General features: G+C 60.3%; 49 protein-coding genes, 1 tRNA gene and 3 pseudogenes (2 of these 53 cut by a window edge). 16 read left to right on the top strand and 37 right to left on the bottom strand.

Annotated elements, in window-relative coordinates:
- Positions 1-1129, bottom strand: partial view of an MFS transporter gene (locus V6P94_RS14105; RefSeq protein ID WP_133076909.1) — the 5' portion only. Its footprint begins 164 nt before the window's first position; 1129 of the gene's 1293 nt are visible here — the first part of the coding sequence; the start codon lies at positions 1127-1129; its stop codon lies beyond the left edge, outside the window.
- A 359-nt stretch (positions 1130-1488) separates the two neighbouring features.
- Positions 1489-2352: a diguanylate cyclase domain-containing protein gene (locus tag V6P94_RS14100; protein ID WP_133076910.1), complete on the bottom strand. Its 864-nt coding sequence runs from the start codon at positions 2350-2352 to the stop codon at positions 1489-1491.
- A 334-nt stretch (positions 2353-2686) separates the two neighbouring features.
- On the opposite strand from V6P94_RS14100, the gene V6P94_RS14095 reads away from it, so the two are divergent.
- Both V6P94_RS14095 and V6P94_RS14090 read left to right on the top strand, forming a co-directional pair.
- Positions 2687-4045 (top strand): 8-oxoguanine deaminase, encoded by a 1359-nt coding sequence (locus V6P94_RS14095; RefSeq protein ID WP_338647170.1) that lies wholly within the window; start codon positions 2687-2689, stop codon positions 4043-4045.
- Between the two features lie 126 nt (positions 4046-4171).
- Complete coding sequence (locus V6P94_RS14090) at positions 4172-5686, top strand: solute carrier family 23 protein (RefSeq protein ID WP_133076912.1); 1515 nt, start codon at positions 4172-4174, stop codon at positions 5684-5686.
- A 96-nt stretch (positions 5687-5782) separates the two neighbouring features.
- On the opposite strand, the gene V6P94_RS14085 is transcribed toward V6P94_RS14090, so the two are convergent.
- From V6P94_RS14085 to V6P94_RS14040, 10 genes and pseudogenes are all read right to left on the bottom strand, one after another.
- Complete coding sequence (locus tag V6P94_RS14085; protein ID WP_338647167.1) at positions 5783-6994, bottom strand: YeeE/YedE family protein; 1212 nt, start codon at positions 6992-6994, stop codon at positions 5783-5785.
- 415 nt (positions 6995-7409) lie between these two features.
- A complete protein-coding gene (dctM, locus tag V6P94_RS14080; RefSeq protein WP_133076914.1) occupies positions 7410-8690 on the bottom strand; it encodes a C4-dicarboxylate TRAP transporter large permease protein DctM in 1281 nt (426 codons plus the stop codon).
- Entirely contained in the window at positions 8687-9325 is a 639-nt protein-coding gene (locus V6P94_RS14075; protein ID WP_133076915.1) for a TRAP transporter small permease subunit, read from the bottom strand. The genes dctM and V6P94_RS14075 overlap by 4 nt, the downstream gene beginning before the upstream one ends.
- Before the next feature lie 96 nt (positions 9326-9421).
- Positions 9422-10413 (bottom strand): annotated as a pseudogene (locus V6P94_RS14070) (TRAP transporter substrate-binding protein).
- Between the two features lie 63 nt (positions 10414-10476).
- Positions 10477-11304 carry a CoA ester lyase gene (locus V6P94_RS14065; RefSeq protein ID WP_133076917.1) on the bottom strand — a complete coding sequence of 276 codons (828 nt, stop codon included), beginning with the start codon at positions 11302-11304 and terminating at the stop codon, positions 10477-10479.
- A 35-nt stretch (positions 11305-11339) separates the two neighbouring features.
- Positions 11340-12545 (bottom strand): CoA transferase, encoded by a 1206-nt coding sequence (locus tag V6P94_RS14060; RefSeq protein ID WP_133076918.1) that lies wholly within the window; start codon positions 12543-12545, stop codon positions 11340-11342.
- A complete protein-coding gene (locus V6P94_RS14055; RefSeq protein WP_133076919.1) occupies positions 12542-13924 on the bottom strand; it encodes an MmgE/PrpD family protein in 1383 nt (460 codons plus the stop codon). The genes V6P94_RS14060 and V6P94_RS14055 overlap by 4 nt, the downstream gene beginning before the upstream one ends.
- The gene (locus tag V6P94_RS14050) at positions 13921-14313 is read right to left on the bottom strand and encodes a VOC family protein (RefSeq protein WP_133076920.1); all 393 of its coding nucleotides are present in this window, start codon (positions 14311-14313) and stop codon (positions 13921-13923) included. The genes V6P94_RS14055 and V6P94_RS14050 overlap by 4 nt, the downstream gene beginning before the upstream one ends.
- 44 nt (positions 14314-14357) lie before the next feature.
- Positions 14358-15521, bottom strand: a complete 1164-nt coding sequence (locus V6P94_RS14045; RefSeq protein WP_133076921.1) for an acyl-CoA dehydrogenase family protein — start codon at positions 15519-15521, stop codon at positions 14358-14360.
- A gap of 22 nt (positions 15522-15543) precedes the next feature.
- Entirely contained in the window at positions 15544-16371 is an 828-nt protein-coding gene (locus tag V6P94_RS14040) for a MaoC family dehydratase N-terminal domain-containing protein (protein WP_326397971.1), read from the bottom strand.
- A 143-nt stretch (positions 16372-16514) separates the two neighbouring features.
- Between V6P94_RS14040 and V6P94_RS14035 the strand changes: the two genes are divergently transcribed.
- Entirely contained in the window at positions 16515-17456 is a 942-nt protein-coding gene (locus V6P94_RS14035; protein WP_133076923.1) for a LysR substrate-binding domain-containing protein, read from the top strand.
- Here V6P94_RS14035 and V6P94_RS14030 read toward each other — a convergent pair.
- The 4 genes from V6P94_RS14030 to V6P94_RS14015 all read right to left on the bottom strand — a co-directional run bounded on the left by V6P94_RS14030 (position 17453) and on the right by V6P94_RS14015 (position 22731).
- Positions 17453-18943, bottom strand: a complete 1491-nt coding sequence (locus tag V6P94_RS14030) for an aldehyde dehydrogenase (protein ID WP_338647155.1) — start codon at positions 18941-18943, stop codon at positions 17453-17455. The two genes, V6P94_RS14035 and V6P94_RS14030, sit on opposite strands and share 4 nt — an antisense overlap.
- Positions 18944-18973: 30 nt before the next feature.
- Entirely contained in the window at positions 18974-20353 is a 1380-nt protein-coding gene (locus V6P94_RS14025) for an APC family permease (protein ID WP_133076925.1), read from the bottom strand.
- A gap of 152 nt (positions 20354-20505) precedes the next feature.
- Positions 20506-21888, bottom strand: a complete 1383-nt coding sequence (locus tag V6P94_RS14020; protein WP_322149067.1) for an aspartate aminotransferase family protein — start codon at positions 21886-21888, stop codon at positions 20506-20508.
- Between the two features lie 45 nt (positions 21889-21933).
- Complete coding sequence (locus V6P94_RS14015; RefSeq protein WP_133076927.1) at positions 21934-22731, bottom strand: LuxR C-terminal-related transcriptional regulator; 798 nt, start codon at positions 22729-22731, stop codon at positions 21934-21936.
- 359 nt (positions 22732-23090) lie between these two features.
- On the opposite strand from V6P94_RS14015, the gene V6P94_RS14010 reads away from it, so the two are divergent.
- The 4 genes from V6P94_RS14010 to argE are packed head-to-tail and all read left to right on the top strand — an operon-like array spanning position 23091 to position 26687.
- A complete protein-coding gene (locus V6P94_RS14010; protein WP_219263126.1) occupies positions 23091-24422 on the top strand; it encodes an NAD(P)/FAD-dependent oxidoreductase in 1332 nt (443 codons plus the stop codon).
- 23 nt (positions 24423-24445) lie between these two features.
- The gene (locus tag V6P94_RS14005) at positions 24446-24856 is read left to right on the top strand and encodes a RidA family protein (RefSeq protein WP_338647147.1); all 411 of its coding nucleotides are present in this window, start codon (positions 24446-24448) and stop codon (positions 24854-24856) included.
- Positions 24857-24867: 11 nt separating this feature from the next.
- Positions 24868-25545 (top strand): DUF1028 domain-containing protein, encoded by a 678-nt coding sequence (locus V6P94_RS14000; RefSeq protein ID WP_019826351.1) that lies wholly within the window; start codon positions 24868-24870, stop codon positions 25543-25545.
- Complete coding sequence (gene argE / locus V6P94_RS13995) at positions 25542-26687, top strand: acetylornithine deacetylase (protein WP_133076930.1); 1146 nt, start codon at positions 25542-25544, stop codon at positions 26685-26687. The genes V6P94_RS14000 and argE overlap by 4 nt, the downstream gene beginning before the upstream one ends.
- Before the next feature lie 56 nt (positions 26688-26743).
- On the opposite strand, the gene V6P94_RS13990 is transcribed toward argE, so the two are convergent.
- Complete coding sequence (locus V6P94_RS13990; RefSeq protein ID WP_019826348.1) at positions 26744-27655, bottom strand: LysR substrate-binding domain-containing protein; 912 nt, start codon at positions 27653-27655, stop codon at positions 26744-26746.
- Positions 27656-27904: 249 nt separating this feature from the next.
- On the opposite strand from V6P94_RS13990, the gene V6P94_RS13985 reads away from it, so the two are divergent.
- On the top strand, positions 27905-29320 hold the full coding sequence (locus V6P94_RS13985; RefSeq protein WP_133076931.1) for a cytosine permease: 1416 nt from the start codon (positions 27905-27907) through the stop codon (positions 29318-29320).
- Between the two features lie 314 nt (positions 29321-29634).
- On the opposite strand, the gene V6P94_RS13980 is transcribed toward V6P94_RS13985, so the two are convergent.
- The 5 genes and pseudogenes from V6P94_RS13980 to V6P94_RS13960 form a co-directional block, all read right to left on the bottom strand.
- Positions 29635-29710 (bottom strand) — tRNA-Gly (locus tag V6P94_RS13980).
- A gap of 66 nt (positions 29711-29776) precedes the next feature.
- Entirely contained in the window at positions 29777-30334 is a 558-nt protein-coding gene (gene pgsA / locus V6P94_RS13975) for a CDP-diacylglycerol--glycerol-3-phosphate 3-phosphatidyltransferase (RefSeq protein WP_048361487.1), read from the bottom strand.
- A 32-nt stretch (positions 30335-30366) separates the two neighbouring features.
- A complete protein-coding gene (gene uvrC, locus V6P94_RS13970) occupies positions 30367-32190 on the bottom strand; it encodes an excinuclease ABC subunit UvrC (RefSeq protein WP_133077461.1) in 1824 nt (607 codons plus the stop codon).
- A 2-nt stretch (positions 32191-32192) separates the two neighbouring features.
- Positions 32193-32831, bottom strand: coding sequence for a UvrY/SirA/GacA family response regulator transcription factor (gene uvrY, locus V6P94_RS13965; protein WP_019826343.1), 639 nt, complete (start codon positions 32829-32831; stop codon positions 32193-32195).
- Positions 32832-32947: 116 nt separating this feature from the next.
- Positions 32948-33335: pseudogene (locus tag V6P94_RS13960) on the bottom strand (helix-turn-helix domain-containing protein).
- Positions 33336-33416: 81 nt separating this feature from the next.
- Here V6P94_RS13960 and V6P94_RS13955 point away from each other — a divergent pair.
- The 7 genes and pseudogenes from V6P94_RS13955 to V6P94_RS13925 all read left to right on the top strand — a co-directional run bounded on the left by V6P94_RS13955 (position 33417) and on the right by V6P94_RS13925 (position 40157).
- The gene (locus V6P94_RS13955; protein WP_338647129.1) at positions 33417-33659 is read left to right on the top strand and encodes a DNA-binding protein; all 243 of its coding nucleotides are present in this window, start codon (positions 33417-33419) and stop codon (positions 33657-33659) included.
- Positions 33660-34369: 710 nt separating this feature from the next.
- On the top strand, positions 34370-35458 hold the full coding sequence (locus V6P94_RS13950) for a 3-deoxy-7-phosphoheptulonate synthase (RefSeq protein ID WP_338647127.1): 1089 nt from the start codon (positions 34370-34372) through the stop codon (positions 35456-35458).
- A 110-nt stretch (positions 35459-35568) separates the two neighbouring features.
- A pseudogene (locus V6P94_RS13945) lies at positions 35569-36450 on the top strand (lipase family alpha/beta hydrolase).
- A 128-nt stretch (positions 36451-36578) separates the two neighbouring features.
- Entirely contained in the window at positions 36579-36860 is a 282-nt protein-coding gene (locus V6P94_RS13940) for a peptidylprolyl isomerase (RefSeq protein WP_016781241.1), read from the top strand.
- A 116-nt stretch (positions 36861-36976) separates the two neighbouring features.
- On the top strand, positions 36977-37747 hold the full coding sequence (locus tag V6P94_RS13935) for a 3-hydroxybutyrate dehydrogenase (RefSeq protein WP_338647125.1): 771 nt from the start codon (positions 36977-36979) through the stop codon (positions 37745-37747).
- Between the two features lie 148 nt (positions 37748-37895).
- The gene (locus V6P94_RS13930; RefSeq protein ID WP_338647123.1) at positions 37896-39002 is read left to right on the top strand and encodes an enoyl-CoA hydratase/isomerase family protein; all 1107 of its coding nucleotides are present in this window, start codon (positions 37896-37898) and stop codon (positions 39000-39002) included.
- Between the two features lie 3 nt (positions 39003-39005).
- Positions 39006-40157 carry an acyl-CoA dehydrogenase family protein gene (locus tag V6P94_RS13925; RefSeq protein WP_133077454.1) on the top strand — a complete coding sequence of 384 codons (1152 nt, stop codon included), beginning with the start codon at positions 39006-39008 and terminating at the stop codon, positions 40155-40157.
- A 120-nt stretch (positions 40158-40277) separates the two neighbouring features.
- Here V6P94_RS13925 and V6P94_RS13920 read toward each other — a convergent pair whose 3' ends face one another.
- Genes V6P94_RS13920 through V6P94_RS13900 form a run of 5 tightly spaced genes read right to left on the bottom strand, consistent with a single transcriptional unit; the run spans position 40278 to position 45873 of the window.
- Positions 40278-41051 carry an enoyl-CoA hydratase gene (locus tag V6P94_RS13920; RefSeq protein ID WP_133077449.1) on the bottom strand — a complete coding sequence of 258 codons (774 nt, stop codon included), beginning with the start codon at positions 41049-41051 and terminating at the stop codon, positions 40278-40280.
- 16 nt (positions 41052-41067) lie between these two features.
- Positions 41068-42195: an acyl-CoA dehydrogenase gene (locus V6P94_RS13915; RefSeq protein ID WP_326397984.1), complete on the bottom strand. Its 1128-nt coding sequence runs from the start codon at positions 42193-42195 to the stop codon at positions 41068-41070.
- A 9-nt stretch (positions 42196-42204) separates the two neighbouring features.
- Positions 42205-43398, bottom strand: a complete 1194-nt coding sequence (locus tag V6P94_RS13910; RefSeq protein ID WP_338647115.1) for an acetyl-CoA C-acyltransferase — start codon at positions 43396-43398, stop codon at positions 42205-42207.
- Between the two features lie 10 nt (positions 43399-43408).
- The gene (locus V6P94_RS13905; protein WP_338647113.1) at positions 43409-44176 is read right to left on the bottom strand and encodes an SDR family NAD(P)-dependent oxidoreductase; all 768 of its coding nucleotides are present in this window, start codon (positions 44174-44176) and stop codon (positions 43409-43411) included.
- Between the two features lie 32 nt (positions 44177-44208).
- Entirely contained in the window at positions 44209-45873 is a 1665-nt protein-coding gene (locus V6P94_RS13900) for an AMP-binding protein (RefSeq protein WP_338647110.1), read from the bottom strand.
- Positions 45874-46101: 228 nt separating this feature from the next.
- Here V6P94_RS13900 and V6P94_RS13895 point away from each other — a divergent pair, with 228 nt between their 5' ends.
- Positions 46102-46458 carry a VOC family protein gene (locus tag V6P94_RS13895; protein WP_338647108.1) on the top strand — a complete coding sequence of 119 codons (357 nt, stop codon included), beginning with the start codon at positions 46102-46104 and terminating at the stop codon, positions 46456-46458.
- Positions 46459-46530: 72 nt separating this feature from the next.
- Here the strand turns inward: V6P94_RS13895 and V6P94_RS13890 are convergent, their stop codons facing one another.
- From V6P94_RS13890 to V6P94_RS13845, 10 genes are all read right to left on the bottom strand, one after another.
- The gene (locus tag V6P94_RS13890) at positions 46531-47913 is read right to left on the bottom strand and encodes a DUF1329 domain-containing protein (RefSeq protein ID WP_338647106.1); all 1383 of its coding nucleotides are present in this window, start codon (positions 47911-47913) and stop codon (positions 46531-46533) included.
- Between the two features lie 88 nt (positions 47914-48001).
- The gene (locus V6P94_RS13885) at positions 48002-49690 is read right to left on the bottom strand and encodes a class I adenylate-forming enzyme family protein (RefSeq protein ID WP_338647104.1); all 1689 of its coding nucleotides are present in this window, start codon (positions 49688-49690) and stop codon (positions 48002-48004) included.
- 37 nt (positions 49691-49727) lie between these two features.
- The gene (locus tag V6P94_RS13880; RefSeq protein ID WP_338647102.1) at positions 49728-50873 is read right to left on the bottom strand and encodes an acyl-CoA dehydrogenase; all 1146 of its coding nucleotides are present in this window, start codon (positions 50871-50873) and stop codon (positions 49728-49730) included.
- A gap of 11 nt (positions 50874-50884) precedes the next feature.
- On the bottom strand, positions 50885-52075 hold the full coding sequence (locus V6P94_RS13875; protein ID WP_338647100.1) for an acyl-CoA dehydrogenase family protein: 1191 nt from the start codon (positions 52073-52075) through the stop codon (positions 50885-50887).
- Positions 52076-52260: 185 nt separating this feature from the next.
- Positions 52261-53430, bottom strand: coding sequence for an acyl-CoA dehydrogenase family protein (locus V6P94_RS13870; protein WP_133077440.1), 1170 nt, complete (start codon positions 53428-53430; stop codon positions 52261-52263).
- Positions 53431-54609: a lipid-transfer protein gene (locus V6P94_RS13865; RefSeq protein WP_048351818.1), complete on the bottom strand. Its 1179-nt coding sequence runs from the start codon at positions 54607-54609 to the stop codon at positions 53431-53433.
- An 18-nt stretch (positions 54610-54627) separates the two neighbouring features.
- On the bottom strand, positions 54628-55047 hold the full coding sequence (locus V6P94_RS13860; protein ID WP_133077439.1) for a MaoC family dehydratase: 420 nt from the start codon (positions 55045-55047) through the stop codon (positions 54628-54630).
- A complete protein-coding gene (locus V6P94_RS13855) occupies positions 55019-56152 on the bottom strand; it encodes an acyl-CoA dehydrogenase family protein (RefSeq protein WP_338647095.1) in 1134 nt (377 codons plus the stop codon). Before V6P94_RS13855 ends, V6P94_RS13860 begins: the two co-directional genes overlap by 29 nt.
- A 12-nt stretch (positions 56153-56164) precedes the next feature.
- Positions 56165-57142 carry an OB-fold domain-containing protein gene (locus tag V6P94_RS13850; protein WP_133077437.1) on the bottom strand — a complete coding sequence of 326 codons (978 nt, stop codon included), beginning with the start codon at positions 57140-57142 and terminating at the stop codon, positions 56165-56167.
- A gap of 53 nt (positions 57143-57195) precedes the next feature.
- On the bottom strand, positions 57196-57671 hold the 3' portion of the coding sequence (locus V6P94_RS13845) for an SDR family oxidoreductase (RefSeq protein WP_133077436.1). It continues 298 nt past the right edge of the window; the window shows 476 of its 774 coding nt (coding positions 299-774); its start codon lies beyond the right edge, outside the window; its stop codon occupies positions 57196-57198.

The following is a 57671-nucleotide window of genomic DNA, read 5'->3' as shown; positions in this document are numbered from 1 at the left end:
CGCGCCGCCACATAAACAACAGCACCAGGCACACATTGAGCGCAGCCAGCGCCCAGAACAGCCCGCCTTCGCCCACTTTGGTCATCAACGGTGAAATCACCAGCGGGCTGACGGCAGAACCCAGGGAGTTGATCAGCAACAAACCCTGGATCATGCGCACGATCGCCCCCGACGATGCCCGATCCGCCGCGTGACTGACTGCCACCGGGTAAATCGCGAAAATGCCGCCCCCCAGCAGGAAAAACGCCACGACCAGCAAGGGCGACCCAGGCGGCAGGAACAGTATGATCAGCGACAACACCGCGCAGGCAGCCCCCAGCACGATCAGCACCAGATGCCTGTCCTGATGATCCGACCAGCGCCCGACCGGGTACTGCAACAGCATGGCGCCGAGGATGACACTGGCCATCATGTGTCCGACTTCAGTCACGTCCATACCGATGCGTTGCAGGTACAGCGGCAGCAGTGCATACACCGCCGCAATGGCAATGCCCGAACCAAAGCAGCCGATGACCCCGGTCGGCGTTGTGCGCAGTAACTGCAGCGGCATCAGCGGTTCGGCGCGTTCCACGATGGGCGTTGCACGGGGAATCATGACAATGGGCAACAGGGACAGCGAGGCCAGGATGGCCGCAATCATGAAGGGAATGGTGTCACCGGTTTGCGCGATGGCACCCAGGTTGACTTGCCCCAGCAGGCCTGCGCCGTAGAGGGCAATCATGTACAGCGCCAGCAGGCGCCCGCGGATCTTGGGGTCGGCCGCCATCAGCAACCAGCTTTCCACCACAAGAAACACGCCGACACTGGCCCAGCCTGTGATCAGCCGCAACACGAACCAGGTCCAGGGATCAGAACTCATCCCCTGGAACAGAATCATGGTGGCGATCAGGGCGGCGAAGCAGCTGTAGGCGCGGATATGGCCGATCCGCACGATCAACCGGTCATTGAAAATCGAGCCCAGGGTCAGGCCGATGAAATAAGCCGAAGAGACGATGCCGACCATGGTGGCTGACTCGCCCAGGGTATCGAGTCGCAATGTCGTCAGTGACGCAAGCATGCCGTTGCCGATGCTGATGATAAACAGCCCAAGTAAAGGTGCCAGCGCCATCGCCAGCAGTTGCACAGACATAATTAACTCACGACCTCATTGATCAATGGAAAAACCCGCGACAGGCAGGTGCAGCCCGGCACGGGCAAAGACCGGGGCGGGAGGAGAAAACAGGTATGTGTGATTGAGCTTCGTTCGACGCCACAGCCGTGGCTGGCGAGTTACAGGAAAGGTTCAAGGCAGGCTGGGCGCAAACCTTGGCACTGACCGGGCATGCAAAACCAGGGCGCGCATGGTAGCCGCTGAGACGTGCAAGTTGAAGAGACGGCGATCTGATTTTTCAACCCATAGCGCCAAAAAACGCCCTCTCCGGGGAGCAAAACGCCAACGGCGCTGTATCCGGCCAAGAAAAGGTGCAGGCGCAGCCACCGCACAGGCCTTCACCCGGCCAGAGAACGGCTTCGCTTGACCCGGTACATCTCGCCATCGGCATGGCTGAGCAGCGTATCGGCATCCACCCCGTCTGCCGGATAAAAGGCCACGCCGATACTGCAGGACGGCATGTACATCCCGCCAAACTCGGCGCCCAGCGGCTGCGCCATGACCGCGTTGATCTGTGCGACTTTATCGAGCACGACGTCCTGCGAGCCAATATCCGTCAACAGGACCGTGAACTCATCGCCGCCCATCCGAGCCACGGTGTCCGTCTCGCGCACGCAGCTCTCCAGCCGTCGAGCCGCCATGCACAACACACGATCGCCCATGGCATGCCCGTAAATGTCATTGATGCCCTTGAAGTCATTCATGTCCACGAACAGCAGGGCCAGAGTGCTTTTGCGCCGGTTCGCCGCCCGCAGGGCCAGGTCCAGCCGATCATTGAACAGCGAGCGGTTGGTCAGCTTTGTCAGCGGATCATGATGGGCAAGGAAGCGCAATTCATCTTCGGCGTCCCTGAGGGCCGTCACGTCCCGCGCAACGCCGATGCGCGCGCCCACATCCTCGGACCAAAAGGCAGCCCAGAGGATATGCACGATGCTTCCATCCTTGCGGATGTAGCGGTTGCGAAAATCAACGTGAGCCTGGCCGTTCATGACCCGGGCAATAGAGGCCCGAGTGGTCGTCAGATCCTCAGGATGCATGTAGTCCGTAATGACGGTTCCGGTCAGTTCCTCGGCAAAGTAGCCGAGCAGCGCCTCGCAGGCATTACTGACAAATGCAATCCGGTTGTCCCTGTCGACCACAAAAACCGTGTCCAGCATCAAATGAATCAGCTTGGGGTAGAGAGCGTCCAGGTCAACGGGCATAGGGTTGTGCGTCCGGTAAATAGCGCATTTTGATCATAGAGTGATGGCAATGTAATGGCAAAACATTCCCTTTTCCTGACCCAAGAACTGGACGGGTGGAACGGGCGCCCGCTGTTACCGGGCAAATCAGCGCACCCACTTTACTTGTATACAATCTATTTAAATTCTGGTTACATAAATCCGCGCCTACGACCCCGGCAGTCGCCGGTGCGTACTGCGACGGTTAATAACCATGCAACCTCCACAGCGGCTCGAACCCATCGAGCGTCATCCAGACATGTCATTCAACACGCACACCGATGCTTGCCTGAGCCATCACGGAAGAGGAAAACCCATGCCCAAAACTTTACTGGTCAAAAACGCAGATCTTTTGGTGACAATGGATGGTGAACGTCGGGAGATCAGGCGCGGTGGCCTGTTCATCGAAGGCAACCTGATCAGGCAGGTCGGTCCTACCGACACCCTGCCCCAACATGCCGACGTGATTCTGGACATGGCCGGCAAAGTGGTGATCCCGGGGCTGGTCAATACCCACCACCACATGTACCAGAGCCTGACCCGTGTAGTACCGGCGGCGCAGGACGGCGAATTGTTCAACTGGCTGACAAACTTGTATACAATCTGGGCGCGACTGACGCCTGAAATGATCGCCGTTTCGACCCAAACCGCGATGGCCGAACTGATTTTGTCCGGCTGCACCACATCCAGTGACCATCTCTACATCTACCCCAACGGCTGCAAGCTCGACGACAGCATCCATGCAGCGGCAGAGATTGGCATGCGCTTTCACGCTGCCCGCGGCAGCATGAGTGTGGGCCAAAGCCTGGGCGGTCTGCCGCCCGACTCGGTGGTGGAAAAAGAAAGCGACATTCTCAAGGACTCCCAGCGCCTGATCGAGGACTACCACGACGCCCGTCATGGCTCGATGCTGCGCATGGTCGTGGCGCCCTGCTCACCTTTTTCAGTGAGCCGCGACCTGATGCGCGAATCAGCCGTTCTTGCGCGCCAGTACGGTGTGTCGCTGCACACGCACCTTGCGGAGAACATCAACGACATCGCCTACAGCCGCGAGAAGTTCGGCATGACTCCTGCCCAATACGTCGAAGACCTGGGCTGGGTCGGCCCCGACGTGTGGCACGCCCACTGTGTGCAACTGGATCAGCACGGCATCGAACTGTTCGCCCGCACCGGTACCGGGGTCGCCCACTGCCCGTGCTCGAACATGCGACTGGGTTCGGGGATCGCACCGATCCGCACGATGCGCGACCACGGCGTATCAGTGGGCCTGGGCGTCGACGGTTCGGCCTCCAACGATGGCGCCAGCATGATCGGCGAAGTACGCCAGGCGCTGCTGTTGCAGCGTGTCGGTTTTGGCCCTGACGCGATGTCCGCCCGCGAGGCGCTGGAGATCGCAACACTGGGCGGCGCCAAAGTACTCAACCGCAATGACATTGGTGCCCTGGCCCCCGGCATGGTGGCGGACTTCGTGGCCTTCGACCTTGGCCACCTGGCCTATGCCGGCGCCCTTCACGATCCACTGGCTGCCCTGGTGTTCTGCACCCCGACCCACGTCGACACCAGCGTGATCAATGGTCGGGTGGTGGTAAAGGACGGCCACCTCACCACCGTCGACCTGCCCCGGGTGCTGGAGCGCCACAACCAGTTGGCCCGCCAGTTGGTCAGCGGCGAATGATCCGTTCAAACCGTTGCGCTCTGCACTGAGGGCAACGACGGGCCGCGACTGAGCCCAACACTCGTCGAATGCGACTGAGAACGTGCTGTTAGACGCATCTAAAATAACAAAAGCGAGCTACTCACCATGACTTCTTCCGCTTCATCTCGTCCAGAGGACGAAAACCTCGGTATTGGCGCCAACCTGGCCTACGGACTTCAGCATGTGCTGACCATGTACGGAGGCATCATCGCTGTCCCCCTGATCATCGGTCAGGCTGCCGGCCTTTCTTCAGCCGATGTTGGCCTGCTGATCGCCGCATCGCTGTTCGCCGGAGGCCTGGCCACCTTGCTGCAAACCCTTGGCATTCCCTTCTTCGGCTGTCGCCTGCCGCTGGTTCAGGGGGTGTCCTTCGCCGGTGTCGCAACCATGGTGGCCATTATCGGCAGCGACGGGGCTGGCGGGCTGCCTGTGGTGTTCGGGGCGGTGATTGTGGCGTCGTTGGTGGGCTTGCTGATCACGCCGTTGTTTTCGAGCATCATCAAGTACTTTCCGCCGCTGGTGACGGGTATCGTCATCGTCACCATCGGCCTGACCCTGATGCCTGTCACGGCCCGCTGGGCCATGGGTGGCAACAGTCAGGCCGCAGACTTTGGCAGCACGGCCAACATCGGCCTGGCGGCATTCACGCTGGTGACCGTACTGCTGCTGAGCAAGCTGGGGAGCGCCAGTATTTCTCGCCTGTCGATTCTGCTGGCGATCGTCATCGGCACCCTGGTCGCATGGGCCTTTGGCATGACCGACTTCTCCAATGTGCTGGAAGGCTCGCTGGTCGCACTGCCCGAAGTCCTGCACTACGGCATGCCTGAGTTCAGGCTTGCCGCCATCCTGTCGATGCTGATCGTGATCATCGTGACCATGGTCGAAACCTCCGCGGACATCCTCGCCGTCGGAGAGATCATCGAAACCAAGGTCGACTCGAAACGCCTCGGCAACGGCCTGCGGGCGGACATGATCTCCAGCGCCCTGGCGCCACTGTTTGGCTCCTTCACTCAGAGTGCCTTTGCGCAAAACGTTGGCCTGGTAGCCGTCACCGGCGTGAAAAGCCGCTACGTGGTGGCGACGGCGGGGTTGATCCTGGTGACGCTGGGCCTGCTGCCGGTCATGGGCAGACTGGTGGCGGCCGTACCCACTGCCGTCCTCGGTGGTGCTGGCCTGGTACTGTTCGGCACCGTCGCGGCCAGCGGCATCCGCACCCTGGCCCAGGTGGATTACCGCAACAACATGAACCTGATCATCGTGGCGACATCAATCGGCTTCGGCATGATCCCGATTGCGGCGCCCAACTTCTATCACCACTTCCCGACGTGGTTCGAGACCATTTTCCACTCCGGCATCAGCTCGGCAGCGATCATGGCCATCCTGCTCAACCTGCTGTTCAACCACCTGCGGGCCGGTAACTCCGACCAACAGTCGGTATTCGTCGCCGCCAGCGATCGCATCCTGCACTCACGGGATATCAGCCGGCTCAACGACGGTGACGTGTTCCGCGATGGCAAGCTGTTCGACTGCAACGGCAAGGAAGTGCCGATTGTGGAGACCGACGAGCACCATGAGCACGCCTCGTCACCCCGTAAAAAGCACTTCGAGCAAGAACACTGATCAACCTTGAACCCAGGAAATCGGCATAAAGATTTCCTGTCGCTTTAATACGGGCGTTGCTGAGAAAGGATCAGCACGCCCGTACCGCCCGCCTTCTCAGCAGCCGCTCAGCGCCACCTGCCGACGCTCGCCTTCAAAGAACAATGGCCGCAGGCGCACGCCCACGCTATTGCCGATGAACGCAGCCACGAGCCACACCCAGCCATGCAGGCTGCCCGACGCGATGCCACTGAAATACGCACCGATGTTGCAGCCGTAGGCCAGACGCGAACCATAACCGAGCAACAAGCCGCCGATCACCGCCGCCACCAGCGAGCGGGCCGGGATTTTCAGGCTGGGTGCGAAACGTCCGGCCAGACCTGCCGCCAAGAGCGCACCCAGGACAATGCCCATGTTCATGACGCTGGTGACGTCTTCCCAGACAGGCGCGGCCAGGGCTTTGGCATTGCCCGGCATCTGCCAGAACGCCCAGCTGCCGACATCGACGCCCAACCCGCTCGCGGCCTTGGCGCCCCACAGTGCAAAGGCCGACGTAATACCCCAGGGCCGCCCGGCCAGGGCCAGCGTGGCGTAATTGAGCAACGCCAGGCCGATCGCCCCCCACACCAACGGCCACGGCCCCCGCAAGAAGCGGCGCAGCCCCTGATGTTCGCTGCTAACGCCCTCTTCCAGCGTGCCATGACGGCTCTTTTCCAGGCGCACCGTCACCGCAGCAATGACTGCGAACACGGCCAGACTCAAGAGCAAAGCCGGAACCACGCCAAAGCTCTTGACGATGGAAACGGGTGCAAACGAGGGCAGCGCAAACCACCAATCAACATGGTGAGTGGCAATCAGGGAGCCGCAGATAAAGAACAACAGCGTGACCAGCATTCGCGCATTGCCACCACCGACGGTGAACAGGGTCCCGGACGCACACCCGCCGCCCAGTTGCATGCCGATCCCGAAAATGAATGCGCCGAACACCACCGAAATCCCGACAGGCGCCACCAGACCGACCACCGGCTGGCCAAACAAAGTGCCAGCTCCCAGCGCGGGGAAAAACAGCACCACCGCCACAGCGAGCATCACCATTTGCGCACGCAAACCTGCGCCGCGCCGATCATTGATAAACACCCGCCATGCCGAAGTAAATCCGAAGGCCGCGTGATAGAGCGTCAAACCCAGAGCAGCCCCGACGACCAGCAACAGAACCTGGCGCGAGCCGACACTGTTTTGCAGGAACGCTGCGCCAAACAACAAAAGGAAAAAAGCCACCAGTGGCGCGACCGGCTTGCGCGCAGGAGACATGGAAAGAGAACGGCTCATGAGAAATCTCGATACCCAGGGAAGTGATGAATTGCGAAGGTGCCGAGTATAAACCTGCGCGGCGGGCAATTGCTGTGTAGCCGGTGTAGTCGCTGACGAGGAACGAAGGCTGCGATAGGCGTCATGATGTTTTACGACTGCTGCGTCGCAGTGGCGCACCAAACCGGACGCAGCCTCGCACGGCTCGTCAGCGGCTACAGCGTTCGTCACCCATCCCGCGTGTAGTCGCTGACGAGGAACGAAGGCTGCGATCGAGCGCGAAGCGGTCGCAAAACCGGCACGCGCGGTATCCCTGATTAACCGTGGAAGCTGACTTTACGACTGCTGCGCAGCCGATCGCAGCCTCGCACGGCTCGTCAGCGACTACAGATTCTTCACCCATCCCGCGTGTCGATCGAGCGCGAAGCGGCTACACCTACATCCCCAACCAGTTCGGCAACGCCAGTGAAACAAACGGCACATACGTCACCAGCACCAGGAACGCCAGCATCACCAGCAGCCACGGCGATACCGCTCGCACCACGCGGGTCAGCGGCATGCCCGTCACCGCCGAGGTGACAAACAGGTTAAGCCCGGTCGGCGGTGTGATCAGCCCGATTTCCATGTTCACCACCATGATGATGCCAAGGTGGATCGGGTCGATGCCCAGTTGCATCGCAATCGGAAACAGAATCGGCGCAAGGATCAGGATGATCGCGGACGGCTCCATAAAGGTGCCCGCAACCAGCAGCACGACGTTGACCACCAGCAGGAACTCAATCGGCGTAAAACCCTGCTCCACCACCCAGGCCGTGATCGACTGCGGGATCTGCTCGGTAGTCAGTACGTGGGCGAACAGCATGGCGTTGGCGATGATGAACATCAGCACCACACTCAGCTTGCCCGCTTCGATAATCACTTTCGGGCATTGCCGTACGGTCATGTCCTTGTAGATGAAGATGGCCACGAACGCGGCATAGACGGCGGCCACGGCAGCCGCTTCGGTCGGTGTGAACATGCCCGAGTAGATACCGCCCAGAATGATCACGATCAGCATCAGGCCCCAACCGGCCCTTCGGCCCGCGACCATGATTTCCTTGAACGTGGCCCGTGGCAGCGATGGCATGTCTTTCACGCGGGCCATGATGTAGATGGTGATCATCAATACAAGGCCCAGCAACAGCCCCGGCACAACGCCTGCCATGAACAGCTTGCCCACCGATGTCTCGGTCGCGGTGGCGTACACCACCATGACAATCGACGGTGGAATCAGAATGCCCAGGGTGCCCGCGTTGCACACAATACCGGCGGCAAAGTCTTGCTTGTAGCCGGAACGCACCATGCCCGCGATGACGATCGAACCCACCGCAGCCACCGTGGCCGGCGACGAACCGCTCAGGGCGGCAAACAGCATGCAGGCAAGGATCGCTGCGATGGCCAGGCCACCCTTGATGTGACCGACGCAAGCGTTGGCGAAGTCGATCAGGCGACGGGCTACGCCACCGCTGGTCATGAATGCGCCAGACAGCAGAAAGAACGGAATGGCCAGCAGTGTGTAGTGCTCGCTGGTTTCAAACAGTTTGATCGCCAGGGAACGCACCGAGTCGTTGCTGAAGAACAGGATGGTCATGGCCCCGGACAAACCCAGGGAAATCGCCACCGGAATGCCAATGAACATCAGCACGAACAGGGCGACAAAAAGGAAGGTAATGGTCATTGGTCGGTCCCCTGCTTGTCGTTTTCCGCCAGCTTGACGGCGTCATCCAGCTCACTGTGCAAGCCCAGTCCCTGCTGCTTGCCTTGGGCGATACGGATGAAAATCTGCAGGAAACGAACGAACATCAGGGCAAAACCGATGGGTACGATCATTACGATTTGCCATTGGGCAATGCCGAATCGGTCCAGGTCTTCGGCACTGGTCCCCACTTGATACAACGTGGCAACCCACTGCTCGCTGGAGTAGGCCATCAAGGCGCAGTAACCCAGGCAGATGGCCACGGCGAGCAAGGCCACGCGGCGCTGGTTGGCAGGATTGAACTGGCGCACCAGCAAGTCGACACCTATGTGCGCGCCAATCCGCACGCCCCAGGCCAGGCCGACAAAAATCAGCCAGCCGAACATCGCCTTGGTCAGCGCCACGCTCCAGGTCATCTCCTGGGCGATGTACAAAATACCGTCGCCGATGCTGAGCATGGCTTCGTTGCCAAATGGAAGCGAATCCCCCAGCGAGTAGAAAATGCCGTAGAGGTTGTTGAACACCACATAGGAAAATGTGACCAGGGTCATTCCTGCAAGCAGGAACGCCACCAGCATTTCTTCCGCGTGGTTCCAGACACGAACAACTGCGTGCATGGGTTATCTCCCTTGAAAAAGCGGTCGCAAAGCGACACATGGAACCGATGCAAGCGCGGGCGACCCCACCCGGGGTCGCCAACGACATACAAGGCCTTAGCTGCTTTGGTTGGCTTTTTCGGCGGCTTCGATCACATCCGGGCCGATGGCGCTTTCGAACTTCTTCCACACCGGGCGCATGGCTTCACGCCACTGCTCCCGTTGTTGCGGGGTCAGGCTGATGATTTCGCTGTTGCCAAAATCGACGATTTTCTGCCGTGAGGCCTGGTTCAGCACCTCTGCCTGCTTGTTCACCTCCACCGTGACCTCGGCCATGACCTCATCCAGGGTGCTGCGCACATCCGGTGGCAGGCTGTTCCAGAACTTGGTGTTGGTGATCACCATGTAGTCGATCGCGCCATGATTGGACTCGGTGAAGAACTTCTGCACCTCATACACTTTCTGGCTCTCGTAGTTCGACCAGGTGTTCTCGGTGCCATTGACCACCCCGGTCTGCAAGCCCTGGTAGACCTCGGCAAAGCTCATCTTGCGCGGCGCGGCGCGCAGGGCCTTGAACTGTTCATCGAGCACGGCGGAGGCCTGTACGCGGAACTTCAACCCCCGGGCATCCTTGGGTTCCTGCAGGGCCTTGTTGGCGGACAACTGCTTCATGCCGTTGTGCCAGTAACCCAGGCCGGTAATGCCCTTGCCTTCCATGGATGTGAGCAGGGCCTGGCCTTGCGGGCTTTGCTGGAAGCGGTCAACCGCATGGATATCATCGAAGAGAAATGGCAGGTCGAAGATCTGGATCGGCTTGGAGTAGTGCTCGAACTTGGCCAGCGACGGCGCAGCAGTTGCACGTCCCCCAGCAACAGCGCTTCCATTTCCTTGCCGTCACCAAACAGCGAGGAGTTCGGGTAGACCTCGACCTTGACCTGCCCTGGCAGGCGCTCCTCGGCCAGCTTCTTGAACAGCAGCGCGCCCTGCCCCTTGGGGGTGTGTTCGGCGACGACGTGGGCGAACTTGATACTGATGGGATCGGCCGCGCCCGCATGACCGGTCAATAGTGGAAGTGCGCAGGCCAAAGCCATAAGGGTGTGCTTGAACATGGGTACATACCTCTTGTTGTTATAAGTTTGGTAGTGCCTGGTGTTGCCTTCGTGCGGTTTGTGTCAGACAGGCGCAGCCCCTGCCCGCCGCACGATTCGTCGTGAATGCTCGATCACCGGCGCATCGACCATCTGCCCGTCAACCACGAACACCCCGCCTGCGGACTCAACCGCAGCCAGAATCCGCCGGGCCCGGTCCAGCTCTTCAGCCCCCGGCATGTAGGTGTCGTGAATCAAAGCAACCTGACTGGGATGGATGCACAGCAGGCCGCCAAATCCCATGTCCCGGGCATCGGCAGCCATTCGGGCCATGCCCTCGATGTTTTTGATATCCGGAAAAACGCTGTCCAGCGGCGGCGCCAGTTGCACCAGTCGGCTGTGCAGCAAAATGGCATAGCGGGCCTGGTCGAGCATGCGCTGCGCTGCGGCGCTCGTGCTGTTCAAGCCCAAGTCCAGGCCAAGGTCCAGGGCACCGAACGTCAGTCGTTCAACCCCCGCTGCCCGGGCGATGGCTTTTATTTCAAGCAAGCCCCTGGCGCTTTCGATGATCGGCCAGACGGGCTTGGCGCAAGCCGCCGCCAATTCGACCTGCACGGCGCTCTCTGCCTTGGGCAGCAATACCGCCACCACACCGGGCTGGCGACGGCACAGGTCCAGATCAGCCGCCTGTTGTTCATGCTGCGGCGCATTGATGCGAACCAGCACCCGAGCGTCGGGATTGGCCTCCAGAAACGCCTCCAGATTGGCCCGCGCCTGCACCTTCAGGTGTTCCGCCACGGCGTCCTCAAGGTCGACGATGACCGCATCGGCGCTGCTTGCCAGCGCCTTGGCAATACGCTCGGGGCGAGTGGCGGGTACAAACAGCGCTGATCGAATGACTGTTTTATTCATGGCAATGCTCCGTACGGCAGTCTGAGGCGAGGGCCTCACACTGCTCCTTGTTGGTGGAGTCTCTGGATGTCCGCGGCGCCATAGCCCAGTTCGCCAAGCAGGCTGTCGGTGTGCTCGCCCAGGCGCGGCACAGCATCCATTCGCGGTTCAAAAGCGACGTTGCGCCCCGGTGGCAGCAGTGCGGGCAACTTGCCGACCGGACTGTCCACCTCGCGCCAGCGGTCACGGGCCTGGAGTTGCGGATGGGCCCACACCCCGGCCATGTCGTTGACATGGGCATTGGCAATCGACGCCCCGTCGAGCCGTGCGATGACTTCATCGGCGCTCAGGCGGGCAAATTCGTCAACGATGATGGCCCGCAACTCGGCACGATTGTCCGAGCGCCGCGCGTTGGCATTAAAGCGTACGTCGGCCGCCAACCCCGGCTGCAGCAACACCTTGTCGCAGAACTGTTGCCATTCACGCTCGTTCTGCAGGCCGAGCATCACCGTACCGCCGTCCCCCGCAGGGAACGGTCCGTAGGGGTAGATTGTGGCGTGGGCGGCCCCGGCCCGCGGAGGCGGTGCCGCGCCGTCGTAGGCGTAATACATCGGGTAATTCATCCACTCCACCAGGCTTTCCAGCATCGACACATCGATGCGGCTGCCCTCCCCGGTCTTGTCCCGCAACAGCAGGGCCGAAAGCACGCCGGTGTAGGCGTACATGCCCGCCGCGATATCGGCAATGGAGCAACCGGCTTTGGCCATGTCGTTTTCCCCCGGCCCGCCGGTGACGGACAAAAAGCCGCCTTCGCTCTGGATCAGCAAGTCGTAAGCCTTTTTCTGCTCGTAGGGCCCGCCCTCGCCGTAGCCGGAGATATCGCAGACGATCAACCTGGGAAAACGCTCATGCAGGGCTTCGAACGACAACCCCATACGCTGGGCTGCGCCCGGCGCCAGGTTCTGCACCAGCACATCGGCCGTGGCCAGCAGCTTGTCGAGAACCTCTCCCGCGTCCGGCTGCTTGACGTTCAGGGTCAGGCTTTCCTTGGAGCGGTTGGTCCACACGAAATGCGAGGCCAGGCCATTGACCCGCTCGTCATAGTCACGGGCAAAGTCACCGGAGCCGGGGCGTTCGATCTTGATCACCCGAGCGCCCAGGTCAGCCAGCTGACGGGTGCAAAACGGCGCCGCGATGGCGTGTTCCAGACTCACAACAGTGATGCCGTCCAGCGGGCGGGGTTTGAATGCCGTGTCGTTCATGATGCAGTCCCTGCAGGTGCGGCAGTGCGGGTCAGCACGTCCAGGTTGTCCAGATGGCGCAGGTGCCAGACCAGCTCCACAACCCCCGTCGCCTGCTCGTCACTGCACGCTCCCGAGAAGGCCAGCAGGCGGCGAAACTTGTCCTCCAGCTCGGCGCGGCTCAGGGTGTTGCCCGGATCGCCCTTGGGCTCATCGATGCTGCCGGACACGGTCCGGCCCTGCACCGTCGTCACCTCCACACGGCCCAGCCAGCGCTGCGGGTAGGCGCCGTCAACATGCTCGTCCAGCACCATGCTTACCTTGTCGCGAAACGCCCCGATGCGTGGATCGGTCAACGCGTGTTGATGAAATTCGGGCAATCCAGCCTTGCCGTAAACGGCGATCAGGCCCAGCACCGTGCCCATTGAGAATTTGGCCTGGTGAACGGTCTCTGGCACCTGCACGCGCCCCAACACGTCGATGGCGCCCTGATGCACTCGGGTGATCACGCTGGCAATGTCTTCAGCCCGCAGATTCTCGCGCTGCATCACCTCCAGCAGGGCATCCGCCGCCGGGTGCGTGTGGCGGCACGAGGCGTGAAACTTGAACGAGGTTTCAATCAGGGCCCAACGGCTGCCCAGGCTGTCGGACAGGCATGCTGGATTGGCGTCGCTGGACATTCCTGCGGCCATGCCCTGCTCGCCTTCGAGAATATTTTTAGCGCCACTCAGGCCCTCGGCGGTGAGGTAGGCCGCCAACAGGCCGTCGGCCGCCGCCTTGGCGGTATGCAGCTGTTTGGAGTCTGCCGCATCACGCAGAAACTCCCACAGGCCCGCCGCCTGAGTGCCCGCAGTGCCGAGCAGGTGGGTGAACTGCTCCTGATTGAAGTCCATCAACTTGCCCACCCCCACTGCCGCCGCCAGGGTGCCGACCGTGGCCGTGGTGTGGAAGATGCGGTAATGCGAACGACCGAGGAATTCACCAATACGAATGCCGGCTTCATAACCGGCCACGGCGGCCACGATCAGGTCGCGGCCCGTTTTACCCAGATCCTGGGCAGCAGCCAGCACCGCCGCAAATACCACCGTCGCCGGATGCAGCACGGAGCTGTTGTGCAGGTCGTCCTGCTCCACCAGGTGTGAGCTGGCGCCATTGATCAGCGCGGCGAAATACGCGGAGCTGGTCTTGCCACTGACCAGGATCGTGGCCGGTCCGCTGGCCGGGCCCATCATTGCGCCATAGCGCTCGAATAACGGGATGGGGTGCGAGCCCTGGCTGGCCAGGGCCGAGCCCAGCCAGTCGAGAAACAGGTCTTCGGTACGGCTGATCACGGCTTCGGGCAACTGCTCGTAGCGCAGGCCGGCCAAAAACCCGGTGAGCGCTTGTGTGTGCTGACTCATTCAGCGTGCTCCATGGCATTCGAAAGTTCGATCAGGTTGAGGTCCGGATCAAGCAGGTAAATCGAGCGGATCGGTCCCCGGGCACCTGTACGCATGACCGGGCCTTCCAATATCTTCACGCCCTGGGCGTGCAACTGCTCGATGACGACGTCCAGTCGGTCTTTGACGATGAAGCACACGTCGGCCGACCCCGGCAGTGGATGCGTAGCCTTGGGTTCGAACTCGGCACCGGCCTGGTGCAGGTTGATTTTCTGCTGACCAAACGACAGGGCATGGCGCCCCTGGCCAAACACTACCGGCTGCATACCCAGCACACGGCTGTAGAAATCCAGACTCCTGGGAATATCACGTACCGTCAGTACCAGATGGTCGAGATGGCTGATCTGCATGCTTAATCTCCGTTAAGGCTCCAGATGTAAATTCGGGTGAATGCTTAGAAAGAACGCGGCAACTCAAGCAGGTGCTCGGCCACGTAGGACAGGATCAGGTTGGTGGAGATGGGCGCCACCTGATACAGACGGGTCTCGCGAAACTTGCGCTCGACGTCGTATTCATTGGCAAAACCGAAACCGCCGTGGGTCTGCAGGCAGGTGTTGGCTGCTTCCCAACTGGCCTTGGCCGCGAGGTACTTGGCCATGTTGGCCGCAGCCCCGGCACTGCGCCCGCTGTCGTACTCCTCGCACGCACGCCAGCGCATCAGGTCCGCGGCCTCAAGCTCGATGTAGGCCTCGGCAATCGGGAACTGCACGCCCTGGTTCTGCCCGATCGGACGGCCGAACACCTCACGCTCACGGGCGTACTGCGCAGACTTTTCATTGAACCAGCGGCCATCGCCAATGCACTCGGCAGCGATCAGGGTGCGTTCGGCATTGAGCCCGTCGAGAATGTAGCGAAAGCCCTTGCCCTCTTCGCCGATCAGGCTGCTGGCGGGGATGTGCAGGTTGTCGAAGAACAGCTCGTTGGTTTCGTGATTGACCATGTTGGCAATCGGTTGCACGGTCAGGCCGTTGCCGATGGCTTCGCGCAAATCCACCAGGAAGATCGACATGCCGTCGACTTTTTTCTGCACGTCGGCCAGCGGCGTGGTGCGGGCTAACAGGATCATCAGGTCGGAATGCTGTACCCGCGAAATCCAGACCTTCTGGCCGTTGATCACGTAGGAGTCGCCCTGGCGAACGGCCGTGGTCTTGATCTTGGTGGTGTCGGTGCCGGTGGTGGGCTCGGTCACGGCCATCGATTGCAGGCGCAGCTCACCGCTGGCCAGCTTGGGCAGGTAATAGCTTTTTTGCGCTTCACTGCCGTGGCGCAGCAAAGTGAACATGTTGTACATCTGGCCATGCACGGTGCCGGAGTTACCGCCGCAGTGGTTCACTTCTTCCAGAATGATCGACGCTTCGGCCAGCCCCAGGCCCGAGCCGCCGTACTGTTCAGGGATCATCGCCGACAGCCAGCCGGCCTCGGTCATGGCAGCCACAAACGCTTCAGGAAAGCCCTTTTCTTCGTCAATCCTGCGCCAGTACTGCGCGGGAAACTCGGCACACAGGGCGCGCACACCCTCGCGAATAGCGTTGTAGTCTTCGTTCAGATACGGATTCATTGCAGATCCTTATTGTCATTATTCAGTCGAAGGTCACTTCGCTCTTTTGGGCAATACCTTCAGCATTGCCCACCCACAACTCAGCCCTGCCCGCCGCGGCAATGCGACCGCTCACGTCAAAGGGATGAGGCGCAATCAATGGGCGCAGGCCGCGATAAGCGAAGCGGCGCAGCCGTGCATCGGGATTGGCCCGGCAGAACGCGCGCACACTGAGCGTGGCCATCAGCGGGCCGTGAACCACCAGCCCCGGGTAGCCCTCGACCTCGGTCGCATAGGGCCAGTCGTAGTGGATGCGGTGCCCATTGAAGGTCACGGCCGAATAACGGAACAACAAGGTGGGAGTAGGCGTGACGGACTCCTGCCAGGCGCCTTCGGGCATCGGGTCGCCGCTCGCCAGCTTGGGGGGCGTCGGCTCGCGGTAGACGATGTCCTGTTCTTCACGGATCGCCAGCTGGCCGTCTTGAAAGTAGTCATGCTGCACCGTGACAAACAGCAGAGCGCCGGTCTTGCCGTGTTTTTCCTGGACATCGGTGATGGTGGAGAGGCGCGTCGCCTGAGCGCCCACCTTCAGCGGGATGTGGAATTCGATACGCCCGCCCGCCCACATGCGGTTGCGGTTATCGGCGGGTGGCAGGAAGCCCCCGCGTGCCGGATGGCCATCGCCACCCAGCTCCCCCGGCGCCACTGCGCTCTGGAAAAAACACCACTGCCACAATGGCGGCAGCGGCTCACCGGCCAGTGGCGCCTGCTCGCCGAAGGTCGCGGCGATGCGGGTAACCAGGTTAAGGCTCAGACAGTCATGGCACTCTTCAGTGCGACCGATCCAGGCAGACAGTGCGTTATCGCTCATCGGTGATTGCCCCGTGGCTTGTTATTTTGACCATGATTGCCAAAAGCACAGCGATCTGTGAATCTGCGTTTCGGTAAGGGGGCGTTCGGTTTTGCTTAACGCCGCAGCCACACAGCAGCATTCATGCCCTGGGGAAATCTGCCATGCACTTTGATCTCGTCGACCTGCGCCTGTTTATCCATATCGCCGAATCCCCCAGCATGACCCAGGGTGCGCGCAAGGCATTCATCTCCCCGGCAGCCGCAAGCGCCCGGATCAAAAGCCTGGAAGAAAACCTCTCCAGCCGCCTGCTCTACCGTGACAGTCGGGGCGTTGAACTCACACCTGCGGGGGAACTGTTCCTGCACCATGCCCGCGTGATCATGCGGCAGGTGGACTACCTGAAAAGCGAGTTCACCGAGTACGGCACCGAGTCCTCGGGGCATATCAGGATCTTTGCCAACACCACGGCGGCCACGGAGTTCTTGCCCGAAATCCTTGCAGGCTTTCTCGCCGAACGCCCGGGGGTGACGGTTGACCTGCAGGAGCGGTTGAGCCGCGACATTGTTCGGGGCGTGCTGGAGGGCTCGACGGACATGGGCATCATTGCCGGCCCGGTCGAGGCCGACAGTTTGCAGGTCATACACTTCAGTACTGACCAGCTGGTACTGGTCACGCCCCTCGACCATCCCCTGGCCGGGCGCACATCCATCAAGCTGGCGGAGACCCTGGCCTATGCGCACATCGGTTTGCACGAAGGCACCACCCTGCTGCGTTTCTTGAGCGAACAGGTGGCCCTGCACGGCAATACGCTGAACATGCGGATCAAGGTCTACAGCTTTGAAGCGATGTGCCGGATGGTCGAAGCGGGCGTGGGCCTGGCCATCCTGCCGGAGTCTTCGGCCCGTCGACATCAACAGACCATGGGCCTGTCAGTCATCGAGCTCGACGAGCCCTGGCGCGTGCGGGAGCGAAGCATTCTGGTCCGTGATCTTGAGGCTCTGCCAAAGGTCATCCGCAGCTTGATAGATAGGTTGCTGGCGCAAAACGAGGGTTCTGCCCAGCCTCTGAATCCGTCCGATCACCCCGCTCCCACACCGGCTTAACGAAACTGAAACCAGGTAGTTTTCAGCTGCGTGTACTTGTCAAACGAGTGCAGCGACAGATCGCGCCCGAAACCGGACTGCTTGCCTCCGCCAAAGGGAACCGCCACATCCAGAGCGTCGACGGTATTGACCGACACCGTACCGGCATTCAGGGCACAGGCCACACGGTGGGCACGATTCAGGTCATCGCTCCACACCGACGCCGCCAGGCCGTAAATGCTGTCGTTGGCTTGGGCCACGGCCTCCTCTTCAGTATCAAAGGCGCTGACGGCCAGGACGGGACCAAACACCTCTTCACGGGAAATGCTCATGGCGCTGTTCACGTTGGCGAATATCGTCGGCTGGATAAAGTTTGAAGAGCCATTGATGGTCAGTTGTTCACCTCCGCTCAACAGCGTGGCACCACCCGCAGTGGCCTGGCCGATGGCTTTCATGATGCGGGCTGTTTGCTCGCTGTCGACGATGGCGCCCGAAGCGCTTCCCGGGTTCAGGGGATCACCGGGCAACCAGGCGCGGGACTTGCTGATCAGGCGCTCGACGAATTCGTCGTGGATGGAGCGCTGCACGTATAGCCGGGAGTTGGCCGAGCACACTTCACCCTGATTGAAGAAAATGCCGAAGGCGGCTTTTTCCGCAGCCAGGTCCAGATCCTGGCAGTCTTCGAACACCAGGTTCGGGCTCTTGCCACCGCACTCCAGCCAGACCTGCTTGAGGTTGGACTGCGCGGCATACTGCATGAAGTACTTGCCGACCTGGGTGGAACCGGTGAACACCAGGCAATCAACGTCGGGATGCAAGCCGAGGGCCTTGCCGGCGCTCTCGCCCAGGCCGGGCACCACGTTCAGCACACCTTCCGGGATACCGGCCTCCAAGGCGAGCTGGGCCAGGCGCAACGCAGAAAATGGCGATTGCTCCGCCGGTTTCAGCACCACGCTGTTGCCGGCAGCCAATGCGGGGGCCAGTTTCCAGGCGGCCATGTCCAGCGGAAAATTCCACGGCACCACCGCGGCAACAACCCCCAGCGCTTCCCGGGTGATGGTGGCCAGTGCGTTGTGAGCCGTAGGTGCGACCTGATCATAGACCTTGTCGAGGGCTTCGCCGTACCAGGCAAAAACGTGTGCGGCGCCGGGTACATCCACGTTGTAGGCATCCATCACCGGCTTGCCCATGTTCAGCGAATCCAGCAGCGCCAGCTCTTCGCGGTGGGCCATCAGCAGCCCGGACAACTTGATCAGGATTTTCTTGCGCTCCCCCGGGGCCATGCGCCGCCAAGGGCCTGTGTTGAAGGCGCGCCGTGCTGAGCGCACTGCCAGGTTGACTTCTTGTTCGCCGCACGCGGCGACACGGGCCAGCAATTGATTGGTCGCCGGGTTGATGGCGTCGAAGGTCGCTCCGGACATCGAACTCACTGGCTGGCCGTCGATCAGCGCGGTGTCAATGAAGGTTTGGCGGGCAACACGCTGCTGCCAGTAGTCAAGGTTGAACATGTCAGTACTCCCAAGTGGATGTTTTTGTAGTTATTCCGCGATTTTCAAATCCGGCATGCCCACCCGGAACCCCCGGGTGACGCCCAGCAGACACAGGAGCCCCAGGCCCATCCAGCACAGACCAATGAGGAACGACATGCTCGAAAGGCTCGTCCACAACCAGAGGGTGCTGAGGAACCCCAGCCCCGGCAGCACGGCGTACATCAGGTAGTTGCGGCGTCCGCGCAGCTTCTGATCAATCAGGTAATGCTTGATCACTGCCAGATTCACCGCCGAGAACGCGAACAGCGCGCCAAAGCTGATCATGTTGGCGACGGTATCCAGGGTGATGAACAGGGCAATCAGAGAGAACAGACTGACCAAGATGATCGCGTTGGCAGGCACCCGTTTTTTCGAGACCAGCTTGCCGAGTACGCGGGGCAATGCTCCGTCCCGTCCCATTGCAAACAGCACGCGGGAGACACTGGCCTGGGACACCATTGCCGAGGCGAAACAGCCCGCCACATAGGTTGCGGTAAACGCAGTCACCAGCAGTTCGCCACCGACGCGACGCATCACGTCCACCGACGCCGAATCCGGGTCGGCGAAGCTGTTCCATTCCGGAAAAACCATTTGGGCACAATACGAAACCACCAGAAACAGCAGCCCTCCGACCAACGACACCACCATGATGGCGAGCGGGATCGTACGTTTGGGGTCAGGGGTTTCTTCGGCCATGGTCGACACCGCATCGAAGCCCAGAAATGACAGGCACAGCACGGCTGCCCCCGTCATGATCAACGGCACGCTGAAGCCTTCATGGTGGAAAGGTTCGAGCAGCGAAAGCGGTTCGGAACGCCCGCTCAGGGTGTTCACTGACAACGCCACGAACACCACGATGAAGACCAGTTGGGCAACGATCAGTATCCAGTTGACCCGGGTGATGGACTCGATACCCACCAGGTTGAGTACCGTCACCAGGGCAATGGAGCCGAGCACCCACACCGCGGTCGGAATGGCGGGAAAGTACTCGGACATGTAGATGCCGATCAGCAAATAGCTGAGCAACGGCAGGAAGATGTAGTCCAGCAATAACGTCCAGCCGGCAAGAAAGCCGAAATAGGCACCAAATGCCTTGCGCGTATAGGTGTAGACCGATCCTGAATAGGGGTGCGCCTGAACCATGCGTCCATAGCTGTAGGCGGTCAGCAGCATGGCCGCGAGCGTCAACAGGTAGGCGGTCGGCAGGTGCCCCTTGGTCATCTGGGTGACCAGGCCGTAGGTGGTAAACACCGCCAGCGGGACCATGTAGGCCAGGCCGAAAAGAACCAGTCCGACAAGGCCCAGCGGTTGTCGAAACCTGCGGGCCGACGTTGCGCTGGAGGGGGAATGATGGGAGGGAGTATCGGCCACGTTTGTTATTGTATTCATTGCTGACTCCTGGAAATTGGAATGCAGGGCGCCGCGGCATTCGATGAAATCGATACCGTTAGTGAATCATTCGTTGAAAGTGGTGATGTGCACGCAGGGCAATGTAACGATGTCGCCCACCACCCCGGATGCGGGGTGGTGGGCCGATCACTTCACAGTTTTCCCGCGATCCGTGCGGTGCGGTCTACTGCAATGCGGGTCTTCTCGACCAGCTCGTCCAGCTCGCCTCGGGTTGCTACCAGGGCGGGCGCCATGATCATGCGGCCCAGTGTCGAGCGAATGATGACGCCCTCTTCAAAACCAAAGGTGCGGCACTGCCAGGCCAGGTCGTTTTCATTGTCGAAGCGTTTGCGCGTGCTCTTGTCCTCGGCGAACTGCAAGGCCGCGAGCAAGCCCGTGCCCTGGATCTCGCCGATCATCGGGTGATGGGCGAACACTTCGCGCAGGATCTGTTGCAGGTATGGCCCGGTGTCTTCCTTCACCGTGCGTACGATGCCTTCATCACGCAGCGCCTTGAGGTTGGCCAGCGCCACCGCTGCCGCGACCGGGTGCCCGGAGTAGGTCAGGCCGTGGGCGAAGACCCCGCCCTGCTCCACCAGCGCATCGGCAATGCGCTTGCTCAGAACCAGGCCGCCCATCGGTATGTAACCGGAGGTCAGGCCCTTGGCGATCGACAGGGTGTCTGGCTCAAAACCGAAGTACTCGTGAGCAAACCACTCGCCGGTGCGACCAAAGCCACCAATCACCTCATCGGCGCAGAGCAGTACATCGTACTGGCGACAGATGCGTTGAATCTCGGGCCAGTAGCTTTCTGGTGGGAAAATCATCCCGCCCGCGCCCTGGAACGGTTCCGCGATAAAGCCCGCGACGTTTTCGGCGCCCAGTTCGAGGATCTTTTCTTCCAGTTGCAGGGCACAGCGACGACCGAACTCAGCTGGGGTCAACTCGCCGCCCTGGGCGTACCAATACGGCTCATCGATATGGGCGACGTCGGGAATCATGCCCCCCATTTCGTGCATGAACTTCATGCCGCCCAGCGCAGAAGCCGCGAGGGTGGAACCGTGGTAGCCATTCCAGCGGCCGATCATGATTTTTTTCTGCGGCTTGCCGACCACTTGCCAGTAGCGGCGCACGGTACGGATCAGCACTTCGTTGGCTTCGGAACCGGAGTTGGTGTAGATCACGTGACTGTAGTGACCCGGCAGCAGGCTGAACAGCAACTCGGACAGTTCGATCACCGCCGGATGGGTGGTGTGAAAGAACATGTTGTAGTACGACAGCTGGTCCATCTGCGCGGCGGCAGCGGCGGTCAAGTCCTTGCGACCATAGCCGAGCTGGGTGCACCACAGCCCCGACATGCCGTCCAGGTAGCGCTTGCCTTCGCTGTCCCATAGATACAGGCCCTTGCCCCGCACCATCACTCGCGGGCCTTCGGCATTCAGGGCTTTTTGATCCACAAAGGCGTGGATGTGGTGGGCCGCGTCAGCCTGCTGGTAATCTTCGGTCTGGCGCTTCAACTCGAATGGTAAATTCATGGTTTTCTCTTTTTGTTGGGAGTCACACAAGGGCAAGCGCACCGCTCAGCGGTTCTTGCTCATGTAGCTTTCAAGGGGGTCTTTGCTGAGCACCCCCTGGGCTTCTGCCAGGGAATCGATAAACAGGGAAAACAGTTCCGATTGCGTACCGATATCCAGCTTGCTGTAGATGTTCTTGCGGTGGGACTTGATGGTGTCTTCCGTGACCCCAAGGCGTTCGGCCAGAGAACGTGTGGAGTGGCCGCGCAAGATCAGCTGGGCAATCCGGCATTCGCGCTCGGTCAGCAGCGACGAGCCAAAGTTGTTCAGGGCCGAATGGATTCGCTGTTCCAGCAGGTTTTCGAAGCGCGATCCCCGGGCATCCAGACCGACGAAATGCTTGCCCAGCACCGCCAGCACCCAGGGCGCTATCCGCTTGAACTGCTGGGTGGTGGTTGCGTCCAGTTTTTGCGTAAACGCCAGTGACACCGACAGGCTCAGCCCGGCACTGGACTGAAGGATGTAGTTCAACTCATCTTCCAGATGGGAGTGACGGTAAAACGACTGGAAGTATTCGCCGAGTTCGAAGTGATCGGGGGCAACATCCTCAAGGTTGTAACACCCTGAACTGACGCCTTCGATGCAGGCCCCGTAGAACGGGTCCAGCAAATAGAACCCGGACAGGTACTGGCGCACATTGCCTTGTGGCAACCAGGGGCCTTCCAGTTCGAACAACGCACTGGGCATGCCCCCGTGGGGGTACAGGTACAACGTGGTCGCCTGAATGGGCCAGATACATCCCAGGGCTTCGAACAACGTAGCGGTGAAGCCCGCTTGCCCGATGCTCTCGGTCACTCTGGCCATCTGTTCGAACCATTGCGCAGATGAAAGCCGGTCGTTTTCCACTTCAAAGACTCGCCGAAAGTACGGTTGAGTACGACACCACGTCACTGGCGCCAAGGAGTGGAGTGATACTCCCACACCCTGAAAATCATCGAAATCACCCGTTAGGGTGAGGAGCCTGGCCACCCCGGCCTGGCCACGGTCAAGGCGTCAGCCCGTCTGGCACAAGGGTCCTGAGCACCGTGTACATACCCTTTTTCGCGTTGATACAGGGGCAATATTGAGTAATCAGGGCGAGAACTTCTGCATTCAATTTTTATGCTCACTTCCCAGCTTAATAATATTTTATTTAAAACTGCCCTCCCCCTAGCCTTGAAGTCATGCACGAACTGAATCCAACTGCATTACGCAAGGACAGAGACATGACGGTAGCGATAACAAAAATAGACACCCTGGTGGTGGGAGCCGGTCAGGCTGGCGTGGCCATGAGTGAGCACCTGAGCAAGCAAGGTGTGCCGCACCTAGTTCTGGAGCGCAGTCGTATTGCCGAACGCTGGCGCACCGGGCGCTGGGATTCGCTGGTGGCCAACGGACCTGCCTGGCATGACCGGTTTCCGGGTATGGCATTCGATGACGTCGCCGACGATGGCTTTGCGCCAAAAGAGCGGGTGGCGGATTACTTTGAAGCCTATGCACGCAAGTTCAATGCGCCGATCCGTACCGGCGTTGACGTACTGTCTGTAACCCGCAATATCGGGCGCCCGGGCTTTACCGTGCACACCAGCGAAGGCGTGATCGAAGCCAACCGCGTGGTGGCGGCGACCGGGCCATTCCAGAAACCGGTGATACCGGCGATTGCACCTCAAGACACCGCGTTGCATCAGATTCACTCCGCCGACTATCGCAACCCTTCGCAGCTGCCGGCTGGCGCCGTTCTGGTGGTGGGCGCGGGTTCTTCCGGCGTGCAGATCGCCGATGAATTGCAACGCTCCGGTCGCCAGGTGTACCTGTCTGTCGGTGCCCACGACCGCCCGCCCCGCGCCTATCGCAACCGCGATTTTTGCTGGTGGCTGGGTGTGCTGGGCGAGTGGGATCAGGCGGCGATGAAGCCTGGCCGCGAGCACGTGACCATTGCGGTAAGCGGCGCGCAGGGCGGCAAAACCATTGATTTTCGCGAGTTGGCCCAGCAAGGCATGACGCTGGTTGGCCTGACCCAATCGTTCAATGGCAGCGTCGCCCGTTTCCAGCCCAACCTGCTGGAAAACCTGGCCCGCGGTGATGAGAACTACCTGGCCCTGCTGGATGCGGCCGATGCCTATGTAGAGCGCAACGGCCTGGACTTGCCTGCGGAACCGCAAGCCCGTCGCGTGTTTGCTGATGCGCCGTGCATCAAGAACCCGATCCTGGAACTGGATCTGGCCACGGCGGGTATCACGTCGATCATCTGGGCCACCGGGTTTGCCGTGGACTACAGCTGGTTGAAGGTCGATGCGTTCGACGCCACCGGCAAGCCCCAGCACCAGCGCGGCGTATCGAGCGAGTCCGGGATCTACTTCCTTGGCTTGCCGTGGCAGTCGCGTCGAGGCTCTTCGTTTATCTGGGGCGTCTGGCACGACGCCAAGCACGTGGCCGACCACATCGCCACCCAGCGCAAATACCTCGACTACCGCCAAGCCCCTGCCGTGGCTCGCCAACCGACTGTCAGCGCCTGATCACTTTTTTCGGAGTTTATTTGATGCCTACTCACATTCGCATCCGCATGTTCAACACCAAGGAAACCTACCCTAACCAAACCCTGGACAACGACCTGTGCCAGGCCGTGCGCGCCGGCAACACCGTGTATGTGCGTGGCCAGGTGGGCACCGATTTCGAAGGCAGGCTCGTTGGCCTGGGAGACCCAAGGGCCCAGACCGAGCAAGCCATGCGCAACGTCAAGCAACTGCTCGAAGAAGCGGGCAGCGACCTGAGCCATATCGTCAAGACCACCACCTACCTGATCGACCCGCGCTACCGCGAGCCGGTTTACCAGGAAGTCGGCAAATGGCTCAAGGGGGTGTTTCCGATCTCCACCGGACTGGTGGTGTCGGCCCTCGGGCAGCCCCAGTGGCTGATGGAAATCGATGTGATCGCGGTTATCCCGGAGTAAGGAGGCTACCCATGACGTTTTCAATCGTTGGCCGTTGCGCGGACACCGGCCAGCTGGGCATCGCCATCAGCTCATCGAGTATTGCCGTGGGTGCCCGCTGCCCCTGGTTGCGCCCCGGTGTTGGCGCGGTTTCAACCCAGAACATCACCCTGCCGGCCCTGGGCCCGGACGTGCTGGACTTGCTGGAACGGGGCCTCGCCCCGGCCGCAGCGCTGGACAAGGCGCTTACGAGCAATGGCTACAGCCAGTACCGGCAACTGACGGCGATTGATCATCTGGGCCGCACCGTGCATTTCAGCGGCAGCGAGACCCTGGGTACCCACAATGGGGTCGCGGGCGAACAATGCGTGGCGGCGGGCAACATGCTGGCCGACCGCGCAGTGATCGAGGCCATGGTCTTGGCGTTCGAGCAAGGCGAAGGCCAACTGGCGGACCGGCTGCTGGCCGCCATGCATGCCGCCATCGACGCTGGCGGCGAGGCCGGCCCGGTGCATTCCGCCGCGCTGGTGGTGGTGGGCGAACTGACCTGGCCGATCATCAACCTGCGGGTGGACTGGGCCGATGAGCGCCCGATCACTGAACTGCAGAAACTCTGGGACGCTTATCGCCCGCAAGTGCAGGACTACATCGACCGCGCCATCGCTCCCGACCGCTCCCCCGGCTACGGCGTGGCCGGAGATGATCGATGAGTAGCAGCCGCGATCTGCTGCACAAGCTGGTGGGGTTTGACACCACCAGCCGCGAGTCCAACCTGCAACTGATCGACTTTGTGCGCGATTACCTGGCCGGGTTCGGTGTGGCCAGTGAGTTGGTCTACAACGAAGAGCGCAGCAAGGCCAACCTGTTCGCCAGTATTGGCCCGCAAGGACTGGCGGGTATTGTGCTGTCGGGACACACCGACGTGGTGCCGGTGGATGGCCAGCCATGGACAGTGCCACCGTTTGAGCTGACTGAGCGCGACGGCAAGCTGTTTGGCCGGGGCACGGCGGATATGAAGGGTTACATCGCTTGTGTGCTGGCGTTGGTCCCGGCGCTGATTCAGGCGCCGTTGCGCATGCCGGTGCATATCGCCCTGTCGTACGACGAAGAAGTCGGCTGCCTGGGCGTGCGCTCGTTGCTCAAGGTACTGGAGCAGCGGCCGGTGAAGCCGATGTTGTGCATTATCGGCGAACCGACGCAGCTCAAGCCGGTACTCGGCCATAAAGGCAAGCTCGCCATGCGCTGTGATGTGCAAGGCGAGGCGTGTCATTCGGCCTATGCGCCCTATGGCGTGAATGCCATCGAGCATGCCGCCGCGTTGATTGGCGAGTTGGGGCGTATAGGACACCAACTACAGGAGACACAGGATCCCCGTTTTGATCCGCCGTTCAGCACCGTGCAAACCGGGGTGATTACCGGGGGCAAAGCGCTGAACATCGTGCCTGCCGATTGCCGGTTTGATTTCGAGATTCGCGCATTGCCGTCCCTGGACCCGAGTGAGGTGGCGTCGCAGTTGAAGGCGTACGCCGAGCAACAGGTGTTGCCACGCATGCAGGCCGTCAGCGCGCAAAGTGCGATCCGCTTTACCGAGTTGTCCGCGTACCCGGGCCTGGTGACTGATGAGCGCAGCCAGGCGGCTGAGTTGATTGCTGCGTTCAGCGGCTCGCGGGAATTCGGCACCGTCGCGTTTGGTACCGAAGGGGGGCTGTTCGATGCCGTGGGCATTCCCACGGTGGTCTGCGGGCCCGGCAGCATGGACCAGGGGCACAAGCCGGATGAGTTTGTGAGTGTGGCTCAGTTGGCGGGATGTGATGCCATGTTGCTGCGGATGCTGCACTCGATCCGCACCTGATACCCCAAACGATACCCATCAACTGTAGGAGCCGGGCAAGCCCGGCTCCCACAGTTCTAGCCCAGTAACTGCGCCAGTTCTTCACGGCAATAGTCGACAAACAGCTGCACCGGCTTGGTCAATGGTGCGCGACGCAGCCACACAGCCGACAAGCCTGAACCGGTGACCGTTTCAGCCAGCGGCACACACACGACCTTCTGGCCGTCATAGGTGTACTCGGTGAACGGTTTGGTCACCAGTATCGAAAAGCCGAACCCCCTGCCCACCATCCCCCGAACCATCTCGATCGACGGCGAACTGAACACGATATTCGGCGTCAACCCGCGCTCTTCGAATATGCTCACGAAGTAGGTCCGGCTGGGCAGCACATCCAGCAGAATCATGGGCTCCAGGACCAGATCCGCCAGGGACACTCTGGCTTGCTGTGCAAAGCGGTGATCGGCCGGTAACAGGGCGTATGGCTGCTGCGGCGGCATCAGTGGCGCAGTCTCGATGGCGGTTCCCAGGTCGTGTTCAAACAGCATCGCCACATCAATAGTGCCTGCGGTGAGCGCCTGTACCAGCTCCTGCTGCTCACCGTCGCGAATGCGGATCTCCACCCCGGGCCAACGCGCCTTGAAGCCGGCGATCAAACGCGGCAAGTACAGCGGTGCGACGGTTTCAAAGCAGCCGATATCGATCTGCCCCGCCACCACGTCATTGTCGGCCAGGGCGTTTTGTTCGAACTCATGGGCCACTCGCAACAACTCCAGCGCCTTGCGGTAAAACCGTGCGCCACTGGGTGTGAGTGACACGCCCTGGGCGTGATGGCGGATAAACAGCTGCACACCAAAACTGTCTTCCAGTTGCTTGATCGCGGTCGAGACGGACGGTTGTGCGATGTAAAGCTTGCGCGACGCTTCGGCGACGCTGCCGCAGTCGGCCGTGGTTACAAAATATCTGAGTTGGCGCAGGTTGTAGGCAGCCATCGGAACCTCGGGAAACGTGGGATTTCGCCCCAAACCAGTGCAAGAAAAAGCTGTTTTATTCAGCGTTCACGGAGCATGCAACATACCGGAGCAAAAAAGCCCGGGAGATACTTTTTTTAATGTCTATAGCAACAAACTTACTAATTTACCTCCCTGCCCCCATTACAGATGATCACTCCAACAACAAAGCGCCGCCCTGTCGGCGCACTGCGAAGTACGTCCACGTACTCACCTGCCTTGGAGTTCGTCATGGTCACCACTGCAACAGCCAACGCCCCGCTCATCGAGAAACACACGATTGGATACGTGCCCCCCGAAGATCGCCATGGAAAGGTAAGAGACCTGTTCACCCTGTGGTTCGGCGGCAACATCGCGCCGCTGCCGATCGTCACCGGAGCACTGGGTGTGCAACTGTTCAACCTTAATCTGATGTGGGGCATCGTCGCCATCCTCATCGGTCACCTGGTCGGCGGTGTGCTGATGGCGCTGCACTCGGCCCAGGGCCCGCAGATGGGCATCCCGCAAATGATCCAGAGCCGTGCCCAGTTCGGCTCCCTCGGCGCGTTGCTGGTGGTGGTGATCGCGGGTGTCATGTACATCGGTTTCTTTGCCTCCAACATCGTGCTGGCGGGCAAATCCCTGCACGGCGTGGTCGATTCGGTGCCCGTGCCGGTCGGCATCGTGATCGGCGCCATCGGTTCCGGGATTATCGGCATCATCGGCTACCGCTTTATCCACGTGCTCAACCGCATTGGCACCTGGGTACTGGGCGCCGGGATCGTGCTCGGTTTCGGCTACATCTTCACCCACATACAGACCACCGACTTTCTGACCCGCGGCGGGTTCAACATTGCAGGCGTGCTGGCGACCATTTCCCTGGCTGCCCTGTGGCAGATCGCCTTTGCCCCCTACGTGTCTGACTACTCCCGCTACCTGCCGGCTGACGTCCCCGTTGCGTCCACATTCTGGACCACTTACCTGGGTTCGGTCCTGGGCTCCAGTCTGTCCTTCATCTTTGGCGCCGTTGCCGTCCTCGCCACCCCGGTAGGAATGGACACCATGGAAGCGGTCAAACTCGCCACGGGCTCCATCGGCCCCCTGATGCTGGTGCTCTTTTTGCTCAGCGTGATCAGCCACAACGCCCTCAACCTGTACGGCGCGGTACTGTCGATCATCACCCTGGTGCAGACCTTTGCGTATCGCTGGATTCCAACGGCCAAAAGCCGTGCGGTGATCTCCATCATCGTACTGGCCACGTGTGCAACTGCAGCCGTGTTCGCCTCCAAGGACTTTATCGGGCACTTCGTCGATATGGTGCTGGTGTTGCTGGTGGTATTGGTGCCGTGGACAGCGATCAACCTGATCGACTTCTACGCGATCCATAAGGGCAAGTACGACATTGCGTCGATCTTTCGTGTGGATGGCGGGATTTACGGGCGCTACAACCCCCAGGCATTGCTGGCGTATGCGGTCGGTATTGTGGTGCAGATTCCGTTCATGAACACGCCGCTGTATGTGGGTCCGATTTCAGAACACATCAACGGAGCGGACTTGTCCTGGATCGTCGGGCTGGTGGTGACTTCGCCGTTGTATTTCTGGCTGGCGAATCGTGACAGTGCCTACAAACGCAGGATGAACGAGGGCGCATTGGTCGCCGGTGTCTGATCGGCCACCCAGGCTGTTTATCTTGAACTGAAGACTCTGCAACTCCCGCCCCACAGGCAGCGCCAGATACTGAAAGTCTCGTCACTAGACGACTTGCGGGTCTGGCGTTGCGCATTTGGGAATACCCAAACACCCTCACCTTCAAACCCCTGAAAATCCGGAGCATCCTGGGTGGTGACTTGAGAGAGATGCCGCAAAGAAATCATCGTTGGGCGCCTGGACAAGCTCCCTGATGAAAAGCCAGAAACGAAAAAAGGACCCGAAGGTCCTTTGTTCTGCTCTATCGAACTGCAATGAATTCGTAAAGCCATGTTTGGAGCGGGAAACGAGACTCGAACTCGCGACCCCGACCTTGGCAAGGTCGTGCTCTACCAACTGAGCTATTCCCGCGTCTTGGTGCTGGGCATTCTATAGCAATAAAAGAATGCGTCAACCCATTGATTCAAAAAGTTTTATTTATTTTACCGAGGTCGTCTTCAGATGCGGCCAGGCGGCCCGCAAATACTGAAGCATCGACCACAAGGTCAACCCGGCCGCCACCAGCAGCAACCCGTAACCCACCAACACCCAGAAGCTGAAGTCCGATGGATTGGCCAGCAAGATGATCAGGGCCAGCATTTGCGCCGCTGTTTTCCATTTGCCCATGTTCGATACGGCAACCTGAGCCCGTGCTCCCAACTCTGCCATCCACTCGCGCAACGCGGAAATGACAATTTCACGGCCAATAATCACGGCCGCAGGCAGGGTCAGCCACACGTTGTGGTGCTCTTGCACCAACAGGACCAACGCCACAGCAACCATCAATTTGTCGGCTACCGGATCCAGAAAGGCGCCAAAAGGCGTGCTTTGCTCCAGTCGACGGGCCAAATAGCCGTCGAGCCAATCCGTCGCCGCCGCAAACGCGAAGACTGAGCTGGCGGCTACATAACTCCAGCTGTACGGCATGTAAAACAACAGAATGAAGAAAGGAATGAGTAGAACGCGTAGTACGGTGATCAAATTAGGGATATTCATCGGCACAACTGGCTACGAGGTGAGGGGGCATTCTACTCGCTGTGCAGGTTTGCATAAATCAACTCAGCGAGCTTTTTACTGATCCCGGGTGCTTTGGCGATCTCCTCGATGCTGGCACGAGATAGCTCCTGTAAGCCACCAAAATGTTTCAATAAATCTCGGCGGCGAGTCGGCCCTACCCCTGGAATGCCTTCCAGGGTTGAGGTTCGACGGGTTTTACCCCGTCGCGCCCGATGTCCGGTAATGGCAAAACGGTGGGCCTCGTCACGGATTTGCTGGATCAAATGCAAGGCCGGCGAGTCACCCTTTAACGTGAATTCATGGGCAGCATCGTTCAGATAGAGGGTTTCGAAGCCCGCCTTGCGTGTTGCCCCCTTGGCCACGCCAAGCAGGATCAAGTCTGGCACGGCCAGTTCATTGAGCACATCACGGGCCATTGAGAGCTGACCCTTGCCACCATCGACCAGCAGGATGTCGGGCAGCTTGCCCTCCCCCTCTTTAAGCCGGCTGAAACGGCGCATCAGCGCCTGGTGCATGGCGGCATAGTCATCGCCCGGGGTGACGCCTTCAATGTTGAAGCGCCGGTAATCCGACTTGATCGGACCTTCGGGGCCGAACACCACGCAGGATGCAACGGTCGCTTCACCGCTGGAGTGACTGATGTCATAGCACTCCAGACGCTGTGGGATTTCGTCGAGTTTCAATACTTTGGCCAGGGCCTCAAAGCGTGCCGCAACATGCAGACGGTTTGTCAGGCGGGCAACCAGCGCCTGCTCGGCATTGGTGACCGCCAGTTGCTGCCATCGCGCCCGCGTGCCACGCACCCTGTAGCTGATGGCCAGCTCTCGGCCCCGCAGCTCTTCGATGGCGTCGATGATTGCGCCGAAGCTCTCGTGCTCCACGTTTACAATCAGCTCGCTCGGCAAGTCGCGCTCAGGGCTGCTGATGTAGTACTGACCGAGAAAGGCCGCCATGACTTCGGCCACCTCCTCCTCGATACCAACCTGAGGAAAGAAGTTCTTGCTGCCCAATACCCGCCCGCCGCGCACATTGATCAAATGCACACAGGCGCCGCCGGGGTTTACGAAAGCGGCAATCACATCCACATCGCCGGTCCCGCCTTCCATGCTTTGCTGGTCCTGAACCCTGCGCAAGAGCGAAATCTGGTCACGTACCTCAGCGGCACGCTCAAAATCAAGGGTGCTGGCGGCTTGCTCCATTGCACTGTTGAGCTCGTCGGTCAGCGCGCTGCTGCGCCCCTCCAGGAACATGATCGAGTGGCGAACATCCTCGGCATACTCCTGCGGCTCAACCAACCCGACACAAGGCGCTTTGCAGCGCTTGATCTGATACTGCAAACAAGGCCGCGTTCTGTTTTTGAAGTAGCTGTCATCGCACTGACGCACCAGAAAGGTCTTTTGCAAGATGCTCAGGCTCTCGCGAATAGCGCCCGCACTGGGGTAAGGCCCGAAGTACTTGCCTTTTAGCTTCTTGGCACCGCGATGAATGCTCAGGCGCGGGAATTCACCATCCGACAGAAACACATAGGGATAGGACTTATCGTCGCGCAACAGAATGTTGTACGGCGGGCGCCATTCCTTGATAAGCGTCTGCTCAAGCAGCAACGCCTCGGTTTCATTGGCGGTAATGGTGGTTTCTATTTGCGCGATACGTGCCACGAGGGCAGCTGTTTTAGGCGCCAGGCCGGTTTTGCGAAAGTAGCTGGCCAGACGCTTTTTTAGGTTCTTGGCCTTACCCACGTAAAGCAGCCGTGCATCGCCGTCAAACATGCGATACACGCCAGGACGACCGCTGCAGGTCGAAAGAAACGCACTTGCGTCAAACACGTCAGTCATCGTTAACCAGCATCGACCATGCCGTGACGAACAGCCAGCAAGGCCAGTTCAACATCGCTTTTGACCGAGAGCTTCTCGTAAATGCGGTAGCGGTAGGTATTGACCGTCTTGGGCGACAGGCAAAGTTTGTCTGAAATGACCTGGACCTTCTGACAGCCCACAATCATCAGCGCGATCTGAATTTCGCGCTCGGACAGGGCATCAAACGGAGAGTCACTTGCAGGCTGAAAGGATTTGAGTGCCAATTGCTGTGCGACTTGCGGGCTGATGTAGCGCTGACCGGCGAATACCAGCCTGATTGCCTGGACCATCTCGGCCAGACCCGCGCCCTTGGTCATGTAGCCTGCGGCGCCTGCCTGCAGCAAGCGCGTCGGAAAAGGGTCTTCTTCACACACCGTCACGGCGACAACCTTGATGTCGGGGTGGCTGCGCATCATCTTGCGGGTAGCTTCCAGACCACCAATGCCGGGCATTTTGACATCCATCAAAACCACATCAGGCTTCAGCTCGCGGGCCTTGAGAAGGGACTCCTCACCGGACTCGGCCTGACCGACCACTTGCAAGCCTTCGATATCGGCCAGCATTCGTGTGATCCCTGTACGCACAAGATCGTGGTCATCGACCACTAGAACCCGAATCAAGTCGATACCTCGCAAATTGGTCTTGGTTGATTGTGGACACCTTAGCAAAAACTAATCCACCAACCTACCGACTTGCGTCAACTATCCACGCCAAAGCGTTAAATCCTTGTAAATATTCAGCCCTTGACGGCCTCAATATCTTCAGGATCACGAAGTTCCTTTGCCGGGTGAGCGACAGACAGCTCGGCCAAGGTTGTGGTCAAGCGGCGGATGGCGTCCTGATCTTCCTTTTGCAAGACCCGGTAGCTGGTCAGGACTTTTTCTTCTATATGACTGAGGTTGTCTACTAATGTCGGGGTTGGGCTGCCGGTCAATACAAACAGCACATCCACCCCACGCCCTGCGACCCGCGACCCGCGACAAGTAGTCCGCCTTGGGCGCGCGATCACCACTCTCATATTTGCCTTGGGCATTCGCCTCGACACCACCAATTTCGCCAAAAGCTTTCTGCGACAAACCCAGTCGCTCTCTCTCTTGGCGCAAGCGCAAACCAATTCCACTCATTTGGATGTAGGATCCCATTTTAAACACCCGCAAGGATGGTATAATCCATAAATATTAAACAAAATTGAACGGTTTTGAACTATGACCGGAATTCGTACTGCCGCACAAGCCAAGGCATGGCTGGAATACCAGGGGAAATCCGTTCAAGAGTTCGCTCGGGAACATGGCGTCGACCCGGCCACCACTTATCAAGTGCTCGCCGGGCGCAAAAAGGGGAAGCGTGGTGAAGCCCACAAGGTAGCGGTTCTTGTGGGCATGAAAGACGGCATCATTGCCTCTCAGACCACACATTCAGTTGAGGCAGAAGGTGATGAGTTCGCTTGAGTATGCGCCTAATCGGGCGTGACTCCCGATTTAGTATTCAGGCACGCCCTCCCCCCCCAACAGCACGCACGGCGAGCGGCGGCGCAAAGCCCGAAACAGGGCCCTCACGTGTTCGTGACCGGTTCGAATAAACATCTCGCCTGCCCCTGACTCTGATGGCAATAGTCTGAATTGTTAATCCACATAGTATTTTTTGATTGAATACGCCCGTTCGCCTCAAGTAAGCTGCGAACCATCAATCGGAGACCACCCATGTTGCATCACGCCCCCACAGACATTTGTAAGACCGCACGCGACGAGCGTCTGGCTGAATCTGTGTGCGCGAACAACATGCACTCCACCGCACGATTTTATTTTGGGTATTGGTTTAGCCACTGGCGCGCCTGATACCCACACGGCGCCCACTACTTAGGGGTCGCCTACCAGAGAATTCTCACCCCCGGTCGGCTTCCCGACCGGGGGTTTTGTTTTTCTGGCCCCTGACATTTTATTGAATTGAGGATTTACCCCATGAACTACGCCACTTATTACCGCTTCGACCTTTGCACTGCATGGCGATTTATCAGCCGCCGTTCGGGACAGCCTGCCGCCTCCGAACGGACCCACATTGGTGGCACGCAAGCACTCATAGCCAGTCTGGCCAATTGTCGAACACCCCAGTAGGGCTGAGCGCGCGGGAGAACCCGCCGCCTGCCCAGGAAGCACAAACCATGAACGCATCCGTATCCGCTCTGCCAGCCGTACACACTGCAACTACCCAGATTTCGACCCGTCGCCTGCCCAGCGCAGCGCAACTCAAACAGCAACTGCCCCTGAGCATCAAGCTTCGCGAGCAGATCAGCAGCCAGCGCCAGGCCATTCGCGCCATCCTCAACGGTGAAGACTCCCGTTTACTGGTGGTTGTCGGCCCCTGCTCCATCCACGACCCCCTCGCCGCACTCGAATACGCCAGCAATCTCGCAGCCTTGGCCCATGAAGTGAGCGACGACATGCTACTGGTCATGCGTGCCTACATCGAAAAACCGCGCACGACTGTGGGCTGGAAAGGCCTGGCCTACGATCCGCACCTGGATGGCAGCGATGACATGGCTCACGGCCTGACCCTGTCACGGGAACTGATGCTCGAAATCCTGCGCATGGGCCTTCCGGTCGCCACCGAACTGTTGCAGCCCATCGCTGCAGGCTACTTCGACGACCTGCTGGGCTGGGTGGCCATTGGCGCCCGCACCACCGAATCGCAAATTCACCGCGAAATGGCCAGCGGCCTTGATCTGCCGGTAGGCTTCAAAAACGGCACTGACGGCGGTGTGGCAATCGCCTGCGATGCCATGCGCTCTGCCGCGCACAGTCACCGTCATTTCGGGGTCGATAGCCAGGGCCATCCGGCAATCGTCGAGACGCCCGGCAACCCCGACACCCATCTGGTACTGCGCGGTGGCCGCAGCGGCCCGAACTACGACCGCGCCAGTGTGGCCAAGGCTCGCGCCGGACTGGAAAAAAGCGCCATCCCGGCCCGCATGATGATCGACTGCAGCCACGCCAACAGCGGCAAAGACCCGTTGCGCCAGCCGGAAGTGTTCAATGATGTGCTCGAACAGCGCCTGGCAGGTGATCACTCCCTGATTGGCATGATGCTCGAAAGCCATCTGTTCGAAGGCTGCCAGCCCCTGAGTGCGAACATGCGCTACGGGGTTTCCGTGACCGATGGCTGCCTGGGCTGGGATGCCACCGAGCACTTGCTGCGCAACGCCGCCCAACAGCTGCAAACACAGCGCCGCGTCGCCCGGGTCATCGCCTGACAAGCCTGCTCGGCAAACCTCTGCGCAGCCCGGGAATATGCCCACGGCTGCGCGAAGTCGATATCGACTAAGGTGTTTTTTACGGTTAACAACACCAAGGAAAACACCCCATGGATGACTCAGCCAATACCCACTACCCGATTCTGCTGGTACACGGACTGTTCGGTTTCGGCCGGATAGGCCCCTTCAACTACTTTAAAGGCATCGAGGACGCGCTCGCTGAATCAGGCGCCAGGGTTTTCGTGCCGATCATTTCGGCCGCCAACAACAACGAGACACGGGGCGAACAACTGCTTTAGCATATACGCAGGGTGTGCACCCAGACCGGCGCACAGCGGGTCAACCTGATCGGCCACAGCCAGGGCGCCCTGACCGCCCGCTATGCAGCTGCCACCGCGCCACATCTTGTCGCCTCCGTGACCTCGGTCAGCGGCCCGAATCATGGTTCGGAAGCAGCAGACCGCATGCGTCAGGCCTTTGTGCCGGGCACACTGCCCGAAACCATCGCCGGCGCCCTGACCACAGCGTTCTCCACATTCCTGTCAGCGATAACCGACCACTCGCAACTGCCGCAACACGCACTTGAGGCGCTCAACGCCCTGACCACCGAAGGAGTTACTGCATTTAACCTTAAATACCCCCAATGCCTGCCTGAAACCTGGGGCGGCATGGGGGCCGAGTACGTAAACGATGTGTTCTATTACTCCTGGAGCGGCATTATCAAAGGCTCACGATTGTCGGAATCGCTGAACCTGCTCGACCCCTTGCACAACGCCTGCCGTGTGTTCGGCAGCTTTTTTACCCGTGAGACCAAGGAAAATGACGGAATGGTGGGACGATTCAGCTCCCATCTGGGCCATGTGATCCGCTCGGACTACCCCCTTGATCACCTCGACACCATTAATCACCTGGCCCCCATGAGAAAAAAAACCGTCAACCCGCTCACGCTTTATGTCGAACACGCCAAGCTTTTGAAAAACAAAGGGTTATAAAAATAGTCCGGTCGCAGTACGTCAAGCATTGATCCGCCAGTCAGCAAAAACGCAAAACAGAACTTTTGCCGAGAAAAAACCCACTGAATCCGGTAGGCTCGGCACTTTCTTGAAAGGAGTACTCCCTCATGGCTAAAGCCACTGCCCGTCACATCCTTGTTGCCACCGAAGACAAGTGCAACGAACTGAAAGCCCAAATCGAAGGCGGCGCTGATTTCGCCGAAGTGGCGAAAGCCAACTCTTCTTGCCCGTCCAGCCGTCAGGGCGGCGACCTGGGTTCTTTCGGTCCAGGCCAGATGGTTAAAGAATTCGACACCGTCGTCTTCAGCGCGCCAATCAACGTGGTGCAAGGCCCGGTCAAGACCCAGTTCGGCTATCACCTGCTGGAAGTCACCAGCCGCCAGGACTAATCCTCCCCGCGCTGCGTGAAAACGGCCCACCTATTGGTGGGCCGTTTCGTATCCGCAACTGCAAACCACGTGCTACGTTTCCTCATTCACGAACCCGTCGTTCTGAGGAATTGATCATGAGCCTTAAGGGTAAAACTGCACTGGTTACCGGTTCCACCAGCGGCATCGGCCTTGGCATCGCACTGAGCCTGGCCAAGGCTGGAGCCGACCTGATACTCAACGGCTTTGGCGATGCCAGCAAAGTCATTGCAGACATCCAGCAACTGGGCGTCAAAGTGGGTCACCATCCTGCAGATGTCAGCGACCCGGCGCAGATCGCCGACATGATCAGTTATGCCGAACGCGAGTTCGGTGGTATCGACATTCTGGTCAACAACGCAGGCATCCAGCATGTGGCCAGCGTCGAGGAGTTCCCGGTAGAACGCTGGGATTCAATCATCGCGATCAACCTGTCCAGCGTGTTTCACAGCACTCGCCTGACCTTGCCCGGCATGCGCAAGCGCGGCTGGGGGCGCATCGTCAATATCGCCTCGGTTCATGGCCTGGTGGGGTCGGTCGGCAAAGCCGCCTATGTGGCCGCCAAACATGGCGTGATCGGCCTGACCAAAGTCGTTGGCCTGGAAACCGCCACCAGCAATATCACCTGCAATGCCATCTGCCCAGGCTGGGTGCTCACACCACTGGTGCAAAAACAGATTGATCAGCGCATCAGCCAGGGCATTGACCCCTATCAGGCGCAGCACGATCTGCTGGCCGAGAAACAACCCTCCCTGGAGTTCGTGACCCCGCCCCAACTGGGCGAACTGGTGCTGTTTTTATGCAGCGAGGCAGCCAGCCAGGTGCGTGGTGCCGCCTGGAACGTGGACGGCGGTTGGCTGGCGCAATAAGTGGGCGGATCGCTGCATACCCAACATGCAAAAATGCACACCAGCCCTGCACTTATCAGGGTTGTAATGAGCAAATTTGCACTGTTAGCATCCGTTATCGTTCGCCCGTGAACACCGACTAAAAATAATATAAAGCAGGGAGTTAGTGATGACTGCTCAGGTTTCCTCCTCACCGACACCGGAAATCGCTCCAATTGACGAGACGATTCTGGCCGAGGTCCGCAACCACATTGGTCACCTGACCCTCAACCGCCCCAGCGGTCTCAATGCCATCAACCTGGAGATGGTGCGCAGCCTTCAGCAGCATCTCGATGCCTGGGCCACAGACCCTCAGGTAAAAGCCATTGTGCTGCGTGGCGCTGGCGAAAAAGCCTTTTGCGCTGGCGGGGACATCCGCTCGCTCTACGACAGTTATCAAAACAACGACACCCTGCACACGGTGTTCTTCGAAGAGGAATACGCCCTCGACCTGACCCTGCACCACTACCCCAAACCCGTGATTGCCTTGATGGACGGTTTTGTCCTCGGCGGCGGCATGGGACTGGTGCAAGGCGCGGATCTGCGCCTGGTCACCGAGCGCAGCAAGCTGGCGATGCCTGAAGTGGCAATCGGTTATTTCCCTGACGTTGGCGGCAGCTACTTTCTGACCCGCACACCGGGCCAGCTTGGTACTTACCTGGGGGTCAGTGGCGTGCAAATCCGCGCCAGTGACGCACTGTACTGCGGGCTGGCTGACGGCTATCTGGAGAGCAGCAAACTGCCTGAACTGGATAGAAGCCTCGATACCCTCGAATGGCGAGGCACCCCCATTGATGATCTGACAGCACTGATCGGAACGCTCGCAGTGACCGTGTTGCCCGAGCCGCCGCTGGCCAGGCTTCGCCCCCTGATAGACAGCGTTTTCGCCCAGGCCGATATACCGCGAATCGTCGCTCATCTGCGCGCTGTCACGGCGCCGGAAACCCGCGACTGGGCCAATGAAACCGCCGACCTTCTGCAAACCCGCTCCCCGTTGGCAATGGCCGTCACCCTCGAAATGCTGCGCCGTGGCCGTGAACTGACTCTGGAACAGTGTTTTGCCCTCGAACTGCACCTTGACCGTCAATGGTTCGATCGCGGCGACCTGATGGAGGGCGTGCGCGCACTGATCATCGACAAGGACAAAAACCCGCGCTGGAACCCGCCTGCCCTGGACGCACTGGACCCTGTGCATGTCGTCAGCTTTTTCACCTCATTCGACGCGACGGGAGCCTGAGCCATGCAAGATATCGAACTGAGCGAAGAACAAGTGATGATCCGCGACATGGCCCGCGACTTTGCCCGCCGTGAAATCGCCCCCCATGCCCAGGCCTGGGAAAAGGCCGGCTGGATCGACGATGCACTGGTGGCCAAGCTCGGCGAACTGGGCCTGTTGGGCATGGTGGTTCCGGAAGAATGGGGCGGCACCTATGTCGACTACGTTGCCTACGCCCTGGCCGTGGAAGAAATATCGGCCGGTGATGGCGCAACCGGTGCGCTGATGAGTATCCATAACTCCGTCGGCTGCGGGCCCATCCTCAAATACGGCAGCGAGGCGCAAAAACAAACCTGGCTGGCGGAGCTTGCCAGTGGCCAGACCATCGCCTGCTTCTGCCTGACCGAGCCACAGGCGGGCTCTGAAGCCCACAACCTGCGCACACGAGCGGAACTGCGCGACGGCCAGTGGGTGATCAACGGCGCCAAACAGTTTGTCAGCAATGGCAAGCGCGCCAAGCTGGCCATCGTGTTTGCCGTCACCGATCCAAACCTTGGCAAAAAAGGCATTTCGGCGTTTTTGGTGCCTACCGCGACCCCGGGTTTCATCGTCGACCGTACCGAACACAAAATGGGCATTCGCGCCTCGGACACCTGCGCCGTTACCCTGAACAATTGCACCGTGCCTGAAGCCAACATGCTCGGCGAACGCGGCAAGGGGCTGGCCATCGCCCTGTCCAACCTCGAAGGCGGACGCATCGGTATTGGCGCCCAGGCACTGGGCATCGCCCGTGCTGCCTTCGAAGCGGCACTGGGCTATTCCCGTGACCGGGTGCAATTTGACAAGGCGATCATCGAACACCAAAGCATCGCCAACATGCTGGCTGACATGCAAACCCGGATCAATGCAGCGCGACTGCTGATCCTGCATGCGGCGCGCCTGCGCAGCGCGGGCAAGCCCTGCCTGTCAGAAGCCTCACAGGCCAAACTGTTTGCTTCGGAAATGGCCGAGTATGTGTGCTCCAAAGCCATCCAGATCCATGGCGGCTATGGCTACCTTGAAGACTACCCGGTTGAGCGTTACTACCGAGATGCGCGCATCACCCAGATCTATGAGGGATCGAGCGAGATTCAGCGAATGGTTATTGCGCGGGAATTGAAGAATTATCTGATCTAGACACCAGCGCTGAGCCTGTGGGAGCGGGCTTGCTCGCAATGTCAGCGCCCCGGTACGACTGACATACCCGGTTAACTGAATCGCGAGCAAGCCCGCTCCCACATCCACAGTCAGTGACTTTTAGCGGTTTTCAAACTCGGCAGCACGCTTTTCCACAAACGCCGCCATCCCTTCTTTCTGGTCATGTGTCGCGAACATGGCGTGGAACACCCGACGCTCGAAACGCACACCTTCAGACAGGCTGATCTCGAATGCCCGATTCACGCATTCCTTGGTCAGCATCAGCACCGGCAAGGATTTACTGGCAATCAGCGCTGCGACTTTCAACGCTTCATCCAGCAACTCATCGACCGGTACCACGCGTGCAACCAGCCCCGAACGCTCGGCCTCTTCGGCCCCGATCAAGCGCCCACTCAGGCACATTTCCATCGCCTTGGCCTTGCCCACTGCGCGGGTCAGACGCTGCGTTCCACCCATGCCCGGCAACACACCCAGGTTGATTTCCGGCTGGCCGAATTTGGCGTTGTCACCGGCCAAAATGAAATCGCACATCATCGCCAGTTCACAGCCGCCCCCCAACGCAAAACCCGCTACCGCCGCAATGATCGGCTTGCGTCGGGTCGCCACGCGATCACTGTCAGAAAACAGGTCATCGAGGTAGATTTGCGGGTAGTTCAGGTCCGCCATTTCCTTGATGTCCGCACCGGCGGCAAAGGCTTTTTTCGAACCGGTAATGACGATGCAGCCAATCCCGTTATCGGCTTCCAGCGTGTCCAGCGCCTGGTTCACTTCGCTGACCAACTGCGCATTCAGGGCATTGAGCGCCTGGGGCCGGTTCAGTGTAATCAGGCCTACATGCCCATGAATGTCCAGCAGAATGGTTTCGTAGCTCATCACTAATGTCCTCGATTCAAAGATTGCGCGAAATGACCATGCGCTGAATATCACTGGTGCCTTCATAGATCTGGCACACCCGCACATCGCGGTAGATGCGTTCCAGTGGAAAGTCGCTCAAGTAGCCATAACCGCCCAGGGTTTGCAACGCCTTGGAGCACACTCGCTCGGCCATTTCCGAAGCAAACAGCTTGGCTTGCGAGGCCTCGACCAACGCCGATTGACCGCTGTCACGCAAGGCCGCGGCGTAACGAACCATCTGCCGGGCAACCGCGATTTCAGTCGACATGTCGGCCAGGCGGAATGCCACGGCCTGATGCTCAACCAATGGCTGGCCAAAGGTCACGCGCTCACGGGCATAGTCCCGTGCAGCTTCGAAGGCCGCGCGGGCCATGCCCACTGCTTGCGAAGCGATGCCGATGCGCCCGCCTTCCAGGTTGCCGAGGGCAATTTTGTAGCCCTGCCCTTCTTCACCCAGACGATTGGCCACCGGCACCTTGAGGTCGTTGAAGAGGATCTGGCAGGTGTCTGACGCGTGCTGCCCCAGCTTGTCTTCGACTCGGGCCACGCTGTAACCCGGTGAGTCCGTGGGCACGATAAAGGCGGTAATACCGCGCTTGCCCGCCGCCGGATCCGTCACCGCAAACACAATCACTACCCCGGCATTTTGCCCCGACGTGATGAACTGCTTGCAGCCATTGAGCACATAGAAATCGCCTTCCCGGCGGGCACGGGTTTTCAGGTCACTGGCGTCGGAGCCCGCCTGGGGCTCGGTCAGGGCAAATGCCCCAAGCATCGCACCACTGGCCAACGGGACCAGAAACGTTTGTTTTTGATACTCGGTGCCGTACTTGAGAATCGGCACGCAACCCACTGAGTTGTGCACGCTCATGATTGTGGAACACGACCCGTCGCCCGCGGCGATTTCTTCGAGGGCCATCGCGTAGGCCTGATAACCGGTATCGCAACCGCCCCACTCTTCAGGCACCAGCATGCCGAAAAAACCCAGCTGCGCCATCTCGTCAATGGCCTCCCGGGGGAAGCGGTGCTGCTTGTCCCATTCAGCGGCAAAGGGCTTCAAACGCTCCTGGGCAAACTGTTGGGCTGCTTCGCGAATTTGTAATTGTTCGGATGTGGGCAGCATAAAAAATCCTTAGTACAAGCATTCCACGGCAATCGCCGTGGCTTCACCGCCGCCGATGCAGATCGCTGCAACGCCGAGTTTGGCCTTTTGCTGACGCAGTGCCGAAAGCAGGGTCACCAGAATGCGCGCTCCCGAAGCACCGATCGGATGGCCCAGCGCACAGGCGCCGCCGTAGATATTGACCTTGGCGTGGGGGATATCCAGTTCGGCCATCGTGACCAGGCTGACCACTGCAAACGCTTCGTTGATCTCGAACAGATCAACCTCGTTCAGATCCCAGCCGGTCTTGCTCATCAGCCGCTTGATCGCCCCCACCGGGGCGGTCGGGAACAGACCGGGCTCATCGGCAAACGCCGCATGCCCGTGGATCACCGCCAGGGGTTCCAGGCCGCGTTTGTGCGCCTCGCTACGGCGCATCAACACCAGTGCCGCCGCACCATCGGAAATCGAACTGGAGTTGGCCGCAGTGACCGTCCCACCCTCCCGAAACGCCGGTTTCAGCGTGGGGATCTTTGCCAGATTGGCCTTGGGCGGCTGCTCATCATCACTGATCAGGCGCGGCTCCTTGCCCACGGTGACCTGCACCGCAACGATCTCGGCGCTGAAGCTGCCGTCCTTGATCGCCTGCTGCGCACGGGTCAGCGACGCCACGGCAAATGCATCCTGGGCCTCACGACTGAAGCCGTGGAGCTGGGCGCAGTCTTCCGCGAAAGTACCCATCAGGCGGCCACGGTCATAGGCGTCTTCCAGGCCGTCCAGGAACATGTGATCCAGCACCCGGCCATGACCCATGCGGTAGCCACTGCGTGCGCGATCGAGCAAATACGGCGCGTTGGACATACTTTCCATGCCCCCTGCCACCACCACATCGACGCTCCCGGCCAGCAGGCGGTCATGGGCCAGGATGGTGGCTTCCATGCCCGAGCCGCACATCTTGTTCAGCGTCGTGCAGCGTGTGCCCTTGTCCAGCCCGGCGCCCAGGGCGGCCTGGCGGGCAGGCGCCTGGCCCAGGCCTGCCGACAGCACGCATCCGAACAGCACCTCTTCTACGCCATCGGGCGCCACACCGGCCCGCTCTACCGCTGCGCGGATCGCCGCAGCGCCCAGTTGCGGCGCGGTCAGGCCCTTGAAGTCACCTTGAAAGCCACCCATGGGCGTGCGTGCAACACTCACAATCACGACCGGATCATTGGCAATTGTCATTTCACACCTCTTATTTGGCGGCCATGCGCAAGGCGCCGTCGAGACGGATCACCTCGCCGTTGAGCATGCTGTTTTCAATGATATGGCGCACCAGCGACGCGTACTCGTCAGGCTTGCCCAAGCGCGGTGGAAACGGCACACCGGCGGCCAGAGACTCACGCACTTCAGGGGTCATGCCAGCCATCATCGGGGTTTCAAAAATGCCCGGTGCGATGGTCATGACGCGAATCCCGAAGCGGGCCAGTTCACGGGCCGCAGGCAAGGTCAGGCTGGCGATGGCGCCCTTGGAAGCCGCATAGGCCGCCTGGCCGATCTGGCCGTCGAACGCCGCCACCGAAGCGGTATTGATGATGACCCCGCGCTCTCCATCGGCATCGGCGGTGGTCTCGGCAATGGCCGCTGCGGCCAGGCGCAGCATGTTGAAACTGCCAATCAGGTTGACGTTGATGACCTGGCTGAAATTCTCCAGCCCGTGGGGGCCATTTTTGCCGAGGATTTTTTCGCCGCGCACGATGCCCGCGCAGTTGACCAGCCCGTTGACCCCGCCAAAGGCTGCCACCGTGGCCGCAACAGCTGCCTGTGCGGCGTCTGCCTGGCTGATGTCAGCCACGGCGCTGCGGGCCGAACGGCCCAGTTTGTTCGCTTGTGCGGCCACGGCGTCGGCGTTCATGTCCACCAGCATCACCCGGGCACCTGCCTTGACCAACATGTCGGCTGTGGCGGCACCCAGTCCCGATGCACCACCGGTGACGATAAAAACCTTGTTTTCGATTTGCATGGTTGTTCCTGACCAAAAATGGGGGTGAAAAATCAGGCCGTGGCTTTGGCGCTTGACGCCAGCTCGGCCTTGGCAATTTCCTGGTTGCGCAAAATGAAGCGCTGCAGCTTGCCGCTCGGGGTTTTCGGCAGCTCGCTGACAAATTCGATTTCACGGGGGTAAGCGTGGGCGGCCAGACGCTGGCGGACGTGCAAACGCAGGGTTTCGGCCAGTTGCGCATCACCCAGATAGTGGGGGTTCAACACCACGAACGCTTTGACCAGCTCGGTGCGCTCGGGGTCGGGCTTGCCCACCACGGCGGCTTCGACGACTGCCGGGTGCTCGATCAGGGCGCTTTCCACATCAAAAGGCCCCACGCGATAACCGGAGGTCGTGATCACGTCATCGCTGCGCCCGACGAAACTGATGCTGCCATCGGGGTTCAGCTCCACGGTGTCGCCGCTGAGGTAGTAGTTGCCAACGAAAGCCTTGGTGTTGAAACCTTGATAGCCGCCAAACCAGCACATGGGCGACTGGCTACGGTCAACGGCCAGAATCCCAGGCTGGCCCACCGGCAATTCCTGATGGTTGTCATCGAGCACCACGATCCGGTGACCCGGGGAGGCGAAACCGGCAGCGCCCATATGCACCGGGTGGTCGAGCCCGTGATGGTTGCACAGCACCATGCCGACTTCGGTCTGGCCGTAGTGGTCATGGATGGTGACGTTCAGCTCATCGGCAAACCAGCGAATCACCTCGGGATTGAGGGGTTCACCGGCGCTGCTGACGACTCGCAGCTGGCCCTTGATCTTGCTGGAGAAGGCAGCCCCGGCAGCAATCAGCATGCGATACGCGGTAGGTGAACCGGTGAGGTTGGTGATGCCGTATTTCTTGATCACCCGACAGGTGCTTTCAACCGTAAACGGGCCATCGTACAACGTGATCGGATGGCCCATGGACAAAGGCCCGGTGATCCCGAAATAGATTCCGTAGGCCCAACCCGGATCAGCCAGGTTCCAGAACGAATCCTCAGGACGCAGCCCCACCGCATCACGGGTATAGCTCTGGAACGCGACAATTGCCTTGAGCGGCACCAGCAGCGGTTTGGCCGGGCCTGTGGTGCCCGAAGTAAACATCAGCAAAAACGGGTCTTCGCCGGTGAGCATGACCGGCTCACAGTCCGCCGTGTAGTTGTCCAGTTCGGCCCAGAAGCTGAAATCGCCGCGTACCAGGCCCTGCCCTTTGGGGCCGGCCACGGTGACAATCGCCGGGCAGTCGTTGACTTCATTGAGTTTGACCCGGTTCACCCCATCAGTGACCACCAGCGCGGCGCCGGAACTGTTGAGCCGGTGTTCGATGGCCTTGGGGCCGAATGCGGTAAACAGTGGTTGGTAGATGGCACCAATGCGCCAGGTGGCAAACGCCACAATCAACAATTCGACATTGCGCGGCAGCAAACCTGCCACCTTGTCGCCGCGTTTTACGCCCTGGGCCAACAGAAAGTTGGCAAAGCGTGCAGCCTGATCCTGTAACTGGGTGAAGGTATACGTTGCGCTGCTGGCATCGCGCCCTTCCCAGAACAACGCAATGCGGCCCGGCAAGGCATGCCGGTCACAGCACTCGACACAGGCATTGACGGCCTCCAGGTGGCCGTCCAGGGCGCCCGTCACCGTGCGTTGGTAGTCGAAATCAGTCATCGCGGTCAGATAGTCGCGCATCAGCAGAATCCCTCGGTCTTTATTTTTAGGATGGGAACCGTGAACAATCCTGTTGATAATCGCCCTGGGAAGGCTCTGCAACAATGGTCAAACCGCTCAAGCTGAATGACTGCTTTGGCCAATGCGCGATCTTGCCCGAACGCGCCTCAGTCCCAGAGATCGCAACCGGCAGCCAGGTGGCGTTTATCCCTGCTGCTATCTATATTTCACGCACATAAGGAGATGCCCGTGACCACACAAAACCACCACAACACCATCAACAACATCGAATTCAACGTCCACGACATCGCGCGCAGCAAAGGGTTTTATGGCGCCGTATTTGGCTGGACTTTCACTGACTATGGCCCCACCTACACCGAGTTCAGCGATGGCCGCCTGAGCGGCGGTTTCACCACTGGCGAGGACGTGCGCCCGGGTGGCCCGCTGATCATTGTGTATGCCGACGACCTGCCCCGTGCACAGCAGGCAATCGTTGACGCCGGAGGCAAAATCACCCAGCCCGAATTCAAGTTCCCGGGGGGCAGCCGTTTTCACTTCACCGACCTGGACGGCTACGAACTGGCGGTCTGGTCGGCAAACAAATAACTCCGAAAAAAGCCCCGTCGGCGCAACACCGACGGGGCTTTTGCTTGTTGCTCAAAACGTGCAGCCTGGCGTTTACCGTCCCATCGCCCGTGCCGCATCCGCGGTGTACTGGTCAGGCGTGAACTTGCCTTCGTTGAGGATCGGGCCTTTCTTGGCTTCGTTGGTCATGCCGTAGCCGGTGTACTGCCCCGAGTTCAAGTCCATGAAGAACTGCGAACCCGCCTGCCAGGCGCTCATGTCCGGATGGTAGTAGTAGTTGATCATGGCGTGTTTCCACAGCTGCCCACGGGCATCGTAGTTGTCTGCCATCACCGAGTTCCAGGTGTCCTCATCGATAAACAGCACACGCTTGCCGTACACGTGGCGATAGCCTTCTTTCAGGTCCCCTTCCAGCACCCACACACGACGCAGTTCATAACGCATCAGGTCAGGGTTGGGATGGTTGGGCGTGAGCATGTCTGCGTACTTCACCGTGCCTGCGTTGGGCTTGTAGGCGTTGGCCGGGATGTAAACCTCACGCTTGCCGATCAATTTCCAGTCGAAGCGCTCTGGCGAACCGTTGAACAAACGGTCTTCGTCGACGGTCATGGTGCCGTTGGTGCCAATCATCGGCTGGTCATAGCCGTAGCCAGGCAGCAAGCGAACGCGACGGGTGGACGGGCTGTAGCTCCAGGCCTGACGCGGGTTGGTCTGAAAGTCGTAGGGTTCGTGGGAAATGCTGATCACGCCGTTGTCACGGGCAGGTTTGAGCGTCGTGTTGTTGCCCATTGCCTGAATCTTGTCTTCAGTTTTTGGCTCCACCGTCGGGGAGTTGGCCTGTGACAGGCCTCGCGCATAGGCACGGCCCCACCCAATGCTGCCATTGGGCAGTACGGACGCCAGGTCACTGGTTTTTTCTTCGGTCCAGGCGCGCGCCGGGAGCTGGTGGTTCCACAGCACTTCCATGCCGCTTTTAGGGATCGGGAACGGCACCTGGCCCAACCCTTCGATGCCCATGCCATCGTTCACCAGCTTGGCATTCAAGGCGTTGCTCATGACGCGGCGGCACACGTAGTCCGGGTAGCGGAAATCACGATGACCGGTGTAGATGTTCATCTTGTAAGTGGTCGGATAACGCTTGAGCAGCGCTTTCTGGCCCTCGGTCAGCTTGTCTTCGTACTGCGCCATGTTTTGCGCAGTGATCACCAGGATCGGCTTCTCTGCAGCGTAGGGATCAACCGGTTGGTCGCCCGAGAACTTCACATGGTTCCAGCCCGGAACTTCGCCCAGGTACTTGCCGGTGTAGGGCGGGATAGTGCCCGCGGCGTTACCTGCCTGTTCTGCACCTACACAGGTCAGCTCTTTACCCAGTTTGGCCGCTTCTGCGGGAGATACCTGGGCGGATGCCGTGCCGATGGCCGCCACATTGACGGCTATGGCGGCTGCGAGCATTACGCCTGTTCTTGTTATTTTCATGTATTGCCTCCTACGCGAATAAGCTTGCTGAGGGGTATGCGTCCATTCTTCGCCATTCACAGGCGAGTACATCGTCCACAAAGACTATTCAGGCCGTTACCAACAGCTCTTTGAGCAAGCTTTTAAGCATCTTGCCCGACGCATTACGGGCAAACGGCGTGTGCTGGATATGGATCTGCGCAGGGACCTTGAAGCTCGCCAGACGCTGGGCGATAAACCCCCGCACCGTATCCCGGTCCGGGGTTGAGGCCGGGTCGCCACGCACCACCAAAAACACCACTTCGCCCAGCACATCGTCAGGGACGGCAAAGGCTGCGGCTTCAATCACACCGGGCATCTCACAGGCGCAGGACTCGACCTCGGCAGCGGAAATCTTCTCGCCGCCGCGATTGATCAAATCCTTCGCGCGATCCGTGATGTAGAGGAAACCTTCATCATCCAGCAGCCCGATATCGCCGGTGTCGAGCCAGCCATCGCGCAGGGTCTGTGCGCTGGCCTCGGGCAGGTTCCAGTACGCGCTCATCAGCGTTGGCGAGCGCACCCAGATCAATCCACTGACACCGACGGGCAGTGGTCGATCCGGACTGTCGCCGATGCGCACCTCGACAATTGGCAAGGGCCAGCCTGCAGACGCTGGTTTGTAGACAAACTGATCACCGCCAATGGCTGCGCAGATGCCGTTGCTTTCGGTCAGCCCATAACCACTGCCGCCGATTGCCTCGGGTTTGCGCTGGGTCAGGTGTTCCAGCAGGCTGCTGGACGGTGCCGCACCCCCCAGCCCCAGACCAAACAGGCTGGCCGTGTCAGGGCTGCCAAAGCGTGGCGACGTCAGCAGTTGCTGCATCATCACCGGTGCGCCGTTGAACTGGGTGCAGTGCTCATCGCGGATCAGATCGAAGGCTTTTTCCACGTCCCACTTGTACATCAGCAGCAGGCGTCGACCGCTGCGCAAGGCCAGCAAAAACTGCGCATGCAAGCCACTGACATGGAACAGCGGGACTGCCATCAAGGTGGTGGGCGCATAACCGCTGTTAATCACCACACTGATGCGCTGCGGTGAACTGAGCGCGCAAAACGCACCCTGGAACTCCAGCGCCACCAGCGCCTGACAGACTGCGCCGTGGGTCGACAGCACGCCCTTGGCCAGACTGGTCGTGCCCGAGGTGTAGAGAATCATGGCCGGGTCGCTGGCACTGACGGGTTGCACGGGCGTACTCAACGCGGGTGCAGCCAGCAGGTCTTCCAGGCGCTGGCAGTGTTCCTCCAGCGGCGCGTCTTCACGCAGGCCAACCACAATGGTTGCCAGCCCTTGATCACGCAGGTCAGCGGCAAGCAATTGCAAGCGAGGCTCGTCGCACAGCAACAAGCACGCACCGCTGTCCTGCAGGCCATGAAACAGCTCGTCACGCAGCCCCCAGCTGTTGAGCGGCACACACACCGCACCGCATCGCTGGATGGCTGCAAACGCGACCAGCCAGGAGGGCTGATTACGCATGGCAATCGCGACGCGATCGCCTTTGTGCAGACCAAAGCGCTGCACCAACTGCCCGGCCAGTCGATCCACCTGATCGAAAAACTGACTGAACGTCAGTCGCTGCTGCTCCCACACCAGAAACTCGCGGTCAGCATGCACCCGGCCACTGTCGATGGCGGCCCAGACGCTGGCTGCTGTGTGTCGAAAATACTTCGGCCCGCCTTCTGGCGGCGTGACGACTTCAAAAGGCGAGCCCACCCCCACCAACTGCTGCCAGGCGCTCTGCCATTGCTCAAGTTTCATCTTGTTATTCTCCTGACTCGAACCGTTCACAACAGGCTCAAGCGTGCGCGTGCGCCAGTTCCAGGGCGCCATAGCGCTCGCAGTGAAAATCGGCATCGCCCAGGGTTGCCTGAGCCACCCGGATACGCTTGAGGTACAAGCCCACATCCAGCTCATCGGTGACGCCAATGCCGCCGTGCATCTGCACCGCTTCATTCGCGACCTTGATCGCCGTCTGCCCGGCCTTCCACTTCGCCAGACTGGCCAGGCGCTGACGCTCGACCTCGCTCAGGCGTGTATCGTCCAGCGCTGCCAGCCCGGCCATCACCGCGCTGCGCGCCAGTGCCAGGTCGACATACAGCTGCGCCGCACGGTGTTGCAGGGTCTGGAAAGAGCCAATGGCCACATCAAACTGGACGCGGGTCTTGAGGTAATCGAGGGTCATCGCGAAGAGTTTTTCAGACATGCCGAGCATCTCGGCAGCCAGGCACACTCGACCGCGATCCAGCGCAATAATCAACGCAGGCATGGCAGATCCGGCCTCGCCGAGCAGTGCTTGCGGCCCGACCTGTACCTGATCCAGCTGCAACCGTGCATGGTTGCGCGAGTCAATCAGCGGTAACGCAACCACAGTGAGGCCCGCAGCGTCGGCCGGTATCAGAAACAGGCTGATACCCTGGGTGCCCGTGCGTGCTGCCACCAGATAACCGTCGGCACCGAGCCCGTCGATCACACAATATTTATCCCCGGTCAGGCTGTAGCCATCGCCATTGGGCACGGCTTGCAACGAGACCTTTTGCGGGTTGTGACGCGCGTTTTCGTCCAGCGCCAGCGCCAAGCGCCGCTCACCGCTGATGGTCGTCGACAGCCAGCAATCCTGTTGCTCGGCATTGCCCTGCAGGTGCAGCAAGGAACCGCTGAGCACTACGCTGGAGAGCAGCGGCGAGGCGCTGAGCGTGCAACCGATGGATTCAAAGACAGGGCCCAGGCCCATGCAACCGAAGTCCAGCCCGCCGAGGTTTTCGGGGAACGGTATAGCGCTCCAGCCCAACGCCACTGCGTCTTGCCACAGTCGCGAGTCAAAACCATCGGGCTGGGGCTCATCGCGCAAGGCGCGCTGGCGGGACACCGGGCTGCGCGCCGCCAGGAACTCGCGGGCGCTGTCGGCCAACATCCGTTGATCATCGTTATAAAGCAGGTTCATGGTGGGTTTCCTTACTTCACATCAGGCAGGCCGAGGACCCGCTTGGCAATCACGTTGAGCTGGATTTCTGAGGCACCGCCAGAAATGGTCAGGGCGAAGCTGTTGAGCCAGCCACGGGTGATGGCCTGCTCCTGGGGGCTGAACGCCTCCTTGTCCCAGCCCAATGCGTGATAACCCATGACATCCAACAGCACTTCGAACTTGTCCCGTTCCTGTTCGGTGTGGACCAGTTTCATGATCGACATCAGCCCACTGACGTCTTGCCCGGCGCGGGCTTCTTCACCCATGCGCTGTACGGTCAGGTTGTAGCTGTGCTCGTCCATGGCACAGGCCACAGCCCGCGCCACCAGCGCCGATTCGCTTTGCCCCGCAGGTTCGGGCAAGTACTGGCCGACCAACGACAACAAGTGAAAGTGCGTCGGCAGGCTGAACTCGCCGAATTTGGACATGGCTTTGCGTTCGTGCTGCAACAGGCGCTTGGCCAAGTTCCAGCCGCCGTGCAACGGGCCAATCAGCTGGCTTTTCGGGACTTTGACTGCATCGAAGAACACCTGGCAGAACGCAGATTTGCCGCTGATCAAATCAATCGGCGCAACGCTCACCCCGGGGCTTTTCATGTCGAGCACGATCAGGCTGATGCCCGCGTGCTTGCTGGCGGCGGGATTGGTGCGGACCAACGCATACATCCAGTCCGACTTGTCTCCGTACGAGGTCCAGATTTTGCTGCCATCAACTACAAAATGATCGCCAGCATCCCGGGCGGCGGTTTTCAGGCTCGCCAGGTCAGAGCCGGCATTGGGCTCGGAGAAGCCCTGGCACCAGCGCACTTCACCGCGAGTCATCGGGGTGAGCAGGTCTTTCTTTTGCGCTTCGCTGCCGAACTCCAGCAGCACCGGGCCAAGCATCCAGATGCCCAGATTGATTTGTGGCGGGCGGCACTTCAGGCGGCGCAGCTCACTTTCGAGCACGGCGTTATATTCCGCGCTCAGCCCTGCACCGCCATATTCGGCAGGCCAGTCCGGGCAGAACCAGCCCTTGTCGCGCATGCGCTCAAACCACAGCTGGGCATCGGCATTGGGGAACTCGACATCCCTTGCACCCCATACCAACTCGCCTTCAGGAATCGCCTTGCGCTGGGAGGGTGGACAGTTGGCCTCAAGCCAGCTGCGGGTTTGCTCTCTGAACTGGTCAATGGTGTTCATGTTATTTCACCTGTAAATAAAGATCCCCGTAGCAGCTGCAGAGCTGCGCGAGGCTGCGTCCGGGGACGAAGTCCTCGTCAACCCTGCACACTCGATGTATCTGAAACACCGTGTTGAATGGTTTTGCGGCCGCTTCGCAGCCGGACGCGGCCTCGTTCAACTCGTCCGCTGCTACAAGACCTCTATTAACGCTGGGTACGGGGCATGCCCAGGCCGAATTGGGCTATCAGCTCGCGCTGGATTTCATTGGTGCCGCCACCAAACGTCAGGGTCACGCTGGCACGTACTTCGTACTCCAGGTCGCCCTGCAACAACGACGCCGCCGAACCGCCGCGCACCAGACCATTGGCACCTACGATGTTGCTCAACAGGCGCAGAATCTCGATCGCCGATTCGGAGCCGTAGACCTTGGTGGTCGAGGCCAGCGCCACGTCCATGCGCTCACGCTCAAGATCAGCGGCAATGCGCAGGTTGATCAGGCGCATGGCTTCCAGCCTTGCGTAACACTGCGCCAGACCTGCGCGCACCCAGGCTTTATCGGTGGCACGCACGCCGTTTTCATCCGTTTCCCTGGCCCACATCAGCACCCGGCGAAACAGCCCGACAACCTTGTCCGACCAGGCACCCAGGCCCAGCCGCTCGTGGTTCAGTTGGGCGGTGATCAGCTTCCAGCCACCGTTCAGCTCGCCCACCAGCATGTCTTGGGGCACCCGGACGTTATCGTAGTAGGTAGCCGCAGTCGGGTTGCTCGTGGTCGGGATCACCGTGGTCGAGAAGCCTTGCGCCTGGGTGTCGAGAATCAGGATCGACACGCCCTTGTGCCGTGGTCGTTCTGGATCGGTACGCGCCGCCAGCCAGATGTAATCCGCCGACTCGGCACCCGAGGTCCAGAGCTTGTTGCCATTGACCACAAAACTGTCGCCTTCAAGGCGGGCCGTGGTTTTGAGCACCGCCAGGTCGCTGCCCGCATCCTGTTCGGAGTAGCCGATGGCAAAGATGATTTCGCCCGCAGCGATGCCCGGCAAGAATTTGGCCTTTTGCAATTCGGTGCCGTGAGCCATCAGCGCAGGCCCAACAGTGCTGATGGTCACAAACGGCAGCGGCGCCCCGGCAATGTTCGCTTCTTCAAAGAAGATGAACTGCTCGGTGGGGCCGTAGCCCTGCCCGCCGTGCTCCTTGGGCCAGCCCACGGCCAGCCAGCCGTCGCGCCCCATCTGGCGGATGGTGTCGCGGTACAGTTCGCCGCCCTCTTTGCCACGCAATTGCTCACGCAACTGCGGGGTCATCAGGTTTTGGAAGTAGTCCCGCACCTTCAGGCGCAGGGCGTGTTGTTCAGGCGTGAGGTCGACGAACATTCAGGCTGCTCCCAGAATCAGGCCGCTGGTAGGAACACCCGTGCCAGCAGTCACCAGCACGTTTTCCACATTGTCGACCTGGTTGACCGCACTGCCACGCACCTGGCGCACCGCTTCAGCCACGCCGTTCATGCCGTGGATATAAGCCTCGCCCAGTTGCCCGCCGTGGGTATTGATCGGGAACTTGCCGCCACGGGCATGGTGCCCGGCTCGGATGAATTCCTTGGCTTCGCCACGCTCGCACAGGCCGAACTCTTCGAGCTGCGGCAGTACAAACGGGGTGAAGTGGTCGTAGATGACCGCGGTTTGCAGCGCCTCCGGGCCCAGGCCCGACTGGCGATACAGCTCCTTGGCGACCACGCCCATTTCCGGTAGCCCGGTAATGTCGTCGCGGTAGAAGGAGGTCATGATCTGCTGGCCCGACGTGATCCCCTGGGAGCCGGCCTTGATCATCACCGGCTTCTGGCGCAGGTCCTTGGCACGCTCGGCCGAGGTAATCACCATCGCCACCGCACCATCGGATTCCTGGCAGCAATCGAGCAAATGCAACGGCTCGCAGATCCAGCGCGAGGCCTGGTGTTCTTCCAGAGTGATCGGCTTGCCGTAAAAGAACGCCGCCGGGTTGGTGGCGGCAAAGTCACGCACCGCCACCGCCACGCGACCGAAGTCTTCAGAGGTGGCGCCGTAGGTGTGCATGTAGCGCTGGGCAAACATGCCGACCCATGAAGCCGGGGTGTGCAGGCCGTGGGGCATGTACCAGCCGTAGTTGACGTTTTCGAAGATCGGCGTGGAAGCAAAGCCGTAGCTGCCGCTGCCGAAGCGATACCACGAGCGCTCGTTCATGGCGCGGTAGACCACCACCACTTTGGCCACACCTGTGGCGACGGCCATGGCCGCGTGCATGATCGGCGCGCAGGCCGCACCACCACCGTGGGGTACCTGGGAGAAGAATTTGACGTCCTTGCAACCCAGCAAGCGGGCGATCTCGTATTCCGGGACTTTGTCCACCGAGTACGAGCTGAAACCCTCAACCTCGGACGGGTCGATACCCGCGTCTTTCAACGCAGCCAACGTGGCTTCAAGCGCCAGGCGCAATTCGGTGCGCCCGGAGTTTTTCGAAAATTCGGTCGCGCCCAGGCCAACGATGGCAGCGCTGCCGGAAAGTGTCGATTGCGTCATGTGTGCTGTCTCCCGCGATCAGGGCAGAACCAGCGCGACCGTTCCGGTCACGTGGTTGCCCATGGAATTTTTGCCGCTGAGGGTGATTTCCACCGTGCGGGTGGCGGCGTCCAGGCCGGTAACCGCGCCATTGAACGTCATGCTGTCGCCGGGGTAGTTCGGCGCGCCAAGCTTGATTTTCAGCGAGGCAAAACGTGCCTCAGGGCCAGCCCAACCTTCGACATACCGCTGCACCAGCCCATTGGTGGTGAGGATGTTCATGAAGATGTGCGGTGAGCCCAGGGCCTGAGCGGCGTTCAGGTCATGGTGGCCGGGGAAGTAGTCGCGGGTGGCGATAGCGCCGCCGGTGACCAGGCCCACGGTGATCGGGATCGCCAGTTCCGGCAGGGTTTCGCCGGGGCGCACGTCGTCAAAGCGCTTGGTGTTCTGCAAGGTCATATTTCCATCCCAGCTTGTCGTTATGGCTCAGCCAGTCGCCGAGGCGTTCCAGGCAGGCTGGCGATCCTCCCAGGGCACAGCCCAAAGCGCGGCTCCAGTAGAGAAAGCGATGCATCGGGTACGTCAGGTCGACGCCGATACCGCCGTGTACGTGCTGGGCGTTGTGCCCAATCACATGCCCCGCTTCACAGGCCTGCCAGGCGGTGGCCAGTGCTTCGCTCGGCGCAGGCAGACCGGCATCCAGGCGGTAGCACAATTGCCACAGGCAGCTGCGCAGGGCTTCGAGGGCGATATGGGCGTTGGCCATGCTCATTTGCACGGCCTGAAAGCTGCCGATGCTGCGTTCAAACTGACGACGCTCGGTGACGTACTCCACGGTGCGGCGGATCTGTTCGGCGCTGACCCCCAGTTGCAGCGCAGCCAGCGAGGCGATGGCCCGTGGCTCCAGCCAGCCGAGTGCGGCTGCGGGGAGCAATTGCCCGGTGCTGATCAGCAGCCCGTCGATGTGTAAATCGGCAACCGCCTCACCGTGAGTCATGCGACCGGGTACAGGCTTGACGGCTTTGTTTGCCAGTTCGACCAACGCCAGCCGGGCTTGCCCTTCGACCGTCACCAGCAGCAGGGCCGCTTGCGACTGTTCAGCCAGCGCCAGCGCACCGACATGACCGCTCAAGCACCATCCGCCGTCCACAGATTGAGCGTGCAACCCAATGCCCCGGGCGTTGTACAAACCACTCAAGTCCAGGGTCAGCAGCGCCTTGCCCGCTGCAGCGTCAACCGCCCACGACTGCAAGGAAGGGTCGGCAAATTGCGCCAGCGTGGCGGCCGCCAGTTGATGACGCCACAACGGCACTTGCCCCAACGCCTGACCCTGGGCCTGCAGTACGAGCATCAACTCGGTCATGCCCAGTCCGCTGCCACCCTGCGCTTCAGGGATGGCCAGGGCTTGCAGGCCGGTCTCTACACACAGCTGCCACAGCGGCTCCATGTAGGCCTGCTCGCGGGTGTCGAACTGACGCAAGCGGTCATCGGTGCAATAGTCGGCAAACACACTGCCGGCCATTTCTGCGATGGCGCCTTGGTCTTCGGTGAATTCGAAATCCATGCTGCCCTCCCCTTACTCGACCACAGGCCGGAACATGGGCAAGGTCAGCTCGCCGTCGAAGGTCTGGAATTCAAGCTGCAAGGGCTGGCCAATACTCAGCTCTTCGCGCTTGACGCCTGTAAGCCCGGCCACCAGACGCACGCCCTCTTCCAGCTCGATCAGGCCGATCGGGTTGGGATGGTCGAACGGTGCCACTTCGGGGTAATGCATGATCACAAACGAATAGAGGCTGGCACGGCCGCTGGCCTGCACGCTGTCCCAATCGAACGAGTGGCATTCGATGCACACGGGAGCAGGAGGATGGCGCAGAGTCTGGCACTGGGTGCAGCGCTGGATCAGCAACTTGCCCGCATCACAGCCTTCCCAGAAGAAACGGGTGTCATCACTCATGCCCGGCTTGGGACGCTTGACTGCCGGGGCTGCCTCGACCTTGGCCGGTGCTTCTTTGGCCGCGTGGTTGTTGGCCGGACGGAACTTGAATACGCGAAACAGCAACTGCCCCACCGCTTCGTCGCCACTTTTGTGTTCAACGAAGTAGTTCATCACCAGGGTGACGAAAAAACCTGTGCCCAGGCCGGTGGTTTTCTCGTCGCCTACCGAGTCCAGCCGGGTGGTGTAGTAGAGTTTTTCCCCCGGACGCAGATTGCGTTCGAAGGTCAGCTCGGAGTTCACCGCGACCACGGATGCATAGCCATAAGACTCAATCAGCTTGAGCACTTCATAGGGGTTTTCGGTGGTCGAGCCCGGTGCGTAGTTGTTCAGGTGGAAGCCTTCCATGCACCACACCTGCAACATCGCAGGCGGTGCCACCAGCCCGTCCTGAGCGCTGATGGCGGCAAAGGCCGGATCGGTGTAAAGCGGGTTGTCCACGCCCATGATCTCGCACCATTGGCGGATCATCGGGGCGTTGACTTCGTCCCAGGCGTAGACGCGACCATACTCACGCCCCACCAGGGCGCGCACGTCGGTTAGCAATTGAGAATCAGCCAAGTTCGTCTCCTGCGTGTCAAGTGCAGCAACCCGGTGGTCGCCGCTGAAGGTCGTCAATGCGCAGCGCTCAGAAATGCCGGCCGTTCGCCGCCGCCGTGCAACAACAGATTGCAGCCGCTGGCATAGCCGGCCATGGGCGAGGCGATAAACAGGCAGGCGTTGCCGATGTCTTCCGGCAACGCCATGCGCCCGGCCGGAATACCGGCACTGACGGCTGCGATGCCTTGTTCGTCGCCGTAATGCAGATGCGCCTGTTCGGTGCGTACCAGCCCCGGACTGACCGCGACCACCCGCACCTTGGGCGCCCACTCCACGGCAAGGGATTGCACCAGCGCCAATACCCCGGCCTTGGCCGCGCCATAAGCCGCGGTGCCAGGGGATGCGCGCAAGGCGCTGATGCTGCCGATAAACACGATGCAGCCGCCTTCGGCCTGTTGCTGCATCAAGGCGTTGGCCTGTTGCGCAACATTCAAGGGGGCGATGAGATTGAGGCGAATAATGCCTTCGTGGAAACGTGGCGAAGCGCTGC

Source organism: Pseudomonas sp. ML2-2023-3 (assembly GCF_037055275.1).
GTDB lineage: Bacteria > Pseudomonadota > Gammaproteobacteria > Pseudomonadales > Pseudomonadaceae > Aquipseudomonas.
The sequence above is the reverse complement of the archived record's forward strand: the minus strand, read 5'-3'. Positions and strand labels throughout refer to the sequence as shown.

Bases quoted from the DNA above. Each gene is read 5' to 3' on its own strand.
- V6P94_RS14100 (WP_133076910.1), bottom strand. From the start codon at position 2,352: ATGCCCGTTGACCTGGACGCTCTCTACCCCAAGCTGATTCATTTGATG.
- V6P94_RS14095 (WP_338647170.1), top strand. From the start codon at position 2,687: ATGCCCAAAACTTTACTGGTCAAAAACGCAGATCTTTTGGTGACAATG.
- V6P94_RS14090 (WP_133076912.1), top strand. From the start codon at position 4,172: ATGACTTCTTCCGCTTCATCTCGTCCAGAGGACGAAAACCTCGGTATT.
- V6P94_RS14085 (WP_338647167.1), bottom strand. From the start codon at position 6,994: ATGAGCCGTTCTCTTTCCATGTCTCCTGCGCGCAAGCCGGTCGCGCCA.
- dctM (WP_133076914.1), bottom strand. From the start codon at position 8,690: ATGACCATTACCTTCCTTTTTGTCGCCCTGTTCGTGCTGATGTTCATT.
- V6P94_RS14075 (WP_133076915.1), bottom strand. From the start codon at position 9,325: ATGCACGCAGTTGTTCGTGTCTGGAACCACGCGGAAGAAATGCTGGTG.
- V6P94_RS14065 (WP_133076917.1), bottom strand. From the start codon at position 11,304: ATGAATAAAACAGTCATTCGATCAGCGCTGTTTGTACCCGCCACTCGC.
- V6P94_RS14060 (WP_133076918.1), bottom strand. From the start codon at position 12,545: ATGAACGACACGGCATTCAAACCCCGCCCGCTGGACGGCATCACTGTT.
- V6P94_RS14055 (WP_133076919.1), bottom strand. From the start codon at position 13,924: ATGAGTCAGCACACACAAGCGCTCACCGGGTTTTTGGCCGGCCTGCGC.
- V6P94_RS14050 (WP_133076920.1), bottom strand. From the start codon at position 14,313: ATGCAGATCAGCCATCTCGACCATCTGGTACTGACGGTACGTGATATT.
- V6P94_RS14045 (WP_133076921.1), bottom strand. From the start codon at position 15,521: ATGAATCCGTATCTGAACGAAGACTACAACGCTATTCGCGAGGGTGTG.
- V6P94_RS14040 (WP_326397971.1), bottom strand. From the start codon at position 16,371: ATGAGCGATAACGCACTGTCTGCCTGGATCGGTCGCACTGAAGAGTGC.
- V6P94_RS14035 (WP_133076923.1), top strand. From the start codon at position 16,515: ATGCACTTTGATCTCGTCGACCTGCGCCTGTTTATCCATATCGCCGAA.
- V6P94_RS14030 (WP_338647155.1), bottom strand. From the start codon at position 18,943: ATGTTCAACCTTGACTACTGGCAGCAGCGTGTTGCCCGCCAAACCTTC.
- V6P94_RS14025 (WP_133076925.1), bottom strand. From the start codon at position 20,353: ATGAATACAATAACAAACGTGGCCGATACTCCCTCCCATCATTCCCCC.
- V6P94_RS14020 (WP_322149067.1), bottom strand. From the start codon at position 21,888: ATGAATTTACCATTCGAGTTGAAGCGCCAGACCGAAGATTACCAGCAG.
- V6P94_RS14015 (WP_133076927.1), bottom strand. From the start codon at position 22,731: ATGGCCAGAGTGACCGAGAGCATCGGGCAAGCGGGCTTCACCGCTACG.
- V6P94_RS14010 (WP_219263126.1), top strand. From the start codon at position 23,091: ATGCACGAACTGAATCCAACTGCATTACGCAAGGACAGAGACATGACG.
- V6P94_RS14005 (WP_338647147.1), top strand. From the start codon at position 24,446: ATGCCTACTCACATTCGCATCCGCATGTTCAACACCAAGGAAACCTAC.
- V6P94_RS14000 (WP_019826351.1), top strand. From the start codon at position 24,868: ATGACGTTTTCAATCGTTGGCCGTTGCGCGGACACCGGCCAGCTGGGC.
- argE (WP_133076930.1), top strand. From the start codon at position 25,542: ATGAGTAGCAGCCGCGATCTGCTGCACAAGCTGGTGGGGTTTGACACC.
- V6P94_RS13990 (WP_019826348.1), bottom strand. From the start codon at position 27,655: ATGGCTGCCTACAACCTGCGCCAACTCAGATATTTTGTAACCACGGCC.
- V6P94_RS13985 (WP_133076931.1), top strand. From the start codon at position 27,905: ATGGTCACCACTGCAACAGCCAACGCCCCGCTCATCGAGAAACACACG.
- pgsA (WP_048361487.1), bottom strand. From the start codon at position 30,334: ATGAATATCCCTAATTTGATCACCGTACTACGCGTTCTACTCATTCCT.
- uvrC (WP_133077461.1), bottom strand. From the start codon at position 32,190: ATGACTGACGTGTTTGACGCAAGTGCGTTTCTTTCGACCTGCAGCGGT.
- V6P94_RS13955 (WP_338647129.1), top strand. From the start codon at position 33,417: ATGACCGGAATTCGTACTGCCGCACAAGCCAAGGCATGGCTGGAATAC.
- V6P94_RS13950 (WP_338647127.1), top strand. From the start codon at position 34,370: ATGAACGCATCCGTATCCGCTCTGCCAGCCGTACACACTGCAACTACC.
- V6P94_RS13940 (WP_016781241.1), top strand. From the start codon at position 36,579: ATGGCTAAAGCCACTGCCCGTCACATCCTTGTTGCCACCGAAGACAAG.
- V6P94_RS13935 (WP_338647125.1), top strand. From the start codon at position 36,977: ATGAGCCTTAAGGGTAAAACTGCACTGGTTACCGGTTCCACCAGCGGC.
- V6P94_RS13930 (WP_338647123.1), top strand. From the start codon at position 37,896: ATGACTGCTCAGGTTTCCTCCTCACCGACACCGGAAATCGCTCCAATT.
- V6P94_RS13925 (WP_133077454.1), top strand. From the start codon at position 39,006: ATGCAAGATATCGAACTGAGCGAAGAACAAGTGATGATCCGCGACATG.
- V6P94_RS13920 (WP_133077449.1), bottom strand. From the start codon at position 41,051: ATGAGCTACGAAACCATTCTGCTGGACATTCATGGGCATGTAGGCCTG.
- V6P94_RS13915 (WP_326397984.1), bottom strand. From the start codon at position 42,195: ATGCTGCCCACATCCGAACAATTACAAATTCGCGAAGCAGCCCAACAG.
- V6P94_RS13910 (WP_338647115.1), bottom strand. From the start codon at position 43,398: ATGACAATTGCCAATGATCCGGTCGTGATTGTGAGTGTTGCACGCACG.
- V6P94_RS13905 (WP_338647113.1), bottom strand. From the start codon at position 44,176: ATGCAAATCGAAAACAAGGTTTTTATCGTCACCGGTGGTGCATCGGGA.
- V6P94_RS13900 (WP_338647110.1), bottom strand. From the start codon at position 45,873: ATGCGCGACTATCTGACCGCGATGACTGATTTCGACTACCAACGCACG.
- V6P94_RS13890 (WP_338647106.1), bottom strand. From the start codon at position 47,913: ATGAAAATAACAAGAACAGGCGTAATGCTCGCAGCCGCCATAGCCGTC.
- V6P94_RS13885 (WP_338647104.1), bottom strand. From the start codon at position 49,690: ATGAAACTTGAGCAATGGCAGAGCGCCTGGCAGCAGTTGGTGGGGGTG.
- V6P94_RS13880 (WP_338647102.1), bottom strand. From the start codon at position 50,873: ATGAACCTGCTTTATAACGATGATCAACGGATGTTGGCCGACAGCGCC.
- V6P94_RS13875 (WP_338647100.1), bottom strand. From the start codon at position 52,075: ATGAACACCATTGACCAGTTCAGAGAGCAAACCCGCAGCTGGCTTGAG.
- V6P94_RS13870 (WP_133077440.1), bottom strand. From the start codon at position 53,430: ATGTTCGTCGACCTCACGCCTGAACAACACGCCCTGCGCCTGAAGGTG.
- V6P94_RS13865 (WP_048351818.1), bottom strand. From the start codon at position 54,609: ATGACGCAATCGACACTTTCCGGCAGCGCTGCCATCGTTGGCCTGGGC.
- V6P94_RS13860 (WP_133077439.1), bottom strand. From the start codon at position 55,047: ATGACCTTGCAGAACACCAAGCGCTTTGACGACGTGCGCCCCGGCGAA.
- V6P94_RS13855 (WP_338647095.1), bottom strand. From the start codon at position 56,152: ATGGATTTCGAATTCACCGAAGACCAAGGCGCCATCGCAGAAATGGCC.